The 57,671-nt window shown below is 34.1% G+C and carries 59 protein-coding genes and 1 tRNA gene (2 of these 60 cut by a window edge); 33 read left to right on the top strand and 27 right to left on the bottom strand.

Annotated elements, in window-relative coordinates; all coding sequences use genetic code 11:
• The 6 genes in view from A2530_RS05440 to A2530_RS05415 are tightly spaced (at most 5 nt apart) and all read right to left on the bottom strand, a layout consistent with a single transcriptional unit that may run on beyond the window.
• On the bottom strand, positions 1-223 hold the 5' end (the start) of the coding sequence (locus tag A2530_RS05440) for a 1-acyl-sn-glycerol-3-phosphate acyltransferase (RefSeq protein ID WP_294886334.1). It extends 476 nt beyond the left edge of the window; 223 of the gene's 699 nt are visible here — the first part of the coding sequence; its start codon is at positions 221-223; the stop codon falls past the left edge of the window.
• Positions 201-1,349 (bottom strand): hypothetical protein, encoded by a 1,149-nt coding sequence (locus A2530_RS05435; protein WP_294886332.1) that lies wholly within the window; start codon positions 1,347-1,349, stop codon positions 201-203. Before A2530_RS05435 ends, A2530_RS05440 begins: the two co-directional genes overlap by 23 nt.
• Entirely contained in the window at positions 1,346-2,020 is a 675-nt protein-coding gene (purQ, locus tag A2530_RS05430) for a phosphoribosylformylglycinamidine synthase subunit PurQ (protein WP_294886330.1), read from the bottom strand. Before purQ ends, A2530_RS05435 begins: the two co-directional genes overlap by 4 nt.
• Positions 2,017-2,259 carry a phosphoribosylformylglycinamidine synthase subunit PurS gene (gene purS, locus A2530_RS05425; protein ID WP_294886328.1) on the bottom strand — a complete coding sequence of 81 codons (243 nt, stop codon included), beginning with the start codon at positions 2,257-2,259 and terminating at the stop codon, positions 2,017-2,019. Before purS ends, purQ begins: the two co-directional genes overlap by 4 nt.
• Positions 2,260-2,262: 3 nt before the next feature.
• Positions 2,263-2,976, bottom strand: coding sequence for a phosphoribosylaminoimidazolesuccinocarboxamide synthase (purC, locus tag A2530_RS05420; RefSeq protein ID WP_294886327.1), 714 nt, complete (start codon positions 2,974-2,976; stop codon positions 2,263-2,265).
• A 5-nt stretch (positions 2,977-2,981) separates the two neighbouring features.
• The gene (locus A2530_RS05415; protein ID WP_294886325.1) at positions 2,982-4,295 is read right to left on the bottom strand and encodes a S41 family peptidase; all 1,314 of its coding nucleotides are present in this window, start codon (positions 4,293-4,295) and stop codon (positions 2,982-2,984) included.
• Positions 4,296-4,459: 164 nt separating this feature from the next.
• On the opposite strand from A2530_RS05415, the gene A2530_RS05410 reads away from it, so the two are divergent.
• The 8 genes from A2530_RS05410 to A2530_RS05375 all read left to right on the top strand — a co-directional run bounded on the left by A2530_RS05410 (position 4,460) and on the right by A2530_RS05375 (position 13,601).
• On the top strand, positions 4,460-4,900 hold the full coding sequence (locus A2530_RS05410; RefSeq protein ID WP_294886324.1) for a hemerythrin domain-containing protein: 441 nt from the start codon (positions 4,460-4,462) through the stop codon (positions 4,898-4,900).
• Between the two features lie 15 nt (positions 4,901-4,915).
• Complete coding sequence (locus A2530_RS05405; RefSeq protein WP_294886322.1) at positions 4,916-6,214, top strand: hypothetical protein; 1,299 nt, start codon at positions 4,916-4,918, stop codon at positions 6,212-6,214.
• A 2-nt stretch (positions 6,215-6,216) separates the two neighbouring features.
• Positions 6,217-6,732: a shikimate kinase gene (locus tag A2530_RS05400; RefSeq protein ID WP_294886321.1), complete on the top strand. Its 516-nt coding sequence runs from the start codon at positions 6,217-6,219 to the stop codon at positions 6,730-6,732.
• On the top strand, positions 6,725-7,141 hold the full coding sequence (locus tag A2530_RS05395; RefSeq protein WP_294886319.1) for a DUF255 domain-containing protein: 417 nt from the start codon (positions 6,725-6,727) through the stop codon (positions 7,139-7,141). The genes A2530_RS05400 and A2530_RS05395 overlap by 8 nt, the downstream gene beginning before the upstream one ends.
• A 3-nt stretch (positions 7,142-7,144) precedes the next feature.
• Entirely contained in the window at positions 7,145-8,437 is a 1,293-nt protein-coding gene (gene hisD / locus A2530_RS05390; protein WP_294886317.1) for a histidinol dehydrogenase, read from the top strand.
• Positions 8,438-8,631: 194 nt separating this feature from the next.
• Positions 8,632-9,270 (top strand): 4Fe-4S dicluster domain-containing protein, encoded by a 639-nt coding sequence (locus tag A2530_RS05385; protein WP_294886315.1) that lies wholly within the window; start codon positions 8,632-8,634, stop codon positions 9,268-9,270.
• On the top strand, positions 9,270-10,172 hold the full coding sequence (nrfD, locus tag A2530_RS05380; RefSeq protein ID WP_294886313.1) for an NrfD/PsrC family molybdoenzyme membrane anchor subunit: 903 nt from the start codon (positions 9,270-9,272) through the stop codon (positions 10,170-10,172). The genes A2530_RS05385 and nrfD overlap by 1 nt, the downstream gene beginning before the upstream one ends.
• A gap of 12 nt (positions 10,173-10,184) precedes the next feature.
• Positions 10,185-13,601, top strand: a complete 3,417-nt coding sequence (locus A2530_RS05375; protein ID WP_294886311.1) for a molybdopterin-dependent oxidoreductase — start codon at positions 10,185-10,187, stop codon at positions 13,599-13,601.
• Between the two features lie 61 nt (positions 13,602-13,662).
• Here A2530_RS05375 and A2530_RS05370 read toward each other — a convergent pair whose 3' ends face one another.
• Complete coding sequence (locus tag A2530_RS05370; RefSeq protein WP_294886310.1) at positions 13,663-14,160, bottom strand: redoxin domain-containing protein; 498 nt, start codon at positions 14,158-14,160, stop codon at positions 13,663-13,665.
• Between the two features lie 86 nt (positions 14,161-14,246).
• Between A2530_RS05370 and A2530_RS05365 the strand changes: the two genes are divergently transcribed.
• Positions 14,247-14,750: a nitrous oxide reductase accessory protein NosL gene (locus A2530_RS05365; protein ID WP_294886308.1), complete on the top strand. Its 504-nt coding sequence runs from the start codon at positions 14,247-14,249 to the stop codon at positions 14,748-14,750.
• 39 nt (positions 14,751-14,789) lie between these two features.
• On the opposite strand, the gene A2530_RS05360 is transcribed toward A2530_RS05365, so the two are convergent.
• From A2530_RS05360 to A2530_RS05330, 7 genes are all read right to left on the bottom strand, one after another.
• Entirely contained in the window at positions 14,790-16,439 is a 1,650-nt protein-coding gene (locus A2530_RS05360) for an inorganic phosphate transporter (protein ID WP_294886306.1), read from the bottom strand.
• Positions 16,440-16,522: 83 nt separating this feature from the next.
• Positions 16,523-17,065 (bottom strand): peptidylprolyl isomerase, encoded by a 543-nt coding sequence (locus A2530_RS05355; protein WP_294886305.1) that lies wholly within the window; start codon positions 17,063-17,065, stop codon positions 16,523-16,525.
• Between the two features lie 151 nt (positions 17,066-17,216).
• The gene (locus A2530_RS05350; RefSeq protein WP_294886304.1) at positions 17,217-17,501 is read right to left on the bottom strand and encodes an HU family DNA-binding protein; all 285 of its coding nucleotides are present in this window, start codon (positions 17,499-17,501) and stop codon (positions 17,217-17,219) included.
• Positions 17,502-17,597: 96 nt separating this feature from the next.
• Positions 17,598-17,831 carry a hypothetical protein gene (locus A2530_RS05345; RefSeq protein ID WP_294886302.1) on the bottom strand — a complete coding sequence of 78 codons (234 nt, stop codon included), beginning with the start codon at positions 17,829-17,831 and terminating at the stop codon, positions 17,598-17,600.
• A 4-nt stretch (positions 17,832-17,835) separates the two neighbouring features.
• Positions 17,836-18,075 carry an XRE family transcriptional regulator gene (locus A2530_RS05340; protein WP_294886300.1) on the bottom strand — a complete coding sequence of 80 codons (240 nt, stop codon included), beginning with the start codon at positions 18,073-18,075 and terminating at the stop codon, positions 17,836-17,838.
• Positions 18,076-18,284: 209 nt separating this feature from the next.
• Positions 18,285-19,958, bottom strand: coding sequence for a flagellar assembly protein A (locus A2530_RS05335; RefSeq protein WP_294886299.1), 1,674 nt, complete (start codon positions 19,956-19,958; stop codon positions 18,285-18,287).
• Entirely contained in the window at positions 19,939-20,619 is a 681-nt protein-coding gene (locus tag A2530_RS05330) for a hypothetical protein (protein ID WP_294886297.1), read from the bottom strand. The genes A2530_RS05335 and A2530_RS05330 overlap by 20 nt, the downstream gene beginning before the upstream one ends.
• 112 nt (positions 20,620-20,731) lie before the next feature.
• Between A2530_RS05330 and fbaA the strand changes: the two genes are divergently transcribed.
• Positions 20,732-21,805, top strand: coding sequence for a class II fructose-bisphosphate aldolase (fbaA, locus tag A2530_RS05325; protein ID WP_294886295.1), 1,074 nt, complete (start codon positions 20,732-20,734; stop codon positions 21,803-21,805).
• Between the two features lie 24 nt (positions 21,806-21,829).
• Here fbaA and A2530_RS05320 read toward each other — a convergent pair whose 3' ends face one another.
• Complete coding sequence (locus tag A2530_RS05320) at positions 21,830-22,162, bottom strand: hypothetical protein (RefSeq protein WP_294886293.1); 333 nt, start codon at positions 22,160-22,162, stop codon at positions 21,830-21,832.
• 85 nt (positions 22,163-22,247) lie between these two features.
• Here A2530_RS05320 and cmoA point away from each other — a divergent pair, with 85 nt between their 5' ends.
• On the top strand, positions 22,248-22,955 hold the full coding sequence (gene cmoA, locus A2530_RS05315; protein WP_294886292.1) for a carboxy-S-adenosyl-L-methionine synthase CmoA: 708 nt from the start codon (positions 22,248-22,250) through the stop codon (positions 22,953-22,955).
• A gap of 82 nt (positions 22,956-23,037) precedes the next feature.
• Here the strand turns inward: cmoA and A2530_RS05310 are convergent, their stop codons facing one another.
• On the bottom strand, positions 23,038-23,292 hold the full coding sequence (locus A2530_RS05310) for a hypothetical protein (RefSeq protein WP_294886291.1): 255 nt from the start codon (positions 23,290-23,292) through the stop codon (positions 23,038-23,040).
• Between the two features lie 35 nt (positions 23,293-23,327).
• Entirely contained in the window at positions 23,328-23,969 is a 642-nt protein-coding gene (gene nth, locus A2530_RS05305) for an endonuclease III (protein WP_294886290.1), read from the bottom strand.
• A gap of 102 nt (positions 23,970-24,071) precedes the next feature.
• On the opposite strand from nth, the gene A2530_RS05300 reads away from it, so the two are divergent.
• Positions 24,072-24,902 carry a peptidylprolyl isomerase gene (locus tag A2530_RS05300; RefSeq protein ID WP_294886289.1) on the top strand — a complete coding sequence of 277 codons (831 nt, stop codon included), beginning with the start codon at positions 24,072-24,074 and terminating at the stop codon, positions 24,900-24,902.
• Positions 24,903-24,908: 6 nt separating this feature from the next.
• Positions 24,909-25,760 (top strand): 1-aminocyclopropane-1-carboxylate deaminase, encoded by an 852-nt coding sequence (locus A2530_RS05295; protein ID WP_294886288.1) that lies wholly within the window; start codon positions 24,909-24,911, stop codon positions 25,758-25,760.
• Between the two features lies 1 nt (position 25,761).
• Here the strand turns inward: A2530_RS05295 and A2530_RS05290 are convergent, their stop codons facing one another.
• Positions 25,762-26,439 (bottom strand): nitroreductase, encoded by a 678-nt coding sequence (locus tag A2530_RS05290; protein WP_294886287.1) that lies wholly within the window; start codon positions 26,437-26,439, stop codon positions 25,762-25,764.
• A 211-nt stretch (positions 26,440-26,650) separates the two neighbouring features.
• Between A2530_RS05290 and A2530_RS05285 the strand changes: the two genes are divergently transcribed.
• The 8 genes from A2530_RS05285 (at position 26,651) to ruvX (ending at position 34,405) form a co-directional block, all read left to right on the top strand.
• The gene (locus A2530_RS05285) at positions 26,651-29,227 is read left to right on the top strand and encodes an AAA family ATPase (RefSeq protein ID WP_294886286.1); all 2,577 of its coding nucleotides are present in this window, start codon (positions 26,651-26,653) and stop codon (positions 29,225-29,227) included.
• 127 nt (positions 29,228-29,354) lie between these two features.
• Complete coding sequence (gene rpmH, locus A2530_RS05280) at positions 29,355-29,489, top strand: 50S ribosomal protein L34 (RefSeq protein ID WP_011372155.1); 135 nt, start codon at positions 29,355-29,357, stop codon at positions 29,487-29,489.
• Positions 29,477-29,830: a ribonuclease P protein component gene (gene rnpA, locus A2530_RS05275; RefSeq protein WP_363114253.1), complete on the top strand. Its 354-nt coding sequence runs from the start codon at positions 29,477-29,479 to the stop codon at positions 29,828-29,830. The genes rpmH and rnpA overlap by 13 nt, the downstream gene beginning before the upstream one ends.
• Complete coding sequence (yidD, locus tag A2530_RS05270) at positions 29,823-30,158, top strand: membrane protein insertion efficiency factor YidD (protein ID WP_294886285.1); 336 nt, start codon at positions 29,823-29,825, stop codon at positions 30,156-30,158. Before rnpA ends, yidD begins: the two co-directional genes overlap by 8 nt.
• A complete protein-coding gene (yidC, locus tag A2530_RS05265) occupies positions 30,152-31,780 on the top strand; it encodes a membrane protein insertase YidC (RefSeq protein WP_294886284.1) in 1,629 nt (542 codons plus the stop codon). Before yidD ends, yidC begins: the two co-directional genes overlap by 7 nt.
• The gene (locus A2530_RS05260) at positions 31,773-32,669 is read left to right on the top strand and encodes a Jag N-terminal domain-containing protein (protein WP_294886283.1); all 897 of its coding nucleotides are present in this window, start codon (positions 31,773-31,775) and stop codon (positions 32,667-32,669) included. The genes yidC and A2530_RS05260 overlap by 8 nt, the downstream gene beginning before the upstream one ends.
• A gap of 3 nt (positions 32,670-32,672) precedes the next feature.
• Complete coding sequence (gene mnmE / locus A2530_RS05255) at positions 32,673-34,013, top strand: tRNA uridine-5-carboxymethylaminomethyl(34) synthesis GTPase MnmE (RefSeq protein ID WP_294886282.1); 1,341 nt, start codon at positions 32,673-32,675, stop codon at positions 34,011-34,013.
• Positions 34,013-34,405, top strand: coding sequence for a Holliday junction resolvase RuvX (gene ruvX, locus A2530_RS05250; RefSeq protein ID WP_294886281.1), 393 nt, complete (start codon positions 34,013-34,015; stop codon positions 34,403-34,405). The genes mnmE and ruvX overlap by 1 nt, the downstream gene beginning before the upstream one ends.
• Here the strand turns inward: ruvX and A2530_RS05245 are convergent.
• Positions 34,398-35,018 carry a hypothetical protein gene (locus A2530_RS05245; protein WP_294886280.1) on the bottom strand — a complete coding sequence of 207 codons (621 nt, stop codon included), beginning with the start codon at positions 35,016-35,018 and terminating at the stop codon, positions 34,398-34,400. The two genes, ruvX and A2530_RS05245, sit on opposite strands and share 8 nt — an antisense overlap.
• A gap of 109 nt (positions 35,019-35,127) precedes the next feature.
• Here A2530_RS05245 and ilvC point away from each other — a divergent pair, with 109 nt between their 5' ends.
• Positions 35,128-36,150, top strand: a complete 1,023-nt coding sequence (gene ilvC / locus A2530_RS05240; protein WP_294886279.1) for a ketol-acid reductoisomerase — start codon at positions 35,128-35,130, stop codon at positions 36,148-36,150.
• Between the two features lie 82 nt (positions 36,151-36,232).
• Here ilvC and A2530_RS05235 read toward each other — a convergent pair whose 3' ends face one another.
• The 6 genes from A2530_RS05235 to A2530_RS05210 are packed head-to-tail and all read right to left on the bottom strand — an operon-like array spanning position 36,233 to position 44,029.
• Positions 36,233-38,164, bottom strand: coding sequence for an EAL domain-containing protein (locus A2530_RS05235; protein WP_294886278.1), 1,932 nt, complete (start codon positions 38,162-38,164; stop codon positions 36,233-36,235).
• Positions 38,161-38,739, bottom strand: coding sequence for an SCO family protein (locus A2530_RS05230; RefSeq protein WP_294886277.1), 579 nt, complete (start codon positions 38,737-38,739; stop codon positions 38,161-38,163). The genes A2530_RS05235 and A2530_RS05230 overlap by 4 nt, the downstream gene beginning before the upstream one ends.
• Positions 38,740-38,741: 2 nt before the next feature.
• The gene (locus tag A2530_RS05225) at positions 38,742-40,268 is read right to left on the bottom strand and encodes an ABC transporter substrate binding protein (protein WP_294886275.1); all 1,527 of its coding nucleotides are present in this window, start codon (positions 40,266-40,268) and stop codon (positions 38,742-38,744) included.
• A 47-nt stretch (positions 40,269-40,315) separates the two neighbouring features.
• Positions 40,316-41,278: a DNA polymerase III subunit delta gene (holA, locus tag A2530_RS05220; protein WP_294886273.1), complete on the bottom strand. Its 963-nt coding sequence runs from the start codon at positions 41,276-41,278 to the stop codon at positions 40,316-40,318.
• A 1-nt stretch (position 41,279) separates the two neighbouring features.
• Positions 41,280-43,226: a ribonuclease R family protein gene (locus tag A2530_RS05215; RefSeq protein WP_294886271.1), complete on the bottom strand. Its 1,947-nt coding sequence runs from the start codon at positions 43,224-43,226 to the stop codon at positions 41,280-41,282.
• 5 nt (positions 43,227-43,231) lie between these two features.
• Complete coding sequence (locus A2530_RS05210; protein ID WP_294886270.1) at positions 43,232-44,029, bottom strand: HDOD domain-containing protein; 798 nt, start codon at positions 44,027-44,029, stop codon at positions 43,232-43,234.
• 119 nt (positions 44,030-44,148) lie between these two features.
• On the opposite strand from A2530_RS05210, the gene A2530_RS05205 reads away from it, so the two are divergent.
• The 3 genes from A2530_RS05205 (at position 44,149) to purL (ending at position 47,296) form a co-directional block, all read left to right on the top strand.
• Entirely contained in the window at positions 44,149-44,475 is a 327-nt protein-coding gene (locus A2530_RS05205) for a hypothetical protein (protein ID WP_294886268.1), read from the top strand.
• 12 nt (positions 44,476-44,487) lie between these two features.
• Positions 44,488-45,012 (top strand): transcription elongation factor GreA, encoded by a 525-nt coding sequence (greA, locus tag A2530_RS05200; RefSeq protein ID WP_294886266.1) that lies wholly within the window; start codon positions 44,488-44,490, stop codon positions 45,010-45,012.
• Positions 45,013-45,082: 70 nt separating this feature from the next.
• A complete protein-coding gene (purL, locus tag A2530_RS05195; RefSeq protein ID WP_294886264.1) occupies positions 45,083-47,296 on the top strand; it encodes a phosphoribosylformylglycinamidine synthase subunit PurL in 2,214 nt (737 codons plus the stop codon).
• 40 nt (positions 47,297-47,336) lie between these two features.
• Here purL and A2530_RS05190 read toward each other — a convergent pair whose 3' ends face one another.
• Together A2530_RS05190 and A2530_RS05185 are read right to left on the bottom strand one after the other, a co-directional pair.
• The gene (locus A2530_RS05190) at positions 47,337-48,434 is read right to left on the bottom strand and encodes a PAS domain S-box protein (RefSeq protein WP_294886263.1); all 1,098 of its coding nucleotides are present in this window, start codon (positions 48,432-48,434) and stop codon (positions 47,337-47,339) included.
• A gap of 99 nt (positions 48,435-48,533) precedes the next feature.
• Positions 48,534-48,610: transfer RNA gene (locus tag A2530_RS05185), tRNA-Thr, on the bottom strand.
• A 67-nt stretch (positions 48,611-48,677) separates the two neighbouring features.
• Between A2530_RS05185 and A2530_RS05180 the strand changes: the two genes are divergently transcribed.
• The 8 genes from A2530_RS05180 to A2530_RS05145 form a co-directional block, all read left to right on the top strand.
• A complete protein-coding gene (locus tag A2530_RS05180) occupies positions 48,678-49,148 on the top strand; it encodes a hypothetical protein (RefSeq protein WP_294886262.1) in 471 nt (156 codons plus the stop codon).
• 114 nt (positions 49,149-49,262) lie between these two features.
• Positions 49,263-50,648 carry a SapC family protein gene (locus A2530_RS05175; RefSeq protein ID WP_294886260.1) on the top strand — a complete coding sequence of 462 codons (1,386 nt, stop codon included), beginning with the start codon at positions 49,263-49,265 and terminating at the stop codon, positions 50,646-50,648.
• An 8-nt stretch (positions 50,649-50,656) separates the two neighbouring features.
• On the top strand, positions 50,657-52,441 hold the full coding sequence (locus A2530_RS05170) for a type I secretion system permease/ATPase (RefSeq protein WP_294886259.1): 1,785 nt from the start codon (positions 50,657-50,659) through the stop codon (positions 52,439-52,441).
• 7 nt (positions 52,442-52,448) lie between these two features.
• Positions 52,449-53,744 (top strand): HlyD family type I secretion periplasmic adaptor subunit, encoded by a 1,296-nt coding sequence (locus tag A2530_RS05165; protein WP_294886257.1) that lies wholly within the window; start codon positions 52,449-52,451, stop codon positions 53,742-53,744.
• Positions 53,734-55,044 (top strand): TolC family protein, encoded by a 1,311-nt coding sequence (locus A2530_RS05160; RefSeq protein ID WP_294886255.1) that lies wholly within the window; start codon positions 53,734-53,736, stop codon positions 55,042-55,044. The genes A2530_RS05165 and A2530_RS05160 overlap by 11 nt, the downstream gene beginning before the upstream one ends.
• Positions 55,045-55,054: 10 nt before the next feature.
• On the top strand, positions 55,055-56,089 hold the full coding sequence (gene gmd / locus A2530_RS05155) for a GDP-mannose 4,6-dehydratase (RefSeq protein WP_294886254.1): 1,035 nt from the start codon (positions 55,055-55,057) through the stop codon (positions 56,087-56,089).
• Entirely contained in the window at positions 56,067-56,963 is an 897-nt protein-coding gene (locus A2530_RS05150; protein WP_294886252.1) for an NAD-dependent epimerase/dehydratase family protein, read from the top strand. Before gmd ends, A2530_RS05150 begins: the two co-directional genes overlap by 23 nt.
• Positions 56,953-57,671 carry the 5' portion of a glycosyltransferase family 1 protein gene (locus tag A2530_RS05145; protein ID WP_294886251.1) on the top strand. The gene runs 400 nt beyond the window's last position, so the window shows 719 of its 1,119 coding nt (coding positions 1-719); it begins with the start codon at positions 56,953-56,955; its stop codon lies beyond the right edge, outside the window. Before A2530_RS05150 ends, A2530_RS05145 begins: the two co-directional genes overlap by 11 nt.

The following is a 57,671-nucleotide window of genomic DNA, read 5'->3' as shown; positions in this document are numbered from 1 at the left end:
CTATATCTAAATCACTTTGATGGTTTAATAAAAACATTTGCGCTTTCGGGTCTTCCTTGCCTTCAATATCAACCGTAAAAAACGTAGTAACTCTAATAAGCCAAGCGGATAGTTTTCTGCTGTATGGTTTTGGCAAGATATGAAATGTAACAATCATAAGCGTAAGAGATACTAGAATTACTATTGTTGCAAACAACCAACTAATTTGAGCAAATATCTTCATTCTTTACCCAACCTATTTTTTTATTTTGGAGCTGTATTTTTACCCATCCTTGTACTTCATCCTCTTTTTGTAAACTGTATCTGCTAGTAGTTGTTTCAAATATTGTTCCGTTAGATACAGGGAGCAAGTGAATATTAGTACCCTCTTTTATGCATATCTCTTTTGAAGGTATTCCCGCATAAGCAATATAAGCAAGGGGAGTAATAATAAAAATCAGATAAAGGTATCGCTTTCTCCATAAAATCATTAAAAATGAGATTAACGCTATGCCTCCTGCTATGCCCATCTTTAATATTTCGCGAGACTGATCTTTAGGTTTTAAATCGCTTTGTGTTGTAACACTATCATCGTTAACTATTATGGGTATATTTATAGGTAAAAATCTATTTTTAATTAAGTTAAAATAGGAGAAGGATAGATTTTCTATGTTTTTATCTATTATTGCATAATATGTTATTTTAGATTCAGAAAATGATTCGGTAACAGACTCTATGCCCTGCTTATAAACACCTTTTAATTTAAGCGCAGAGATATAGCAGTTTGTAGCGTTTGCAACAAATATAACAATATTATGAGTGCTGTCATAGTTTGTAGTTTTATATTCTGAAATCTCAAAGCTGTTTGCCACTATGTTTGAAAAATCTTTTTGAGGATTTAATGAGATAACATTTAATTTTTCACCTAAAAGTGTAGTCGTTCTATATTGTACGTTGTTATAGTCTAACAGAGTAGCTTTAAAATTCGGAAGAGAAGCATTCTTTGAAGTTGCTAAAAAATAGAAGGTTTCATAATAGTATTTTGAATCAACATCTCGTGATGGAAAATCTGTTAAAATTTTTAAGCCCTCTGCATTTGAGAGTTCATATGTTATATCTACAAAATCTTTAACAATAGAGAGAGTTTTAATCGTTACGGAAAAAATCTCTCCCTTTATTACTCTTTGCGGAACTTTTTCGTAACTAAGATAGATTACTTTTTGAAGCTCACTAGGTAATGCCGATTCATTTGTACTGTTTTCTTGATTTTGTTCTTGCACATCGGCAGAGTCGTTCGTTTGCAATAAATCTGCCGGGTTAGCAGATAAAATTGAAAACAAAAACAACCATACTAATAGAAATAGTTTCACGCTTCTAAAAACCCTTGAAGCATTTTTATACCGTCATCGCTTCCAAGAAGCTTTTCCATAGCGCGTTCTGGATGAGGCATAAGACCAAAAACATTTCTCTCTTTATTGCATATACCGGCAATCGAATCTACGCTTCCGTTTGGATTTTTTTCATTTCCGTCTTTATCGCAATATTTTAAAATAATCTGATTATTTTCATATAGTTCTTTTAGTCCGTCTGCATCAATATAGTAATTTCCGTCATGATGAGCTATAGGAACATTTACAACATCATTGTTGTCTAGTTTTTCTAAAAACACATTATCGTTGTTAATAATTTTTAGATGGTGATGTTTCGATAAAAAGTGCAGGCTTTCGTTTCTCTTTAAAGCACCGGGTAAAAGTCCCGCTTCGGTTAGTACTTGAAAACCGTTACAGATGCCTAAAACTTTTCCGCCGTTATTTGCATATTTTGTAACTGCTCGCATTACGGGACTAAATTTTGCAATAGCTCCGCTTCTTAAATAATCACCGTAGCTAAAACCTCCTGCAACAACCAAAAGATCCGTATCATTTGGAACCGTCTCTGATTTATGCCATAAAATCTCAGTATCTGCTCCTAAAGATTCAAAAGCATGTTTCGTATCATATTCGCAGTTAGTTCCGGGAAATTGCAAAATTATTACTTTCATTTTATCAGCTCAATATTGTAATCTTCAATTACCGTGTTTGCAAGAAGCTCTTCACACATTTTTGTAACGTCGCTCATAGCTTTTGTTTCATCACTCTCATCGAGCTTCAAAATTATCTGTTTTCCTACGCGAACATCTGATACGTTATTAAAATGTATTGACTCTAGCGCATGATGAACAGCTTTTCCTTGAGAGTCTAGTACGCCTGCTTTTAAAGATACATTTACAATTGCTTTCATTTATTATTTTCCTAAAATTCTATTTAAAACTTGTTCATAAGCTACCGTTAAGCCGCCTAAACCTTGACGAAATCTATCTTTGTCCATCTTTTCACCGCTTTGCATATCCCAAAAACGGCAATTATCAGGACTAATCTCATCTATAAGAATAATATTGCCGCTCTTGTCTTTTCCAAACTCAAGCTTAAAGTCAACAAGATTAAGACCTTTATCTGCAAAGTAAGGCTTCAGAATATCATTTACCTGTCTTGCCATACGGCGAAGCTTATCAAGTTCATCTTGAAAATCGACTAAGCCTAGAATCAAAGCATGCTGATCGTTTAGTTTCGGATCTCCCAAAGCATCGTTTTTATAGTCAAATTCTACTAACGTAAAAGGAAGAACAGTTCCGTCTTTTATGCCTAGATTACGACTTAGGCTCCCTGTAGCAATATTTCGCACTATTACTTCAATCAGTATTACGTCAACCTTTGTGTGTAACATGTGATTATCATCAAGCATTTTTACAAAGTGAGTCTGTATCCCATTTGCCTCTAAAAGCTTAAAAAGCTCAGTTGAGATTTTGTTGTTAAGCGCACCTTTACCTGCTTCGCTTGATTTTTTCTCTCCGTTAAACGCAGTCAAGTCATCTTTAAACTCTGAGATAAGAAGATTTTCATCATCAGTTGTAAACAATTTTTTTGCTTTTCCCTCGTAGAGCAGTTCTCTCTTTTGCATTTTATTTATAATCCTTTTGTAATAATTAGTGCTTTTATAATATCTACACCCTCTTTTAGCTGAATATCTTTATTCATCATCTCGTCGGATATAATATATTTAGAGTCTTTTTTAGCCTCATCCTCTTCTTGTTTACCGTCAACTTTTTCTAATTCTTCTTTTAGATGTTTCTTTAAATCAGCCTCTTTTATAGCAAAATCATTTTTATTCGTTTTAACTTCACCCGGATATACTTCAATATCAGGTTTTACACCTACTGCTTGAATAGTTCTGCCGCTTGGGAGATAATATCTAGCTATGGTCAATTTAATTGCTTCTTCTTCGGTTATCGGAAGAACAACTTGAACACTCCCTTTTCCAAACGTATTTTGCCCTACTATAATAGCACGTTTGTGATCTTGTAGCGAACCGCTTACAATTTCACTTGCACTTGCACTTCCTCCGTTTACAAGAACTACTAAAGGTACTTGAGTTACAGTATTTTCAGTTTTTGCAGTGTAAATTTCATCATCGGTTTTATTTCTGCCCTTTTGTGAAACTATATCGCCTTTATCAACAAATAAATCAACAAGCCCGACTGCTTGATCAAGAAGTCCTCCAGGATTATTTCTTAAATCAAGAACTATGCCCTTTGTCGTAGCCTTTCTCTTTTTAATAGCTTTTGTTACGTCGTTTATAACTTTTTTATCAAAACTAGCAACTCTTATATATTGAATATCATTGCCGATTGATTTCGTATAAACTGATTCTATAGTAATATTACCTCTTACTATTTTAATCTCAAGAGGTTTCGTCTCTCCCTCTCTTACGATGGTAAGCTCAATAGGCGTACCGACTTTACCTCTCATGATGGCAACTGCTTCATCTATTGTCATATTAAGAGTGGATTTTTCATTGATTTTAAGAATTATATCACCTGCTTTTACACCTGCTTTATCGGCCGGAGTCCCTTCAAGCGGAGCGATAACGCTAAGCGCCCCGTCTCTAACACCGACTGTAATACCAAGACCGCCGAATTCCCCGTTTGTTTGAACTTTTAAATTTTTATAATCTTTTTGTGTTAGATAGTTTGAGTGAGCGTCTAAATTGTTCATCATCCCGGCAAGTGCTTTATCCATTAGCTCTTCTATTGTTACGTTATCAACGTTATATTGCTCAACAATACTGATAACTTTTGTAAACTTTGCCAAAGCTTCCAATCTTGAAGCCTCTTTGTTCTCTTTTTCTTTTGCAGAAGCAAATAAATTTGTCGAAAACAACAAAGTTATTGCAACTGCGATAGATGCAAAACCAAGAGTAATTAACTTTTTGTTTTTCATTATTTTTCCTATTTTAATTAAAACGGCTATTATAGTAAAAAGCTGTTTAAATAACAATGTGAGTAGTCAATAATTATAATTTCTAAATTATTGATATATGGTAATTTGTATTTAAATTATTTTTAATATAATACGCAAATTATAAATAAAACAAGGTATAAATAATGAGTACGATAAAAGAGTATTTAACAGCCAATCATGGTCATTGCGATGAGTTATTCGCCAATATGGAAGATGCGGTAGCTAATTCAATAGAGAGTGCAAAGGAAGCTTATGAAGAGTTTGCAAAAGATACTGAGAGACACTTCCAAATGGAAGAGCGTGTTATGTTTTTGGAATTTGAACAAAAAACGGGAATGACACAAGGTCCGACTGCTATGATGAGACATGAACATGCACAGATGAGAAATCTAATAGCAGAGATGGGTGCGGCAATAGAAGCTAAAGATAAAGATAAATTTTTCGGTAAAAGTGAAACGCTGATGATTTTAATGCAACAACATAATATGAAAGAGGAACAAATGCTCTACACGATGGCTCAACAGCATTTAAGTGCAGAGTCTGATCGTATTGTTGAAATGATGCAGTCAATGATTGTTGAGTAATTAAAGGAAACTGATATGGATTTTGACGGGTTATCGGTTGATCAGGCACCGCCCATATCGGCACCGGTTAGATTTTTTCTAACGGCGCCACTTTTTGCAGTTCTTGCAGGAGTATTAATATTATTTAGTGATGCCTCAGTTCTATCGAGCAGATTTTCTACCGAGTCGATAGTTATTACACATGCTATAACAATCGGTTTTTTAAGTTTTGTGATGTTTGGTGCTTTGGTTCAAATGCTGCCGGTTTTAGCAGGAGTTAGAGTTTCAAGAGTCGGTTTGGTTTCAAAAATATCATATATATTTATGTTATTTGGAACTCTCTTTATGATTTTTGGATTATGGCTAAATATTTCAAAACTTATTTTAGCGGCAGCACTCTTTTTAGGTGTCGGCTTTTTAGCGCTTATCATTCCAATGCTGCTTGCATTTAAAAATGTTGTAAATGTTACTGCGAGTATAAGAGCTATGATAACGGCTCTTGTTTTTGCTTTTTTAATTACACTGATAGGAATGCATCTTTTAGCCTCTTACGGAATCGGCAAATTTTCGGCTTCACATCTTTTATTTGCAAATATTCACAGTGTTTGGGCTATTTTTGGCTTTGCCGGTATTTTGATTATCGGTGTTGCTTTTCATGTATTGCCTATGTTTTATGTTGCGCCTAGATTTAAACAATTTTGTAAAAAAAGAGTAGTATGGTTAATTGTCAGCGGACTTTTATTATGGCTTGTCTTAAATATTTTTATGGAGTCGTATGCTACGGCGGCAAAAATATGGATAGCACTTTTCTTTTGGGCGTTTTCAACAACGGTATATTTAAAACTAAATGCCCGTCGTAGAAAAGTTAGTGATGTAACTGTCTGGTACTGGAGAAGTGCGGCAGTTTTTATGACTCTTGGTACATTCGCATGGAGTATAAATGATTTTTTTGATGAAAGATATATCGTAATCGTTGCAATTTTAATAGGGGGCGGATTTATCTTCTCAATTATGTCTGGAATGTTATATAAAATAGTACCGTTTCTAGTCTGGTTTCATTTAAATGCAAAAGGCTATATGAGTATTCCTACCATGAATGACATGATAAATAAAAAATTGGCGATAATCCAGTATATACTCTTTTTGATCTCTTTAATTGGTTTTATAATCTCATTTTTTATCTCAGCTTTATTACCACTGTTTGCGCTAACATTTATGGCAAGTATGCTAATATTAGAGTACAATGTTATAGGTCCTGTTTTAATCTACATGAAGATTATTAAAACAAAGCCGGATTTTGATATGAGTATGTTTACGATGAAAGTAGAAAACTAAAAGTGAAAAATATCATTTTGATTGGGTTTATGGGAGTTGGAAAGGGCAGTGTTGCTCGTGAAGTTATAAAGAGCTCTGATTATTTAGCAGTCGATACGGATGACCTGATAGAGAGTATGGAAAACAGAACTATTAAGAAGATATTTGCGGATGAGGGAGAGGGGTATTTTAGAGAGTTAGAGAGAAAAGTATCATTATGGCTTGAAGAGAGTCTTAAAAATACTCTTATATCAACAGGTGGCGGGTTTCACAAACAGAAAAATTTAAAAGAGATAGGGGTTATAGTTTTTTTAGATTCTCCTTTTGAGAAAATAATCAAAAGAATAAAAAATCATCCAAATGCTTCCAAAAAGCTTAAAAAAAGGCCTCTTTTAAATGATTTGAAAAAGGCAAAAGAGTTGTATGACCAAAGGCTACCGGAGTATAAAGCTCTAGCCGATATTATTATAGACGTAACAGATAAGAGTGCAGCACAATGCGCTAAAGAACTTCTTTTAAAGGTAAAACAGTATGCGTAAAATTTTTATATATTTCATAATAAGTGCAACAGTTGCCATATTTGCTTCTGAGGTAAAATGGGCTAAAGATTACAATAGTGGAATAAATGATGCACAAAAAGTTATAAAACCTGTTTTATTTGTCTCTTCAAGACACTCATGTAAATATTGTGTAATCTTAGATGAGACAACTTTTAAAGATAAAAAAGTTATTGAAGAGTTGAATAAAAACTTTATATCTATAATATCTTACAGTGATGAAAATGACTATATGCCTCAAGAACTGTGGCAGCCTGGGACTCCTGCAATATGGTTTTTAAAACCAAACGGTCTTCCTATGTATCAGCCTCTTATGGGTGCAGTGGATGCCGAAAATTTCTTAAAAGCATTGGTTATAGTAAAAGAAGAGTTTAATAAAGGAAAAAAATAGACAATGATTTTTATAAGTTCAAAAAGTACTGATTTTAAAGTCAAATTTAATGAGATCTTGCAAAGAGGCAAGATGGATATAGCTCAAGTTAGTTCGATAGTTGGAAATATTATAGATGAAATAAGACGTGATAAAAATGAAGCACTAAAACGACATATTGCGAAATTTGACAAATGGACTCCAAAAAATGACGAAGATTTAATGATATCTGCGGAGTCTATGCAAAGAGCATATAATAATATTGATGATGAGTTAAAAAAAGCGCTTCACTTATCTTACGATAGAATTAAAATATATCACCAAAAACAGAAGCCTAAATCTTGGTTTGATACTGAAGAAAATGGGACAATACTAGGTCAAAAAGTAACACCGGTTGATAGTGCAGGGCTTTATATACCCGGTGGGAAAGCGGCTTATCCGTCTTCACTATTAATGAACGTTATTCCCGCTCAGGTTGCAGGAGTTGAAAATATAGTAGTTTGTACTCCTACTCCCGATAATGAGCCTAATGAACTTTTGCTTGCTGCATGTCATCTTTGCGGTGTAAATCAGGTTTATAAAGTCGGTGGAGCTAGTGCTATTGCGGCAATGGCTTATGGAACACAGACTATCCCTAAAGTGGATGTAATTACGGGTCCTGGAAATATATTTGTTGCGACTGCAAAAAAGATGGTTTTTGGCGATGTAAATATTGATATGATAGCAGGTCCTAGTGAAATCGGAATACTTGCAGATGATAGTGCTAATGCTTCTCATATGGCAATTGACATGTTGTCTCAAGCTGAACATGATGAGATGGCAAGTTCTATTTTAATAACTCCATCGCAAAAACTTGCCGATGAGGTAAAAGTTGAACTTGAGAAGTGGCTACTTAAACTTCCACGTCAAGAGATTGCAAGAAAATCTATTGATGAACGCGGAGCAATTATAGTAACATCTGATATGAATGAAGCAGTAGAGCTTATGAATGAGATAGCGCCTGAGCATCTTGAAGTTGCAACAAACAATCCTTTTGAGTTACTTTCTAGCATAAAGCATGCAGGAGCGATATTTTTAGGACATAATACTCCTGAAGCAATAGGTGATTATGTAGCAGGTCCAAACCATACTCTTCCTACCGGTGGAACAGCTAAATTTTACTCTCCGCTTGGAGTTGAAAATTTTATGAAAAAAACATCTATTATTTCATTTAGTGCTAAAGCTATAAATAAGATAGGAGAAGAGTGTGCATTAATAGCTAGTACCGAGGGGTTAAGTGCACATGAACAATCTGTTAGAGTAAGACTTAAAAAATAAAAATTTCAAATATCTACAAGAAGAAAAAATATTATAAAATTATCACATTTTTATAACTAGTTTAAGCTTTATGTAGGTAGTATTCCTACTAATAAGAGACTTTATCTGCTTAGAATAAGGTATTCTTTTTTAAAAGATTAACTTTAGTTATAAATCTTAAAATATTTGTCTAGCAAAGACTATAAGGAGAGTATATGCAATTAGGCTTCCTAGTTGATTTGCATCTATGTATGGGATGTAAAGGATGTGAAATCGCATGTAAAGTGGAAAATGAAGTTCCGCTTAGTACATGGAGACTTCGTGTAAAATATGTAGATGTAGGAACTTTTCCTGAAACAAGAAGAACTTTTACGCCACTTAGATGTAATCACTGTGAAAATGCACCGTGTGAGAGAATTTGTCCGGTTAGTGCGCTTCACTATTTGGAAAATGGTATTGTAAATATAGATAAAGAGCGCTGTATCGGTTGTGCGGGTTGTGTTATGGCATGTCCATACGGAGCTATATATATTGATCCTCAAACACAGACTGCAGACAAGTGTACTTACTGTGCTCATCGTGTTGCTTCAAGCATGATGCCGGCATGTGTTGTTGCCTGTCCTGTTCAAGCTAATATTTTCGGTGACTTAGAAGATCCGACTTCAAATATTTCAAAATATATTCAGGTTCATCAAGGCGGAGTTCAAGTTCGTAAACCGGAAAAAGGTACAAATCCTCATCATTTCTATGTAGGTGGCGGTAATATTACCTTAAATCCTCTTGCTTCTCATAGAATTGAGGGACATCAGCTATTTAATAATATTACAACACTTCCAGTAGGAGGACACCACTAATGGCGGCACATGAAATTTTAGCAGCAACAAATGCTGTAGTTACTCTGGATATAGCACTACCTGGTGTTGTTTGGCCATGGTTAGTTACTGTAAATATGTGGGCAAAAAGTATCGGTACCGGTGTTATTTTTATGCTTTTTATGCTTCTTAGAATGCACCCTGAATCAGTTAAAAATTTAAGATTGACAACGACAATAGTTGCATTTATATCTATTAATATTTTCTTACTATTTACGCTAGCAGATCTTCATCAGCCGTTTAGAATGTGGCATATATTTGTTTACTCTAGTTGGTCATCAGCAATCGCTTGGGGCTCATTTATGGCTTCCATATTTCTTGGGCTTTTGACTCTTCTTGCGTTTCTTGCATATAAGAAAAATGATGAGACTTTTGACAAAGTATTGTTATGGACTGCAATTCTTGCAATACCTGTGACGCTTTATACTGCTGCTTTGATGGCTCAATGTACTGCTCGTGAACTGTGGCAAATGCCCACAGAAGCTGCTCAAATGATTTTAGCTGCAACACTTTCCGGTTCTGCGGCTATGATTCTTATTGGTGGAAACAAGCTTTCTGATGAAGCTAAAAAAACTTTAGGCGTAGTTCTTGGTTTAAGCGCACTAATGGCTTTTATTATCTATATGTCAGAATATATTTTTGGACCGATGAAGGCAGAAGAGGTTGCTGCAGTACTTGAATATATCAAAGGTGATGGACCATATACTGTTATGTTTTGGTTAGGTCAATGGATGACATATATTTTACCGATGTTGTTCATATTGTTAAGCAGAGCTAACAAGTCTGATAGTATTTTAAGACTTGCAGCGATTTTAGCACTGGTAGGATTAGCTATAGTTAAGCATGTATGGCTGATGATTCCACAATTATTACCAATGAGTTAGGGAGAAATTTTAATGTATTTAGAAAGCAGAAGAACATTTTTAAAAGGTGCCGCATTTACTATTGCCGGTGCTTCTATTGCAAAAGGCGTATTTACGACCGATGCAATTGCCGACTCAGTAGCTGAGAGCAAATTTACTAACACACCAAAATCATTATCATTTTATCCTCCGATGGAAGAGTGGAGTGATTTTAAAGAGTTGGACGGAGATGATTGGAAAAGAGGCGGTATTGATCGTCATGGCGTAAGAAGTGAATCAAATCCAAACGGTATTGAAGTAAACGACTATGCAATAGTACCTACTGCATGTTCAAACTGTGAAGCATCTTGTGGTTTAACAGCATGGATTGATAAAAAATCATTTACAGTTAAAAAATATATGGGTAATCCTCTACACCCTGCATCACGCGGTCGTAACTGTGCAAAAGGTTATGCAACGCAATCTCAAATGTATGATCCAGATCGTATAGCGTTTCCGCTAAAAAGAGCACCAGGTTCTGCTCGTGGGGAAGGCAAGTGGATTCGTACTACTTGGGATGAGGCTATGACATCTATCGGAAATAAAATGCATGAAGCAATAAAAGGTGACGATGAGTTGTCTAAAAAATCATGTATGTTCCATGTAGGTCGTCCTAATGAGAATGGATTTACAGGTAAAGTTTGGCAGACAATTGGTCAAGATTGTTTCAACTCACATACAAACATCTGTTCTTCAGGGGGGCGTACACCGACTATTCAGTGGGCAAATGATGATAGAACATCTCCGGATTGGGCTAATGCTAAACTTGTATTTCTTAACTCGTCTCATGCAGCTGATGCTGGTCACTACTTCCAGCAATCAGCTTCATTTATAGCAGACGCAAGACAAAAAGGTGCTAAGCTTGTAGTTATGGATCCTCGTATGTCAAACTCAGCTGGTATGGCTGATTTATGGATTGCTGCTTGGCCTGGAACAGAGCCTGTTATCTATCTTTATCTAGCGCAAAGAATGTTGTCTGAGAACAAAGTTGATAAAGCATTTGTTAAAAAATGGCTAAACTGGGAAGTATTTTTAGATAATAAAAAATATTTAGAGTTTATGGTTAGCAAAGGGTATATTTCAAAATTACCAGATGGCGATAATTTTGAAGATTTTATTAATGTTTTAAAAGAGTTATACTCCCCTTATACATTAGATTTTGCAGTTAAAGAGACTCATGTCCCTGCATATAAGCTTGAAAAGCTTTATGATATGTTTATCTGGGCAGGTACTGCTATATCTTCATACTTCTGGAGAGCAACGGCGGCAGGTAACCGCGGTGGATGGATGAGCGGACGTACAGGATATTTTGCCCTTGCCCTTCGCGGTGCGATAGGTCCTGAGGGTGGTACATTTTTCCATCACTGGCATGTTATTTCAGTAGCAGGTAAAGGAGGTAGTTCAACTGTCGGTCAAGGTAAACGTGGTTCAGATGTTCCAAAAATTGATGTTTATAATGAGCTTTCATGGCCGCCTGAATGGCCTATCTCTACTTACGAGCTATCATACCTTTTACCACACCTTCTTGCCGATAAAAAATGGCAGAAAAAATGGCAAGACAGAGGATTAAAAGTAGCTGAGAAGTTAGCTGTTTGGATTCCTCGTATGTACAATCCTGTTTGGATTAATCCGGATGGCTTTAGATGGATAGACACTATCAAAGATGAGTCTAAAATGGAGCTTACATTTAATCTCTCTCCTGTATGGTCTGAAACAAACTGGTATGTTGATTATATTTTACCTGTCGGTTTAGCAGGTGAGCGACACGATCAGCACTCAGAGGCTACTATGCCTGCAAGATGGACATCATTTCGTCAGCCTGTTATGAGGGTTGCTTTAGAAAAAGCCGGATGGAAACCTAAAAATCCTAATCGCGCTACATTAGAGGCTCATATTAAAGCAGGTCTTGGCGAAGTATGGGAAGAAAATGAATTTTGGTTTGACATGTGTGTTAACTATATCGATCCAAAAGGCGATGTATTCCTTGATGCAGATAAAACAAAGACTATTAAGTCAATGTGGGAGTCTAAGAAAAATCCAGGTAAACCTGTAACTATTTCTGAATGGTATGATGCTGCATTTGGAGATAATTTACCAAATCTAAAAGCAAAAGCTACTTCTGATGATAGATATAAAAATGCTGAGTACCCTGTATATGAATATATGAGAGACCACGGTGCATGGATGGAGGAGAACAATATCTACTCTGCACAAGAACGTGAAATAAAAGACGACGGTGAAAATTATATCTCTCACGGTCATAAATATGATAAAAAACATGTAACTGTCAATAAACGAACAGGTGTTATGACTGCAGAGTCTCATGGTGAGAAAAAAGCTATTGGTATTGAGATAGACGGTAAAAAGATGGAAGGCTTTGCGACGTTAGATAAAAAACTTGACTTCTTTTGTGAGTGGTTGGCAGATGATTGGAAGTGGCCTGAATACTCTATTCCGTTTTATCCAAGAAGTGAGCAAGAGAAAAAAGAGATGCTGCATATTGTATCACATGTAAATCACTCTTACATGGTAGAGAAAGATTCATATGCACTAAATACTGTATTCCGTCTGCCGTATAATATTCATACACGTTCTGCAAACAGCAAACATCTTATGGAGATTTCACAAAATCATGACCCTATCTGGATTTCAACTCCAGATGCTGCTCGTCAAGGATTTAAACGTGGAGATGCAATACGTGTTAGAATAGTTGACAGTTTAACAGGGTTAGAATCTGGTTACTTTGTTGCTATGGCGGTGCCGACTGAGGGTGTTCTTCCTGGGACACTTGCATGTTCACACCATGGCGGTCGTTGGAAACTTGTTAACTCTGTAACTATTCCAAACGGTGTTACTGACGGTAAAGTTGATTCTCAGCCAGTTGCTCGCAATATGAATGACCCTAAGTTTATGGCTCATTCACCTCTTGATGCAGGTAAAGAGGCTGGACAAATCAAGATTGAAAACTATAACGGTACTTCAGGGTTAAATAGTTTTGGTGTTCCTACTGCGGAGCTTCAAATGGATGGTAAAGTAGGCAAACTTAAATATGTTGAAGGAATTAAACCTTTCCATACTGAAAGATTTGCAGATTATAACCGTGATAGCGGAAATATTTGGTGGGATGGACTTAGCGGTTCATGGCAAAATGCCGTAGCGGCTCCTCATCCAGACCCTATTTCAGGTATGCACTGTTGGCATCAAAAAGTTATCTTAGAAAAAGCTCAAGCCGGTGACAAGATAGGCGATATACATGTAAACTATGACAATAACTTCAAAGTTTATGAAGGATGGAGAGATCAGCTTACTCGCGGGTTAGATGAGAATTCTACGCTTCGTCGTCCAAAACACATCAAACGTCCATGGGTGCCACTTTCAGGCAAAGCATACGAAGTGAAAATTACAAAGTAGTTATCCTTTGTAATTCGCTAAACGGGAAAACCCCCGTTTAGTGTTAACTTTTTTTGAATTATTATATTCCAATCCACCACATTCTTAGCCACAATCCTATAGTAGAGGTATAACCGACTTCACTAAATGCTTCGTTGCCATTTTTATCATAAATTATAGTTGTAGGAAAAATAGATACACCAAATTTTTCACCGATTTTGCCGTCGTAATCATTAACAACATTGAAATTAAAGTTTTTATCCATAATGTACTCTTCAATCTCTGAATCACTTCCTGATTTATATGCTATTGTAATGACACTGTATCGCTTAGAAATTGATTGAATATTTGATGCCTCGGCTCTACATGTAGGACACCATGTTGCCCAGAAGTGAATTAAAATTGGTTTGTCCTTTGGCACAGCATAGGAATCATTATTTAGTAATTTAAAAGTTGATATTCCAAGAGGGTCTTTATTTAATTCCTGACTTCTGTAGATGCTTAATAAATTTGCAAACAATATCATAACAATAATAAAAACAACTATTTCTTTAATATACTTAACTATTTTATTTTTCATAAATCTTTATCTTTTTGTCGTAATTTTGTCATTTTAACACTTTAGTAATTATTTATTGCTAATATTATACAAACAAAAGGATGAATATGTATAAGATTATAACTCTATCGACAGCTGTAATGCTTCTGTTAATCGGATGTAGTTCTGAAAAAGGTGTTACCTACAAGTCAAATATGTTTCAAAGCGTAAATGAACAAGATGCAGTATTGCTTCAAGATGGCAAAAATAAAAATTACTGTGTAAGATGTGGAATGGATTTAGTCAAGTACTATAAAACAAGTCACAGCGCAACACATGATGGTAAGGTTTACCAATACTGCTCCATTCACTGTTTAGAAGATAATCTAGGAGATGGAGTAGAGCTTAAAAACCCTAAGGTAGTAGATGTCGAGAGTTTGCAGTTTATAGATGCTACAAAAGCCTACTATGTAGTCGGAAGTAGTAAAAGTGCTACAATGAGCAGAATAAGTAAGTATGCTTTTAAGAGTGAAGAAATGGCAAAGAAATTTCAATCTCAACACGGCGGTGAGGTTATGGATTTTTATAAAGCTTTAGATATTGCTAAGAAAGATTTTAAGCATTATAAATAAGATAGTATATAACAGTAAGAGACTTTTCTCTTACTGTTATTAAATCATAATGCCTTTTATCGTAAAATATAAGAGTCCTGCAAGGATACCTGCAGCAGGCACTGTAATAAGCCAAGCTGCAACAATTTTCTTAATAGCATCTCGTCTTACATATTGAACTTTTTTAGCTTTTTTGATATTTTTTTTAGTTGATTTTATTATCTTCTTTTCATTAGCAATAAGCTTATACAGTTCTACAATTCTAGTGTAATCATATTGCGTTTTTTCACTTTTTTCTTCTATTATTTTTAGTTCAGCTTTATATGCATCCCTATTTTGCTGCTCATCTTTTATAATGCCGATATCTTCTTCAATGGTATGGTTATTCTCATCTTTAACATGTAGCCACTCTCTTAAGAAGCCTACGCCAAATACGCCACCTATGGCAATGTGCGTTGAGCTTACGGGAAGACCTAGTTGAGAAGCAAGAATTACGGTAACAGATGCAGCCATAGCAATAGAAAATGCTCTAATTTGGTCAAGCTCCGTTATTTCGCTGCCTACAGTTTTAATCAGCTTAGGACCATATAAGGCAAGACCAAGAGAGATTCCCAAAGCTCCTACACCCATTACCCATAAAGGTATTGAAGCACTAGATGAGACACCGCCGTTCACAACCGCATCATTAATTGCAGCGAGCGGTCCAATTGCATTTGCAACATCGTTCGCACCGTGTGCAAAACTTAGAAGTGCCGCTGCAAATATTAGAGGTATTGTAAATAGAGTATTCACAGATACTCTTGTATTTTCTAAAACCATAATATTTGAATTGACTCTTTTCTTAACTAACAAGTAAACAAAAATAGCTATAATAAGACCAATCGTTAAAGCAACGGTAAATGTAGGTTTTTTTGTTATTTCAAGAGATACCATCGGTAATGCATTAAGGGATTGTAAAATCTTCGGCCAGATATGCTTAACACCTTTTAAGATAATATATGTAACAAAAGCCCAAGACATTATTGCGACAAAAATAGGAACGTAAATTTTAGCAGCTTCTATTTTGTCATCTTTAAAAACAATTGATTTTTTTATTGCAAATAAAAAAACTGCGGCAATAACTCCGCCTAAAATCGGTGAAATAACCCAAGAAGCGGCAATACTGCCCATTGTTGACCAGTTAACTATATCAAATCCCGCAGCAGCAATTCCTGCTCCCATAACACCGCCTACAATAGAGTGCGTCGTAGAAACGGGAGCTTTCATCATTGTAGCAAAGTTAAGCCATAGTGCAGCGGCAAGGAGTGCCGCCATCATAGCCCAGATAAAAGGATCGGCATTGCCCCCAAATGCAGATATATCAATAATACCGTTTTTTATAGTTTTAACAACTTCTCCTCCTGCAATAAGTGCACCTGCAGCTTCAAAAACAGCGGCAATTATAATTGCAGTCGTTAAAGTAAGAGCTTTTGAACCTACTGCAGGACCTACGTTATTGGCAACATCGTTAGCTCCGATATTCATTGCCATATAAGCACCGATTAACGCTGCAACGGCTAAAAACATGTTGTTTGATATACCGCCGTTTTTTAAAAAACTAAACGTTAAGACGCCTATCATAAAAAAAAGTGCAAAACCTAGCCTCGTGAGGTCTGTAGCACTCTTCTTCAATGCTTCTTTTTGAAGTTTATTAACCGTATGAAATTCCATTAAATCCCTTTTTTATAGTTAAGCGCATTATATTCTAATCTCAATTATAGATTTATTATAGACTTCAGTTTAAGAGCTAAAGATTATTTTTTCACATAAGCATTTATAATTTTTTGCTCTTCTAGTGGTCTGTCTCCGGCTGATTGCCCAAGTGTAGGTACATTTTCAAGCTTTTTTACAACTTTCATTGATTCTTGTGTAACTTGACCGAATATTGTGTGTCTCCCATTTAGCCAAGGAGTAGGAGCAGTTGTTATAAAAAACTGACTTCCGTTTGTATGCTCTCCTGCATTTGCCATAGCTAAAACTCCTGCATGAGAAAACACTTTATCTTTATATTCATCCTTGAAGGCTCTCTTCCATATACTTTCTCCTCCTCGACCTGTTCCGCTTGGGTCTCCGCCTTGAATCATAAAGTTTTTAATAATTCTGTGAAATATAAGACCCTTATAGTAACCGTTATTAATATGTGTGGTAAAATTTTCTACTGCTAATGGTGCGACATCCGGAAATAACTCAACTTCTATTGTTCCCTGCGTTGTTTCTAAAATAACATGTTGATTTTTATTTTCTGCGTTAAGTGCTACTGCAAAAAGCATAAGTAGTGTAAGAATGATTTTTTTCATCTGTTCTCCTGTTTAATATTTGATAGCTAGCATTGTACCTATTTTTATTAAAATTTAGATGGATAAGCTTTTTGATTTGGTATGTTGATTGAAAATGAATATATTGATTATGAAGAATTTGCCGCATTTACATCTGCGGCAAATAGAGATCTTATTTACCTGCTAAAACACGGTCTTTAAGACCTTTGCCTGCTTTAAATTTTGGAACCATCTTATCTTGCGTAGTATAAGTTTTGCTTGTACCAGGAACTTTACCGCTTTTTCCTTTTTGAAGTGAAGCCCCAAAACTTCCAAATCCTACTAGAGATACTTCCTCTTTGTTTACTAAAGCTGAAGTCACAGCTTCTGTAAATGCTTTGATAGCTGCTTCAGCTTCAACTTTAGTCTTGTAATTACCGCTTGCTTGCACTAGTTCAACGAATTGAGCTTTATTCATAAATTTACCCTTGAATTTATAAAGATTTTCCGAAACTACAAGAACTTTAAAACAATATTTCAGAGTCAAGTAATTCAGCTATAGACACTTTATAGTTTATTTGCTTAAAGATTTCTTCTTTTTATCAAAAAATGAGAAAAAATGTTCTGTTTTTCTTTTTTTTAATCCTAATTTTGCACGTTTGAGTAGTTTTGAAAGAACACTACTTATGTTGCTAGTTATAATTAAAGACGATAATTCTTTCATTTTTTCATACTTTTTATTACCTGCGTGTATAGATAAAAAAACCTCTTCTAAGCCATCTCTTTCTTGTTTTGTTAGGGTACTCATCAACTTAATCCTTAAGTTTATTGATTTTTCTCACAGCTCTAATTATCTCTTCATCTTCAAGTCTTCCAAGCATTTGCATTACAGTAATTGCAGCTTGAGGTTTTGCCCGTCCTAGCTTCCAATCCTGATATGTTCTCATAGAAATTCCCAATGAATTAGACATATCTTTAAGTGATATCTTCTTTCCATTATTTTTGGATTCTAAGGCGTTATGAAGAATATTAAACAGATCATTAATTTGCATGAGATGATTGTACGTAATAAATACTTAAATATATATTTAAAATACATAAACATACATAAAACATTATTATTAAGAAATTAAAACGTATATTAAAATATTAATTATGTGTTTAGTATGGTATAAAACATTAATTACATACGGAAAAACGTATATTAATTATATAGAAATATTTTTAAAAAGTAAAAAAAATTGTAAAATTTTATTGCTTATTATGAATTTATTGTGATTTTTTTATTTGTTGGATGAAGTGTAATATAGTTTTGAGACTCATTTAAATAAAACTCATCATAAGCTCTTTCATCTGTTTTACATGTAAGTTCTTCTGTGTTATTGAATATAAATGTAACTGTATTCAGTCCCCTAAAAGGTTCTTTAATGTTTACTTTGGCTTCTTTTGCACTGTTTGTGATTTTGTCTTGTATCTTTTTCAACTGATTTATTTTATCTTTAATAGGTGCAACTTGTGATAAGGTGTGCTTTTGAGCTTTTTCAAGTTTGTATTTTAACTCTTCTATTTCAGCTGTTAAAAAGTTGTATTTGCTCTTTAGCGTAGGAACTTCTTTGTAATTAATTTTAAATAGATTATTTTCGCCGCTGACTAATCTCACATTTATAGAGTTGGATGCGTAAACTTTTAAATTGTTTTTTACAACTCCTATTATTACATTCTCTGCATATATTGTTCCGCCTATGCAGTTTTGGACTTCAACGTTAGTAGCATAAACTTCGCCGCCTTCTAGGAGTTCTATTTTTGCACTGTGGCATCTTAGTTTTCCTTTGTGTCTGTTAACAGCCGCAAATTTAGCTTCTTGTATAGAATCTTTATGTGTTGCACCGTCTATAGTAAGATTAATTGCTTTTAGTTTTGATTTCGCACCTACATGACCGTTAATATGGATTGTTTCTGAAGTAAGTTCAACACCCTCTCCTAAACTGTCTATAGAAGTGTCGTTTTGAGAAATAATAACTTCTATGTTATTTGATTCATCTTTTGCAACAGAGTCGTGAACACGTGAGAGATGTTTCATCTTTATTTTATTGTCTATATAAAAGTTATCTTTGTCAAAATGGACATACCCTTTTACTTTGCTTGTATAGACTTTTTTATCATCATTTTCTACTATTTTTATACTGCTTTTATCAACATCACATTTTAAATCATTATTATTGCTTAAGTATTGGTTATCAACAATTTCGCCAAATGCATTTAAGCCGTTTTTTCCAAATATAGGTTTTATATAATCTACTAACGCCTCTCCTTCATCAACCTCTATGACTTGATGATTGCTCTCTTTTTGCAAAAAGCGCATAATTAATCTGCTACTTCTTCTTATCTCAGGGTCTATACCGTTAAACAGAGGAATTTTAACTTTGTTTATAAATTTATCGTTATAAAGATATTTCACAAAAGTTTTTAGTTTATCTCTCATTTGGGTATCAAAAATATTTATTAAAATATTGTTTGCGGCTTTTATATTGTTCAACTCTTTAAAGAGCAACATATATATCTCTTTTGGTTTATACTCTTTGTATGGAATTTGTGATTGCGGATGTAAAACTATAGAAGCAGACGTGTTGTTATCTGAAAAAACTATATTGTAGGTTAGTTTTATAAGGCGTTTTGTAGTTTTTTTTACGGTAATTGTGTAAATCTGCTTAAATCTTACATGTTCATTAATCATTTTGTCATTGTTATCGTAGTAGTTACGTATATCTTCATTATAGATGACAAAACTATCATTGGAAATTGTTTTTATGTATGTGTCAACGCCGTTAATCTCAAATGAAAACTCTAATGCAACTGATTCACTCTCTGAAGCAAATTTCTCAACCGTAGCATTAATTTCTTTTGTTTTAAACTTTTTAGTAAGCAAGCAAATCACTGTAGTCGTATTTTGAAAAGTCTAAGTATAATTTACCGTCTTTGTGTATTACTCTTATATCGGAATCATAAATATCTAAAAAACGTTTTTTGATGATTTTTCTTTGAGATGACTTTATATTTAATGTTCTTAGATACTCTTTTAGCTCAACCATCTTAGGCTCAAATATCTCTTCTTCATTGTGATAATGGAAGCTTTCTACTTCATGTATAGTTGTTACTATTTGCTCTTTTTCAAGGCTGAGTTTTTTATTTATAAGTTCTAAAATATTTTTTAACTGCGTATCTTTTGAGCTGTAAATATGTTCTATTTTATCTCTCTCATCACGAAGCATCTGCTCTTTATCATCAATAAGTTTATCAATTTTTGCTTCTAGTTGAACTATTTTATCTTTCAGGAATCTATTTTCCTTTTGGTACAGTGCCAAAACTGTTGCAACAGTAGTTTTTGGTTTAATTATTTGGCTATTATCTTTAACTATTATATTTTTTTCTTGATAGTTTTCATCTTTATTATATTTATCAAATAAATCTTTTGTTACTACAATATATGTCTGACCTTCTTCAATGAGATAGTCTAATTTTTTTGTTCTAATTTTTGAACTTACCATCTCTTTAGACATTTTAAAATGTTTACAATATTCATCTATCGTTAGTCTCATGTAAACTCCGGATTATTTTTTTGCTATTTTATCATAATAAAGTTTTTAAAAGTTATTTTAAATAAAGCCTGTAATATAATTAGGCAAAAAATTTATAAAAAAGAGTTTAATAATGGGTATTTTAGATATTGTAAAAGCGGGCGTGTTATTTGGTGATGATGTACAAAAAGTTTATCAACATGCTAAAGATAACGGATTTGCTATTCCCGCAGTAAATGTTGTCGGTACGGATTCCATAAATGCAATATTAGAGGCTGCCGCAAAAGTAAAATCTCCCGTAATTATTCAATTTAGTAACGGCGGAGCTGCTTATTATGCAGGTAAGGGCTTAAGCAATGAAAATGAGAAAGCAGCAATTGTAGGCGCTGTTTCTGGAGCGATACATGTACATATGATGGCAGAGAGTTACGGTGTACCTGTTATATTACATACCGATCATGCTGCAAAAAAACTTCTTCCTTGGATAGATGCTTTGCTTGAAGCAGGAGAGAATTATTATAAAACTCAAGGCAAACCTCTTTATTCGTCTCACATGTTAGATTTATCGGAAGAGCCGCTAGAAGAGAATATAGCAACCTGTAAAGAGTATCTAAAGAGAATGAGCAAGATAGGAATGAGTATAGAGATAGAGCTTGGCGTAACCGGCGGAGAAGAGGACGGAGTCGATAATTCAAGTGTAGATAACTCGCTCTTATATACTCAACCTGAAGATGTGGCTTATGCATATAAAGAGTTAAGCGAAGTCTCTCCAAATTTTACTATTGCAGCATCTTTTGGAAATGTCCACGGTGTTTATAAACCTGGCAACGTAGTGCTGACTCCAAAAATTTTAAACAACTCTCAAAAATATATACAAGAGAAGTTTAGCACCAAAGACAAACCTGTAAATTTTGTATTTCACGGCGGCTCAGGTTCAACTCTTGAAGAGATTCGTGAAGCAATAAGCTATGGTGTTATAAAAATGAACATCGATACCGATACGCAGTGGGCGACTTGGATTGGTGTTAAAGAGTATTACGAGAAAAACAGAGATTACCTTCAAGGTCAAATCGGAAATCCTGAAGGTGAAGACAAGCCGAATAAAAACTACTACGATCCTAGAAAATGGCTAAGAAGCGGGCAGTTGACTTTAGTTAAAAGAGTTGAAGAGGCATTTTCTGATTTAAATGCTATAAATAGAAACTAATTCTATCCACGACATGTAGATTTTTTACATGTTGTGGATATCTTCAATATTTTTTACATGTGGATTTTGTAAAAAATAGTGAGAAAGTAGATGGTTTAATCTGTTTTGATTAAATCTCCAAAACTTTTTTTTATCAAAATCATTATCTTCTAGCATTAAACTAAAGAGCTCTTTATTATCTAAAGCAGTAGCGTTTTGTTTTATAATTTTTATCATAAGATTTTCTAACTGCTCAGTAGCTTCTCTTGTCGTATCATCGTCTTGGAGTTGTCTATTTGGTAAAAAAGCGTATATTTTCCAGATGCTCACTACAAGCAGCAGTATAAAAAATATCATCATTAAGGTTGATGTATGCATACCCACTCTTTTGCTTTAAATTTTTTATAAATAATATGGATTGTATCATAAGATTTTGGTTAAAATTGCAATAATAGGATATAAAATGAATGATAAAGTATTTACAAAACCGATAAAAAAACAGTTTGAATTTGATGAAGAGGTTGCTGCTGTATTTGATGATATGCTTCAAAGAAGTGTGCCTTTTTATAAAGAGTCGCAAAAGATTACGGAGTTTTTTGCACATAAAGCCTTAAAAAACGGTGGGGTAGCTTATGATTTGGGATGTTCAACCGCTACACTACTAATAAATATAAGCAGGAAGCTAAAAACAAAAGCAACTTTGATAGGGCTTGATAATTCTGAAGCGATGCTTGAACAAGCTAGAAGAAAATGTGAAGCATTTAAGGCAGATATAGAGCTTATAAATGCAGATATATTAGAGTATGAGTATAAAGAGGCTGATTTATTTGTTAGCAACTATACCTTGCAGTTTATTCGTCCCTTAATTCGTGAAGAACTTGTTAAAAAGATAGCTACTTCTTTAAAAAAAGATGCATTATTTATATTTAGCGAAAAAGTTATTAGCCACCACTCAAAATTAAATAAAGATTTGATTGAGTGCTATTATGATTTTAAAAAAGAGCAGGGCTATTCCGAGTATGAAATAGTACAAAAAAGAGAAGCTTTGGAGAATGTTTTAGTACCTTACAGTGAAGATGAAAATATAAAAATGATTAAGAATTGTGGGTTTTCGCATTGTGAAGTTATATTTCGCTGGGCAAATTTCGCAACTTTTATAGCAATAAAATAGAATCTCATTGTATTTGGATTTTCAAACAATAAGATTTTATATATCCAATTATTAAAATAATAGTAGTTTATTTATTTGGTTTTTACCAAACATTTCCCTTTGGTTTTTCCTCTTTTTTCTCCTCTTCTCCTACAATAAACTCTACGACTTGATTTGCCTTTTTGCCAATCTCTTCGTATGAGACTATATTCTCATCTTTACAATCTTTATGGTAATAACCTTGAACGTCATAATACTCACTACACTCATTTGCATAATATTTAGCAGAGATGCCGGTTCTGTTTGCACACCCTACAAAAAGAAAAAATGCTAAAGTAATTAATAGATATTTCGCCATAAAAAGTTAAAAGCAAAAAGTAATCCACATTTGCACTAAACTTTAAAACTCTCTTTTGTTTTGCAATAAGAAGCCAAAAAGCACTCAGTACATTTTGGATTTTTAGCTCTGCAGATATATCGACCAAAAAGCACCATTCCTTGATGAAGTGTACGAAGATTATTTTTAAATTTTTTAACCAATGTAGCTTCCGTTTTTATGGGCGTTGTATCATCACTTAAACCAAGTCTATGAGAAACGCGAAATACATGCGTGTCAACCGCCATAAGGTTTGCTCCGGTATATTCTATCATGACTACATGTGCAGTTTTTTGTCCGACTCCTGCAAGAGTTATCAGCTCTTTTTCATCCATTGGAATCTCGCCGTCATATACTTCTGTAACTCTTTTTGCCATCTCTATAATATTTTTTGCTTTATTGTTAAAAAATGAACAACTGTTAATTATTGATTTCACATCTTCTACATCTGCTTTTGCTAGTGTTGCGGGATTTGGATACTTTTCAAAGAGAGCAGGTGTGATAATATTGACACGTTTGTCAGTGCATTGTGCAGAGAGTGCAACTGCGACAACTAGTTCATAGGCATTTTCATAATCAAGTTCGGTTACTGCATTGCTATAATTATCAATAAAAAGTTGATGAATTTCTCTTATTTCTTGTTTTGTAGCTTTTTTCATAACGTAATTATATATAAAAGTGAAGTTGTTTAATAATCATTAGTATTAAATTATTAGAATTACCAATAATTATAAGGTTATTCTTTAAATTGAAGGAAATAAATGAAAACAGTAACAAAAGCGGTAGTATCTTTGGCAATTTTATCAACAATCTCAATGGCACAAACTCTAGTGACGGTAAACGGCACTCAAATTACTCAACAAGATGTTGATAGAGAGCTTATGAGTGCGACTCAGGGCAGATTTAATCAAGTTCCTGCAGAAAAACAAGCAGAGTTTAGAAAACAGGTTTTAGAACAGTTGGTAGCTAAAGAGTTAGTTTATGATGATGCAAAAAAAACAGGTATTTTAAACTCGAATGAATTTAAAAACAAGTATGAAGAGGTAGCACAAAGAGTAAAAAAAGAGGTAGCTATCCAAGTGTGGCAAAAACAGGAGTTAGATAAAATAACTATCTCCGATAAAGAAAAAGAGGAATACTATAATAAAAATAAGGAAGAGTTTATTGAAAATGAGAGTATAAATGCTCGTCATATTCTTGTAGAAAAAGAGGCAGATGCAAAAGATATTATAGCTCAACTTAAGCCTTTAAAAGGAGATGCTCTTAAAAATAAATTTATTGAACTAGCAAAAGCAAAGTCAACATGTACAAGTGCTCCAAACGGTGGTGATTTAGGTTATTTTACAGAGGGGCAGATGGTTCCTGAGTTCAATAATAAAGCTTTTTCAATGAAAGCTAAAGAGATTACGCTAGAGCCTGTAAAAACTCAATTTGGATATCATGTAATATATATTGAAGATAAAAAGGCAAAAACTACAAAAAGTTTTTCTGAAGTAAAACAGTTTATTGAGCAAAGACTAAAAATGGAAAAAGCCAAAACAATGATGATGGCAAAAATGGAAGAGTTAAAGAAAAAAGCAGAAATTAAATAGTTTTATATGTTCTCTCCTATCTCTAAAATATTTTTAAATGGGAGAAGTTTCTATGTTAAAAGAGATGATCTTATAGATCCTTTTTTAGCAGGAAACAAATATCGAAAATTATATACTCTTCTACAAATACAATCAGACAAATTTAATAAAATAATCTCTTACGGCGGAACTCAATCAAATGCAATGCTCGCAATTGCGGCTATGTGTAAAAATAAAAATTGGGAATTTACATACTATACCAAACCTTTAAGTGCTACCCAAAAAAATGAAAACTACGGTAATTATTATCATGCAAAAAATCTAGGAATGATACATGTAGAGATACAAGAGAAGTTTTATAAAGATTTTATAGCAACACTAAGATTTAATTTAGATGAAAAAACATTTATAATAGATCAAGGCGGAGCAGTTGCACAGGCAAAAAAAGGCTTAGAAGTTTTAGCAGATGAGATAAGAAACAGCGGCTTACATGTAAACTCTTTAGCTACGCCATCAGGAACTGGAACTACTGCTCTTTTTTTAGCGCTTAGTCTTCCTGAGTATAAGGTTTATACAACTCCGTGTGTCGGAGATAGCGTATATCTAAAAGAGCAGATGGAAGCACTTCATGAAATACCTAAAAATCTTGTTATTTTAGAGCCTGAAAAAAAATATCATTTTGCAAAACCATACAAAGAGTTTTTAGATATACACCAAAAACTTCTCAAAAGCGGAGTTGAGTTTGATATGATATATGCGCCATCTTTGTGGAAATGTTTGCTAGAACAGACAGATGAAGAGATTCTCTACATTCATAGCGGCGGAGTAAGCGGAAACGAGAGTATGCTTAGTAGATATAAGCAAAAAGGGTTTTTATAGTTTAAATAAAAACTACATTTTCGCTAATAGCTGCTCTTTTTGGGCGGTATGTATTAATTTTAGCTTCTTTGTCTTCATATCCGATAACTACGCTGTAAAGAAGGGCTAAGTTCTTAGGAGCATCTAAAACATCTGCTACAACTTTTCCAAACTCTGTTGTTGAGCCTTGCGGACAGCTATCTATTCCAAATTCTAAAGCAGCTAGCATTATGCTTTGCATGTATGCTCCGCAATCAATTAAAGCTCCCTGTGCATTATCTATCATTGATTTATCCGTAAAAACAAAAAATACCGTTTGCGCTCCAAACCATCTGAAGTTATCGTGCCACATTTTTGTTCTAGTCTCTATATCTTTTCTGTCAACTCCCATTAAAGAGTAGAGCCCTATACCCGTTTCAATTCTTCTTTTTTTATAAACAGACTTCCACTCAAGCGGATAGTATTGAATAAATTGGTCATTTTCTATGCCGCTATTCATTTTTTGAATTATTGCATCGCCTATATTTTTTAAAACTTCCTCATTGCTTATCGCGTAGGTAATCCATGGCTGCATATTTGCTCCGCTTGGAGACATTGCCGCTGCATGTAAAATTTTTTCCTGAATCTCTTTTGGTACAGGTTTTGACAAAAAAGCTCTTTTTGACGAACGGTTGATAATAGCATTGATAATTGTGTGCATATAAAAATCCTATAAATTGAGTTGCGAATTATAATGCAAATAGTTAAACATCAGGATATGCTGTCAATAGACTAAAAACACTTGACATCATATGACTCAACTAGGTATAATATTTTTACAAGTTTAACTTTCATATAATTTAATTTCAGTACTATTTAAACTAGAGAGTTGTTAAATTTGTATAGTAAAAAAATAAAATAAGGATAAAAGAATGAACAATATTTTTGAAAAATTAACAAACAACATGACGGAGGCGATAGAGTCTTCTGTTTCACTAGCGCTTTATAATAAAAATCAAGAGGTTGAGCCTGTTCACTTCTTATGGGCGCTTCTTACAAACTCAAACTCTGTTTTAAATCAGATGTTTAATAAAATGAGCACAGATAAAACAGCTATTGAGTTGGATGTAAAAAGCTTAAGCGAGAAGCTTCCTAAATCTTCAACCGTATCAAAAGAGAGTATAAGATTGTCTAAAAATTTTGTCTCTACGTTAGAAAACGGTGTGGGGCTTATGACAAAAAATGCAGATTCATTTTTGGCGGTTGATACCTATATACTGGCAAATTTAAAGAATGAACCGTTCTTTAGTATATTAAAAAAATATATAGATATTTCAGAACTTGCAAAAAACCTAGAGAGTGCAAGAGGCGGAGCCAAAATCGATTCTCAAAGTTCAGATGAGACTTTAGAGTCACTGAAAAAATACGGTATCGATTTAACGCACGAAGCAAAAGATGGGAAACTCTCTCCCGTAATAGGACGAGATGAAGAGATAACAAGAATGATGCAGATACTCATTCGCAAGACAAAAAATAATCCTATGCTGCTTGGCGAACCGGGTGTAGGTAAAACTGCTTTGGTTGAGGGGCTTGCTCAAAGAATTAGTGACGGTAAAGTTCCTACATCACTTCAAAATAAAAAAGTAATTGCGCTTGATATGAGCGCTTTGATTGCCGGTGCAAAATATAGAGGCGAATTTGAAGACAGACTAAAAGCAGTAATCGATGAGGTAAAAAAGAGCGGGAATGTAATTTTATTTATAGATGAGATTCATACTATTGTAGGGGCAGGGGCTAGTGAAGGGAGTATGGATGCGGCAAATATCCTAAAACCTGCACTTGCTCGCGGAGAACTTCATACGATAGGAGCTACAACTCTTAAAGAGTATAGAAAATATTTTGAAAAAGATATGGCGCTTCAGAGACGTTTTTTACCTATCAGCGTAGATGAACCGAGTGTAAATCAATCGCTGCAGATTTTAAGGGGTATTAAAGAGAGATTGGAGACGCATCATAACGTGACTATAACCGACAGCGCATTAGTTGCAGCTGCAAAGCTCTCTGATAGATATATAGCGGATAGATTTTTACCCGATAAAGCAATCGATCTTATCGATGAAGCTGCTGCAGAATTAAAAATGCAGATAGAGTCTGAACCGCATGCTTTAAGTAATGCAAAAATTAAAAGCTCGGAACTACATGTAGAAGAAGAAGCGTTAAAAATGGAGTCTTCAGCGGCAAATACAAAGAGACTTGAAGAGATAAAAAAAGAGCTAGCAGACATAGATGAAAAAGTTAGAAGCCTTCAGACTCAATTTACAAATGAGAAAGAGGTGTTTGGAAAAATATCAAGTATAAAAAATGAGATTGAAGCAAAAAAAAGAGAAGCAAACATTGCAAAAAGTTCTGCCGAGTTTAATCGTGCAGCGGAGATAGAATATGGAGAAATTCCTGCACTAATCGCTCAGGAAAAGCAGATAAACGAAACTTGGGCAAAGCTTCAAAAAGAGGGGACACTTTTAAAAAATAGCGTTGATGAGGAAGCGATAGCCTCAATAATTTCCAGATGGACTGGAATTCCGGTTAAAAAAATGCTTCAAGCAGATAAAGATAAAATTCTAAATGTTGAAGATGAGTTAAATAAAGAGGTCGTCGGTCAAAGCAAAGCTACACATGCTGTTGCACGTGCTATTAAAAGAAACAAAGCTGGACTCTCAAGCGGCAATTCGCCGATAGGAAGCTTCCTCTTTTTAGGACCTACAGGAGTGGGTAAAACTCAAACCGCAAAAACATTAGCTAAGTTTTTATTTGACTCTCCTGATGCAATGATACGAATAGATATGAGCGAGTATATGGAAAAACATGCAGTATCCCGTTTAGTCGGTGCTGCTCCCGGGTATGTAGGATATGAAGAGGGCGGACAGCTTACAGAAGCGGTCAGAAGAAAGCCTTACAGCGTCATACTGTTTGATGAAGTGGAAAAAGCTCATCCTGACGTTTTCAATATTTTGCTTCAAGTTTTAGATGACGGAAGATTGACGGATAACAAAGGTGTGACAGTTGATTTTACAAATACTATTATCATTTTAACTTCAAATATTGCAAGTGAAAAAATAATAAATAATCCAAACTCCGATGAATTACATAATATGGTTATGGGTGAGTTAAAAAAATCTTTTAAACCTGAGTTTTTAAACCGGTTGGATGATATAGTTATTTTTAATGCACTTGGTCGTGAGCAGATTGTTGGAATTGTTGATATTTTCTTTAGTGATATAGCTAAAAAAGTTGCGCAAAGAGAGATAGAATTGACTTTAAGCGATAAAGCAAAAGCTTATATAGCCGAAGCCGGATTTGACCCTGTTTACGGTGCTAGACCGCTGAAACGTGCTTTGTATGAAATTGTAGAAGATAGGCTGGCAGAACTTATACTTGAGGGTAGAGTTGTTGAAGGTTCACATGTAGATTTTGATTTCCAAAACGGCGAGATAGAAGTGAAAATTTCATAATAAAAGAATGTAGTGCGGTTATGATGTAACTCTAAGATTTTAAAAAGAGGTAAAATGTATAACCTTAACCGCACTTTAAGTAACTTTTATGTAACATTTCGGACTTAATTTTAAAGAAGGATATGTCATGAAAAGAACATACCAGCCTCATAACAGACCGAGAAAATCAACTCACGGTTTTAGAGCAAGAATGGCAACGAAAAACGGTCGTAACGTAATTAACCGTCGTCGTGCTAAAGGTCGTAAAAAATTGTCAGTTTAGGAAATTTCTATACGCTGAAACAGCATCGCGAGTTTCAGTATGTTTATAGAAAAGGAAAAGATGCTCATTCAAATAGCGTGGTGCTTTTTTTTCTTCCCGCCAATGAAGTTCATAAGGTGGGATTTACGGCTACCAAAAAAATAGGTAACGCAGTTAAAAGGAATAGGGCTAAAAGGAGACTTAGAGCTTTGTTTCTCGAATACTCCTCTTTGCTTAATGACGGCACATATATATTTGTCGCCAAACAAGCAATCAATGAAGAAACTCACCAAAAACTAAAAAATGACTTTGAAAAAATTTTAAATCGTTCAAATGCAATCAAGAAAGAGATAAATGATTAAAAAGTTTCTATTAAAACTGCTATGGCTTTATCAGAAATTTTTTACGCTTATCGGATATGGAAGTTGCAGGTATTACCCATCTTGCAGTGAATATGCAAGAATTCATTTCGAAAACAACTCCATTTCAAGTGCTTTTTACCACACTTTTACTAGAATACTTCGTTGTAATCAATTATTTGATGGCGGTATAGAGTATCCACTGCTCGACAAACTCTCATTAAAGCCCGAAAAAATAGGGGTTGGTTCTATAAAATATTGGTTGGTTCCAAATAAAAAAAACCGTTTTTATATTATAAAAAATTTTTCTTTTAAGGGTAAATCGTGTTAGACAAAATGACACCAAATCAAAGACTTATGGTAGCAGTAGTGCTGTCAATTATATTTTTCGTAGCATATACGGCAATTTTTCCGCCGGAACAGCTTGTGAGCGAAAAAGCAAAACAGATAAATACTCAAAATGTTGAGAATGTTCAAAATGGGCAAACTTCGAATGAATCAAAAGTTGTAAAAACACAAAATGTAATTAATCATGAAATTTCAGCTGAAGAAAAAATTATTGCGAATAATACAAACACTTTAGTTATGGTAAAAAGTAATAAGTTTATACTAAAACTTGATACTTTAGGAAGAGTATCTTCAAAAGAGCTACTCCAAGAGAAGTATAATGACAAAGAAGATAAACATGCGCAGCTTATACATGCGGATGGAATGAAACCTCTTTTTGTTAGATTTTTAGATTCAGGTTTGAACGAAGAAGCTGCAAAAACTCCTTATACCACGGATGTATCTGAAATATCTATTGAAGATAAATCTCAAAAAATCACTTTAACTCAAAAATTGTCTAACTTAACTCTTAGCAAAGAGATAACTTTTTATATCGATGGACATTATGATGTTAAAATTTCACTCTCAGAAGATAAGAGATATTTTGTATATTTAGGACAAAGACCTCGCATAACTGAACAGATGATGACAGTTTGCGGTGCTATGGTTTATACGGATAATGAACTTGTAACTATTATAGAAGACGGTAAAGCTGAGGGACGAAAATCATTTAACGGTGTTGAGTTAATCTCCGCTTTTGATCAATATTCTGCGACTATCATGTATGGATTTAATAAAGATACAAATATTATAGTTGAACGAGATAAAGAAAATAACCCCGTAGTTTATTTTGAAGCTCTTCAAAATATGAGCTTTAGCGGTTATATAGGTCAAAAAGAGTACAAGACATTAAATAGTATCAAACCAGTACTTACTAATGCTATTGAGTATGGTTGGTTTACTTTTGCATCAAAACCGTTGTTTCAGCTTTTATCGTGGCTACATGGTATTTTTGGCAACTGGGGTTGGTCTATTATAGCACTTACTCTTATTATTAGAGTTGTTCTTTATCCGCTTACGTATAAAGGTATGATGTCAATGCAGAAGATGAAAGACATTGCACCGCAGGTTAAAGCGCTTCAAGCAAAATATAAGGGTGATCCTCAGCGTATGAATGCGGCAGTGATGGACATGTACAAGAAACATGGGGCTAATCCTCTTGGTGGATGTTTACCTATGTTGCTTCAAATTCCTGTATTTTTTGCAATTTACCGTGTACTTCTTAATGCAGTTGAGCTTCAAGGTGCTCCGTGGATGTTCTGGGTTAATGATCTTTCGAGAATGGACTCTACATTTATTCTACCGATACTTATGGGTGCTTCAATGTACTATCAGCAAAAATTAACGCCTAATAATTTTACAGATCCTATTCAAGAAAAAGTTTTTAAATATCTTCCGATAATATTTACGTTTTTCTTTGTAACATTTCCTTCAGGCTTGGTTCTTTACTGGTTTGTAAACAATCTATTCTCTATTGCACAGCAGTTTATAGTTAATCAGCAGTTTAAGAATGCAAAAGATTTAGAGATTGCTATTCATAAGCATACGGAGAAAAAAGATGATTAGGATAGAGTCCTCTACGCTAGAGCAGGCATATAAAGATGCAGCTACTGCCCTAGAGTGCTCTGCTAGCGAGTTGATGATAGAAGTTATTCAATCTCCAAGCAACGGTTTTATAGGTCTTTTTAAAAAAAATGCAATTATAGTTGCTGCAAAGAAAAAACAGGAGTCCGGTAAACATGAAACTTCTCCTTCTCAACATATCCAAAGAGAGAAGCCTTCTAGTAAACCTGAGGTAAAAAAAGAGTTTAGATCAGAGGTTAAAAAACCAAAAAAAGAGATTAAAAAACCTGCTCATCATGTATTTAACGATACGATAATGCCACAATCCTTTGTAAGCATGCAAGAAGATGATTACGATATGAGCGATATCAATTTTACTGCTGATTATGAAGATGATGAAAACGAAAGCGAGACTTCGACAATTAGCGCAAATGCTTATGATGTTGCCAAAAGAGTTGAAATAGAAATAAATGAGCTATTTGAACTTACATGTTTTAAAATAGATAAAATAAAAGTTACTCCCTATGATGATACTACTCTTTTAATTGAGTTTAAAGGTGAAGACGCAGCACTTCTTATTGGTAAAGAAGGGTATAGATACAAAGCGTTATCGTATATGATTTTTAACTGGATAAATACTAAATATCAACTTCAATTGCGTTTAGAAATTGCAGAATTTTTAAAAAATCAAGAAGAGTCGGTTACAAGATATTTAGCAACTGTTTGTGAAAATGTAGATAGAGACGGCAGAGCACAGACGAAAATACTTGACGGTGTTTTGATTCAGATTGCTTTAAAAGAGCTTCGCGATATATATCCAAATAAATATGTAGCTGTTCGTTCTACACGTGATGGGCTTAAATTTATCATTATAAATGATTACCACAATTAAGCAATGAACAGTGATACTATAAGTGCCATTGCAACAGCAAACGGCATAGGCTCTATTGCAATAATCCGCATAAGCGGAGATAGAGCTTTGAGTATTGCAAAAAAATTAACATGTAAAACAGACTTTTCTCCAAGATATGCAACCCTTACAAATATATATAATTATGATAATGAACTTATTGACGAATCAATAGTTATCTACTTTAAGTCACCTTTTTCATTTACGGCAGAAGATGTTGTCGAGATTCAGTGTCACGGTGGTTTTATAGTAGCTCAAAGTATTTTAAAGGCAACTCTGGCTTATGGAGCAAGACTTGCAACTGCAGGTGAATTCTCTAAACGTGCTTTTTTCAACGGTCGTATTGATTTGAGTGAAGCCGAGGCAATTGCACAGCTCATTGAAGCAAAAAGTGAAGACGCGGCAAAAATTTTAGCACAGCAGATGAAAGGTTCACTTAAAGAGTATATAGAAAAAATCCGTGATGATATTATCCATATACTCGCATATTCTGAAGTAAGTATAGACTATGCCGAAGAAGATTTGCCTGAGGATTTGGTTTTACAGATTGAGGCAAAACTCAAAGAACTCAAAAACTCTCTTAAAAAAACTCTTACTGCAAGTAAGGCTAGGGAAGGTCTTATGCAGGGTTTCAAAGTTGCAATTATAGGAAAACCAAATGTCGGTAAAAGTTCGCTTTTAAATTCGCTTTTAAGCTACAACCGTGCAATAGTCAGCGATATTGCAGGAACAACAAGAGACACGATAGAAGAGCAGATAAAAATAGGAACACATCTTATCAGAATAGTAGATACGGCAGGAATCCGCGAAGCAAACGATGAAATAGAACGCATAGGGATTGAACGTTCATTAGAAGCCATTAAAGAAAGCGACATAGTCGTTGCATTGTTTGATAGCTCAAGAGTTGCGGACAGTGAAGATGAGCAGATTATATCTTTGATTAATTCAGACGCCAAACATAAACATGTTCTACATGTTAAAAATAAGATAGATTTAGAACAAAAGTTTTTACATGTAGATATAAAATTTGATATGCAGATAAACTCTAAAGAAAATGTGGATGAGTTGATAAAAGCTTTGGAAAATATTATGAACAAAGCTAACACTTCCGATGAGATGATGCTTATATCCCAAAGACAGATATCGGCGGTCGAGAATACGCTTAAAAACATTGAAGAAGCATTGTTTCCTCTTAAAGACGGGGAGCTGGAGATATTTTCATTTCATTTAAATGAAGCTATTAAAGAGATGGCTTCAATAACCAGACCTTTTGAAAATGATGAGATGTTAGAAAAGATGTTTGGTTCTTTTTGTTTAGGAAAATAGTGAAGTATATAGCAATTGATTTGGGACTAAAACGAATAGGTTTAGCGTATTCTGCACATAAAGACATAGCAACTCCGCTTAGTGCAGTTGAGCGAAAAAACCGTAATCAAGCAGCATCGGAAGTCAAAAAGGCTCTTGATGAGTGGGAGGTTGACGCTGTTGTTGTTGGGATACCGATTGGTGGAAGCAGCGAAGATGAGATGAGGCGCCGAGTTGAACACTTTATGAATCTTGTTGATTTTAAAGGCGAGATATTTTATCAAGACGAGAGCAACTCATCCATTGAAGCAGAAAATATGATAAAAGGCGAGATAAAACATATTCGTGACGGACGGATTGACTCTATTTCAGCTATGATAATTTTGCAGAGATACCTCAGAACTATTAAATAGCTTTAAAAAAATCTGCCGCTTCTTGTTCATCGTCGCTTAATTTATCTATATTATAATCTTCGTGTTCATTTATCAATCTTTTAATTTCATTTTGACAATATTTAAATAAAATATCACTTGCATCTGTTAAATTATCCACAAACCCAAGACCGCTAAACTGAAATGGGTCTTCTTGTTCTATACAAATAAGAGTACCCTCACACTCATTTTCCAATACATCTACAAGAGTTCTGTATGAGATATTAAATTCTGTTGCATTCCAGCCGATATCTTCCATCTCCTTTGTAGAAAATTTATCGACTCCGTCTGCAGTTGTATCGTCATAGGTTGCTCTTGCAGAATTAAAGCCTATAATTTCTTGCCAATTTGAAAATGTCTTAATTAAAACTCTATTTCCATCTTGTAAAATTTGATAGTTTTTGCCAAAAGCACTCTCAAGCGGCAAAGTAGTGTCAGGTATGCCTTTATATATTAAAATATCATTAATTCCAAACGGCTCATAACAGATTTCTCCGTCAATTTTTATACCGAAGACTTTAGCAGAGTTAATTGCTTGAAGTAAATTTTTTGTATCTGCTACAATAATTTCTTTAAAAAGATTAAATTTTTTCATAAATATTCCTCTAATTTTCCCGACATTATAAAAGTTTTTGCTTTATTTTAGTATAATGCCAAAAAAATTTTAAGCATTTAAGCTTAATATTATCATCAAGGAAAAAACAATGGCATTAAATGTTTATTATGACAAAGATTGTAACATCGACTTAATCAAAAGCAAAAAAGTTGCAATGATTGGTTTTGGTTCACAAGGTCACGCACACGCAGAGAATTTAAGAGACAGCGGTGTTGAAGTTATTATTGGTCTTCGCAAAGAAGGTTCTTCTTGGGCAAAAGCAGAAGCTAAAAACTTCAAAGTTATGAGCGTTGCAGAAGCTTCTGCTGCAGCTGATGTTGTTATGATTCTTCTTCCGGATGAGAATCAATCTTATATTTATAAAAATGAGATTGAACCAAACCTTAAACATGGTGCAACTATCGCATTTGGACACGGCTTTAATATCCACTACGGAAGAATTCATCCAAGAGCCGACATCAATGTTACTATGATTGCTCCAAAAGCTCCTGGACATACAGTTCGTTCAGAGTTTGTTCGTGGCGGCGGTATTCCTGATTTAATTGCTATCGGTCAAGACCCAAGCGGTAATACTAGAGAGTTAGCGCTTTCTTACGCTTCTGCAATCGGCGGCGGCAGAACAGCAATTATCGAGACAACTTTCAAAGATGAGACAGAGACTGACCTTTTCGGTGAACAAGCTGTACTTTGCGGTGGTGCTGCATCTTTAGTTCAAGCTGGTTTTGAGACATTAACAGAAGCAGGTTATGCTCCTGAACTCGCATACTTTGAATGTTTACATGAACTTAAACTTATTGTTGACTTGATGTTTGAGGGCGGAATTGCAGATATGCGTTATTCAATCTCTAACACTGCAGAGTACGGTGATTATGTTTCAGGTAAACGCGTTATCAATGCAGAGTCTAAAGCTGCAATGAAAGAGATACTTAAAGAGATTCAAGACGGTAGATTTGCAAAAGACTTTATTCTTGAAGGTCAAGCAGGTTATCCTCGTATGAATGCTGAGCGTGCAAATGCAAAAGCTTCATTGATTGAACAAACAGGTGTTAAGCTAAGAACTATGATGCCATGGATATCTAAAAACAAAATTGTAGATACTTCTAAAAACTAATAATAGATTGCCTCGTCACAAGTTCCTCGCAATGACCGTCATTGCGAGCTTCGTTAAAAGCGCGGCAATCTAATTTCCACTCTTATAACAAATCTTTTTGCAGTAATTTTATAAACTCATCTTCAGGTAGCGGTTTTGATTTTAGATAACCCTGATAAAAATCACAGTTTTTCTCTTTAAGATATTTGAGTTGTTGATTATCTTCTACGCCTTCTGCTATTACTTTTATGCCTAAGGTTTGCCCCATTAGCAAAATAGTATTTAATAAAACTATATTTTTATCAATAGTCGATGTTATTTTATCTACAAAACTTTTATCTATTTTTATTATATCGATTGGAAAAGTTTGTAAATATTGAAGAGATGAGTAACCTGTTCCGAAATCGTCAAGATATATATTTATGCCAAGTTCTTTAATTTTATTTAGTAGTTCAGAAGCAGATGTTTTATTTTCCATCATAACACTTTCTGTTATCTCAACTGAGAGTTGCTTAGTGTCTATCGAATACGTTTCAATTATTTGTACCAAATCGTAATATAACTCCAAATCTTTTGCTTGAAGTGAAGAGATGTTTATTGATATATTGGTATCTTTATAGCCCATAGAGTTTAATTTGCTTATAAAAGCTGCCGATTCGTTTAGAATAAACTTTCCAAGTTTTATAATAAAGCCTGAGCTTTCAGCTAAGCCTATAAATTTATCGGGAAAAATTATACCTTTTTCATGGTGCTCCCATCTTATAAGAGCCTCGGCACCCATTATTTTTTCAGTTTTTACATCTACTTTTGCTTGATAATAGAGTTTAAACTCATTTTCATTTAATGCTCTATCCATATCTTCTATCATATTGATAAAATTGTGAAGATTCTCATTTAGGGATTTTGTGAAAAATTCAAAAGTATTTCTTCCATTTTCTTTTGCGCTATACATAGCCATATCTGCATATTTCATAAGTTCATTAATATCTGTTGAATCATTTGGATATATAGAACAGCCTATACTGGTCGATGATTTTAAAATATTGCCGTTTATAACTATCTCTTTTTTAAAGATATCGAGTATTTTATTTATACATTCCAATATACTCTTTTCATTTTCTATGTCGCTTAAAACTATAATAAACTCATCGCCTCCGATTCTAGCTATGATATCATTTTCTCTAAGGATATTTTTTAATCTTATGGCTATTGCTTTAAGCAGCCCATCTCCAATATCATGACCTAGTGTGTCATTTATATTTTTAAACTTATCAAGGTCTAAAAACAAAAGAGCAAATTTGTCTTTGTGTCTGTTCGCATTAGCCGTAATTAATTCTATATGATTATAAAGATATTGTCGATTTGCAAGTCCGGTTAAACTATCATGCATAGAGGAGTAATGGAGTTTTTCATTTAGTTCTACAACTTCTTTTTCAGTTTTATGTAGCTCTATGCTGTGTTCTACTTGAAGTTGTATCATATATGTTAAGATAAGCATTTCTACTACTACAAATATTGCATGTAAAATTACTATGTCTATTCCGCATCCATAGTTAAAAACCATAATAGGCATATCAAAAGCAGAAATCTCATAATATTGAAGATAATTAAATACAAGATGATGTAGTATTGTCGTAGCAGCGGCAATAATAATCGGCAGTGTGTCTTTATAGAGGGTTAGTATTGCCATAGCTATAAATACATGAAAATGCATCTCAATTCTACCGAGATGCTGTTGTATAAAAATTAGAGAAAAAAGCATCATAGATATAGCTACAAGGGCTCTCATTGTTCGTGTGCCTTTAAAATATCTAAAAGCGACTAGAAGAGAGATAAATAGTATGCCACCGCTAAAAAAACCGTATAGATATGTGTCATACATGACAGAGGTTATAAAAGTAGCTATAAACCACTGCATAAGAAAAAGCAGTATCATTACTTTATCCGAGTTGATAAAGTACTCTTTAAAATTATTTCTTGCAAAATTTGGAACCTCAAGACAGTTAAACGGTTTTAAAAAATTAATTATTCTCATAAAAGTTCCTTTATATCTTTTATTAACTCTTTAGAGTTGATGGGATGCGTCATGTAGATATTTTTTAGTACTGTTTTAGTATCGTTTTGTTTTTTTAATAGATATATAAAATCTGAATGGGACAACCCATCTTCATTACTTACTCCTGCAGAATAAAAAAGGCCGAATTTTCTATCAACGGCATATAAATCTTTTTTGCTTAAATGCAGTCCTATAAAATCTTTATTAAAAAATGATGCAAAAAGCTGAGGCTGCTCAGAGTCAATTTGTGGGATTAGGTTTACAAAGACAATTGACGCTTTATCTTTTAAATTTTTAGCTTCATTAGATAAGAAAATGTTGTTTAGTTGCTCAAGAATCGGCGTACAAACATCAGTACATCCAACATAACCAAAAAAGAGCACTATGTTTTCTTTATCAATATTTTTTAAAAAATCTGCATCAATTTCTTTATTTACGACAATTTTAGAGTTTTTCAATGCGCTTGAACTAAAAAGAAGTGACTGAAAAATAGGTATCGCAAATAAAAAAAGAACAAACAGAGTTATTGTAAAAAGAATTTTAATTTTAGACATAGTTATTCACTGCTTTCGTTTAGCAATATCAAACCTGCAATCTTTATGCTGTTATTTGATTTTACATGTAATATATTGTTAGTTACTTTAATAAATGAGCCGTCTTTTAGTATTAGTCTATGCTTACATGTAATAGAAATATTATTTAAATTTTTTGCTTTTATAATAGCATGTTGTAGTTCGTAAAAATCACTCGGATGAATTAGAGTATTAAAAAAATCATCGTAAGAGAGACTACTTTTATTTTCTGATTCAATTTTTGTGTCTGTATAATTTAAAATATATACAGTCTCGTTTTGTGTATCATACTCCCAATAAATACTATTTAAAATATTTTGAATATTTGATATAATTTTTCTCTTTTTTAACGCATCATGCTTATATTTCTTGAGTTTATTTATACTATTTTGTAATTTATATTTTTTTTCTCTTGAGATAAAATAGATTAGAGTTAAGGAGATGAGAGAAACTACTAAAAAAATGAAAAAAACATTCAATATCTGCTTCTGATATTTTATGTAAAAAGTGTTCTCTTCATTAATAATAATTGCATCTCTGCTTATATATTCGGATAAAAAAAGTTTAGAATCAAAAAGAGCTTTTTTATTAAAAATATAGGTATTTGCATCAGCAGTTTTATTATTTACGTCATCAAACGGTATTTTTTTTAAAATTTTATAAGCTTTTTGTGCAGCTAAAGTACCTTGTTTTACTCCATCAGTAACATATCCGCCGATAACATTATGCTCAATATATGCATCTTCCATGCTTAGAAGAATTATATTTTTAAGCTCACTTAACTCTCTTATCGAGTTATGAAGTGTTGAATTTTTTATATCTTCATCTTTTAGGGCACCTATTGTTGTAAGTAAAACAAAAGATCTATTTGGCAATTTTTCAAGCTCTTTTTTTACTTTGCTTAATTTTTGAAAAGATATAAATTTAAATTTTATATTAGGGTATTTTGATATTTGAGTTTTTATGTTGTTTTTTATGGAGTCGTATGTTTCAGAATCATCACCCAAAAAATATATCTCTCTTGTTTGAGGAGAGAAATTTCTAATTAGTTCTATGTTTTGTGCTATCTCTTTTATCTCATATATACCGGTAAATTTTTTAGCCTCTAGCTTTTCTTTAAGTTCTATATTATTTATGCCTGAAAATATGAGAGGAGCATTAAAATGAAGAGTGTCTTGATTTTCTAGCATAAAAGTCAGTGCATTGTCATCACTTACATATATTATATCAGGCGTATAGCCTGCATATTTTACATTTAAGTATTTTACAAATGCATCTTGATACTCTTTTGTAAGTTTAACCCTTTTAGTATCTAAATATTCCGTGGATATCTCAAGAGGAGTCGTTTTTATATTTTCGTTTATATAATTTACAAAACCATCATGTTGCTTTTTTGTCCAAGCATACTCTTGTGAATATGAGTGGATAATTAAAATATTTTTTTGTTCGTTTGCATGTAAATCAATCTGATAGATAGAGAAAAATATCAGAAATAAAAATAGATTTTTCAAAAGTACCCTAATTGTCTATATAAGTTAACATGATAACATAATTATGTTTATAAAAATCCTTGAATCCTAATGAGAGTAGAGAGTAAAATAGCGCCTTTGTCTATATGTGAACTCTTCATTTTAAGCTCACTCTCAAGAAGCAGTTCGTGCAGTTTATAGTATGTGTTTGGTTTTATTTTTATTGACATTGCGGCTTTTTCATCGACTACAAATTTCGGAGCGTTATAACCTAAAATCTCCATCGCGTTTGGAGTACCGTTTACTCTTATGTATATATTAAACATGTATAGTTGGGTAATGTATGAGGTAATTGATGTTAGTACTCTTATTTCGTCTTCGCCGTGTTCTAATATATTATTTAAATCTTCTTTAAAATTTTTTTTATTTAAAACTTTTTTTGTAAAATCATCTATGTTTACCTCAGAGAGCCCAAATACTAGACTATCGATATCTTTTGTCGTTATGGCTTTGTCGTAAACTTTTAACTTGTCAATCTCATTACATGCGAGAGCAATATCTCCGTTATGAATTGCTAAGAGATGGTTTATGGTATAGCCGTCAATATTTACATGTCTCTCTTTTGCAATTTGTGATAGGGTAAAAACTGCTTCGCTGTGACTTGGATGAAAAAATCTGACACACATTGTTTTTGTATTTGCAGCAGCTTTTGCATAAGCTTTGTGGTCTGTTCCGTAATATGCATATACGAAAGTATTGTTTTGGTTTTTCTCACAATACTCTATTAAAGAATCGAGCTCTTTTTTTGGAATTTTTTTTTCACTTTTTATTATCAAAACATTTTGGTCGCCAAATAGAGAAGCTTGTGAGAGATGCGCCTTTGCAGAACTAAAATCATACTCGTCATAATAAAACTTTGCAACCGAAGCATCTTCTATATTTGTAAGAGTTTGTGTATATGTATCTATTAAAAAAGTGCTCTCTCCAAAGAGTATAAAACTATTTGAGAGGGAGTTGTTTTGTATGTGCTTGTCTAGTTCGTTTTTGTACAACTTAGTCGTCTTTCTCTATTCTCTGAACAACACTTGCATAAATTTTTGCTTTTGCAATATCTACTTTATCAATTTTGATTTTTACATCTTCAAATAACTGAGCATTCATTCCATGCGTTATAAAAAATCTAGCACCTTGAAGTTCGTCATGTAGTTCTGCTTTTAAAACAGGGTCGGTTGATGTTATTCTCGCTTTAAATATATTTCCTAAATTTTCATCTGCCCATCTTGCAAATTTTCTAGCCATAAACTCATTCTCTATCGTGGAAGCTTCCCTCTCTTTTTCGCTAACACTCATACAAAGAGACTCTATATTTCTTAAAACATAAGAGCTCTCTTGCGTATCATGATTGTTAATTGCTTTAAGGAGTCTGTGAACGATTAGGTCGGAGTATCTTCTAATAGGAGATGTAAAATGTGTGTATTCTTCAAAACCAAGACCAAAGTGTCCTGCATTTAGAGGTGCATATCTTGCTTGCATTTGAGATTGTATTATAAGAGTATCCACCTCGGATGAGAGACCCATCTCTTTTGCCTGATTTTGTATCTGGGTTATAGTCTCTTTTATAGATTTTTTAATATCTACATACATACCGATACCTGCCAACTCTTGATAAAGATTTTGCAGTTTTAGCTGGTTTGGCGGTTCATGAATACGAAATACACCCTTTGTAAATCTTTTTGCCGCTTCTTTGTTAGCAAGCAGCATACAATCTTCTATAAGCGCATGTGAAGGTGTCTCCTGTGCATAAGTAGTGTGAGTAAGATTGGAATTTTCATCAATAAACATATCAAGTTCATTTGAGCGAAAATCATAACCGACTTTTAACCTTTTTATCTTTAGAGCATCGGTAATTACTCTCAATTTTTTTATATATTCAAAAATACTCTTCTCAGAGTCGTTTTTTGCTTTTAGTTTGTCTTCAAAGAAATCATCAATCTCTTCGTAATTAAATCTTCTTTGTGAGTGTATAATTGCTTCATAAACTTTTGAACTGCTAACTTCTAGAGTGTTGAGGTCTAATTTTATTTCAAATACATAAGAAAGTCTGTCTGCATTGGGTTGCAGGGAACATAATGTTTCGCTTAACTCTCTTGGAAGCATAGGGATTGAGCGGTGAGGCAGATAGATAGAAAAACTTCTGTATATAGCTTCGTTGTCTATTGCTCCAAAAGGCGTAACATATTCACTTACATCCGCAATTGCGACATAAAGAGTTCTGTTCTCATCGTCCCAGTAAATAGCATCATCAAAATCTTTTGCCGTAACAGGGTCAATCGTACAAAAAGGGAGTTTTCTTAAATCTACTCTGGAAGGATATTTTGAAGCATCAACTTCTTTGAATGATGCCGCTTGTTGTAAAACCTCTTCACTAAATTCATCATGTTTGTTAAATTGTGCAAGAACTATCTTCTCATCCACTAGAGGGTCTTTTATATTGCCTAATTTTTCCATAATGGTGTAACTTTGGTTATCTATTTTAAAAACATCACCGTAATCATACGAGTTTAGCTCATTTTCGGCTATTTCAGCTCCGATTGGATAGTCTGTTTTTAAGTCAACTAAAGATTTTCTGCCATCATGTGAGATAATATAAGCAACGCTGTAACTTTGTGCACGACCTACAATTTCTACAATTTTTGCACTAGGAGCTCCTCTTTTGCCGAGTACTCTTTGTGCAATTATAAGATCGCCTTGGGTTGCTTTACTTATATCGATATCTTCAATAAGAAGGTCTTTGACATACTCGCCTATAACATTTAGGTATGCAGTGTTGTTCTGAACAAGACCTAATGTACCGGCACGATATTTTGAATTAAATTTATAGACGTTATCTTTTTTAGTTATATATTCTTTTGCTAAAAAATCGTTTATATACGCAAACTCTTCCGATGAGATGTCCTGCTCACTGAGTCCATGTGTGAGCCTTATTAAAAAAGATTTCATCTTGACTAAGCGTTCTCTATAGCTTTGTCAAAACTTTCCATATCAAGTCCGTATTTCACAATCAGCTCTTTTGCCTTAGAGATACTAGCTTCGGTAACTACACCGTTAATAGGTACTGCAACACGAACAACTTGCAAAATTTGTGCAGCTTTTTTATACTCATCTTTTGCATCATCTGGATTTTGACAGTTACGAATAACGTTTATAAGCCCTGACTCAAACCTCCAGTGCTCAAAAACGGTAGCACTCACTTCAGGCGTATCAACGCCTACAACTTCTCTTTCCGCCGCTTCTACATCTTGAAGAGAGAGTAGAGCATCTTTGAATTTTTGTTGAGTTTTATCTGCAATAATTTGTTGGGCAATTAAAACTTTACCTATTTCTACTAAAAATGCCGCAGGTGATAAAATACCTAAAAGTTTGCCCTCTTTTCTTAGACACCATGCTGTCGTTACACCGTGTTGCTTCTTAGAGAGCAAAGAAAACATGTCGCTGTTAATGCCATAAGGAGACAAGTCAAGAGAAAAACTTTTTTTAACGATACTAGCAAGTGCAAAACCTCTTACGGTTCCCATTCCAAAGAGACCTACTGCTTGACTAATTGCATTGATTTCACGGCTAAAGCCGTATAGAGGAGAGTTTGCAGCTTTTAAAATATCTGCCGTTAAAAGAGGGTCTCTTTCCAAAATCTTAACCATGTCGTTAAAAGTACTCTCAGGATTTTGATAAACTGCCTCTATCTGCATTGCAGATTCTGGAAGAGGAGGAAGTTGTTTGATTTTTTTAAGTATATCTTCAGTCATGCGCTCTCTTTTATATATGATGATAAATTGATTTAATGATACATGTATATTCATAAAATACCACTGAATATTTACAAATTATTGATATTATTTTCTCATCATTTTAAAAAAGGAAAAATATGCAAAGAGAAGCTATGCTCACACAATTGGGTTATGTGCCAAATGATGCTTTACTAAAACAGCTCCAAAGGATTGAAGAAAATACTACGGGGTATGAAAAAATACAAAAACATATTATGGATTTACATGACCATTTAAAAATTGACGATGCATATGTTGCTATGTCTAATTCAAATGATTTTTTTAAAATAAAGATTGAGTCTCAAAGCCCTGAAATTGAAGAAGAGGCACATGAAAAGATTAGGCATTTTAGCGAGAAATTTAAAGTTGCTATTAATAAACTAGAAAATAAAAACACCTACTATATCGTAGGTTTTAATCATTAATCGGTTTTTAAATTGCAAGAACCTATGAGCATTGAAGGTTATGATATTTTAATTGAAGAGTTTAAGTTTTTACTTGAAGTCGAAAAACCAAAAGTTGCTCACGAGAAGCTAGTTGCCGCAGCACTTGGCGATAGAAGCGAAAATGCCGATTATCAAGCTGCAAAAGAGAAGCTCCGCCATATTGACAAGAGGCTTTTTTATCTAAACTCAATAATAGAAAAATCTCAGATAATAGACCCTTCGCTGCTCTCACATAAAAAAGTTAGTTTTGGGAGCAGTGTTAAGATAGTGAATCTTCATACGGAAGAAGAGGAGTGTTATACGATTTGCGGAGTTCTAGAATCAGAGCCGCAAAATGGACTTATCTCCGTACACTCTCCTCTTGCTCGCGCAATGATGGGTAGAGAAGTAAATGATGAATTTAAGATTCAGCTGCCACATGTAAAAAAAGAGTATGAAATAGTAGAAATATATTATAAAAACATATTTTCTCTTAAAAAAAACATCCGTACAAAATCAGATTTTTCATTTCATTAAATTTTTTTTATCAACTATTTTTAGATATAATCCATTTTTAAAAACCAAAATCAAATTTTTAGGAATCCCAGTGAGCCAACAACTAGAAAATATTGAAAAAGTACTTGCATCACATAAGCTATCAGGTGAGGACTATGTACATATTAAGCAGATTTTAGGGCGTGAGCCGAATTTAGTGGAGATAGGTATCTTCTCTGCAATGTGGAGTGAGCATTGTTCATATAAATCTTCTAAAGTTCATTTGAGCGGATTCCCGACAAAAGCTCCTTGGGTTATTCAAGGTCCCGGCGAAAATGCAGGTGTAATCGACATAGGCGACGGCTACGCTGCGGTATTTAAAATGGAGTCACATAACCATCCTAGTTTTATAGAACCGTATCAAGGTGCAGCAACCGGTGTAGGCGGAATAATGAGGGACGTATTTACAATGGGTGCTCGTCCCATTGCCAACTTAAATGCGCTTAGATTCGGTAATGTGTTAAAAGATGATAAGATTTCTGCACATCAAAGATATTTGGTTCGCGGCGTTGTTGAGGGAATCGGCGGTTACGGGAACTGTATGGGAGTTCCTACTATCGGCGGCGAGACTAGCTTTGACGAATGCTACAACGGAAATATTTTGGTAAATGCATTTACGCTAGGACTTGCAAAAAGTGATGAGATTTTTTACGGCAGAGCTGAAGGGATAGGCAATCCCGTAATGTATGTCGGTGCAAAAACAGGACGTGACGGACTCGGCGGAGCAGTTATGAGCAGTGATAGTTTTACGGAAGAGTCAAAATCTCTTCGTCCTACCGTTCAAGTTGGAGACCCATTTACTGAAAAACTTCTGCTTGAAGCTTGTTTGGAACTTTTTAAAACTGATTATGTCGTCGGTATTCAGGATATGGGCGCGGCAGGTCTAACTTCAAGTTCATTTGAGATGGCAGGTCGTTCAGGTTCGGGAATGATTATGCATCTTGACCGTGTTCCTGCACGTGAAGAGGGAATGACTCCTTATGAGTTTATGCTAAGCGAATCTCAAGAGAGAATGCTCCTTTGTGCAAAAAAAGGAAGCGAAGCAGAGATTATCAAAATATTTCAGAAGTGGGACTTGGATGTTGCCGTTGTCGGTGAAGTAACTGCTACGGGAAATATGGAACTTTTCTGGCACGGGGATAAAGTTGCGGAAGTTCCCGTTAATCCCGTAAGCGAAGAGGCTCCGGTACTTAATCGCCCGATGAGTCGCCCTGCTTATTTAGATAAAATTTCTCATGTTACAATTGACGATTTTGCAAAAGTTTCAAATCAAGATGCGTTTAATAAACTTACAAAAAGTATGGAAGTAGTCGATAAATCATGGATATACACTCAATATGATTCTATGGTTCAAACAAACACGATTAAAAAAGGCGGAATGCTTGACGCTTCCGTAATTCGTGTTAAAGAGAATAAAAAAGCTCTTGCAATGAGCGCCGATTGTAATGTTCGTTACTGTTACATAGACCCAAAAGGCGGAGCGGCAGCCGCAGTTATCGAGAGCGGCAGAAATGTTGCGATGAGCGGTGCCAGACCTCTTGCGATTACGGATTGTTTAAACTACGGTAACCCTGAAAATCCGGAAGTTATGTGGCAGTTTGGACAAGGATGTTTAGGTATAAAAGAGGCTTGTGCTGCGCTTACTACTCCCGTTATCGGCGGAAATGTATCGCTTTACAATGAGACAAACGGAGTATCGGTTTTTCCTACTCCTTCAATCGCAACTGTCGGTGTAAACGATGATGAAAACAAAGTTTTAATGTCAAGTTTTCAAAACAGCGGAAATGTTCTTTATTTAGTAGGCGAATCAAAAAGCGAATTTGGCGGTTCGCTTTACATGAAAGAGATTTGTCAAACCGTTGCGGGAGTGCTTCCTGAGATTGACTATAAAAAAGAGCTTGCTCTTTGGGATTTGGTAATAGAAGCAAATAAAAAAGGTCTTTTGGAGTGTGCTAAAGATGCAAGTAGCGGCGGTGTAGCTATAGCACTTGCTAAAATGGCTGCTGTTAGCGGACTTGGTTGTGATGTTACTATGAAAGTTGCAGATGAGAGAGATATTTTTGCAGAGAGTATGAGTAGAGCTATCATAGAAGTAAAAGCCGAGAATTGTGCAGTATTTGAAGAGATGCTTGGCAATTTAGTATGTGAGCAGATAGGAACTATCGGCGGTGATACAATAAAAATAAACGATGTGACTATGAGTATGCAAGAGTTGCAAGATAACTACTTCAATACGTTTAAACGTGTTATTGAGAGAGACATTTAATTCTTTTGTCTATCTGCTAAGACAGGCTTGAAAACTTGTTTTAGCTTTTATTTTCTAAATAAATAATCGTTACGTCATCTTCAAATTTATGTTGTGATATTTTCTTCATGCTATCTTTTATACCTGATGGGTTATTTATAATCTCGTTGGGCATACACTCTTTTAAAGCTTCATTTTCATGCTCTAGCAAACCGTCGCTGTAAAGCAAAACCGATTCCCATCCGGCTATATCTATTGTTGTGCAAATAGGAATAGGAGAAAAATTCATAAATACTCCGTTATTTGCTTTAATCTTTATAATCTCATTAGCTTTTTTAATTAAAAACGGATACATTCCGCCCGATGAATATGTAATAGATTTTTTATCCGGACTTATCATTATCATTGTGTAGGATAGTTGTTCTATCTCGCCTAAAAATGTTTTTGCATTAGTATAAAGCCTATGAATTAGCTCATCCAGTGAATTAACATCATATACAAATTGATTAAGCATAGATGATATTGCAAAAACTGTCAAAGCAGGAGATACACCGTGGCCTTGACCATCTATTAGATATAAAAATGTTGCTTTGTTTTTCATCTTATATATTGAGTAGATATCTCCACTTAATATATCTGAAGCAATATGAATAACTGAACACTCTTTATTTCCCATATCATTTATAATGCCTGCTTCAAGTTTCTCTTTTGCTAAATGTTCCTGTTTTGAATTATAGGTATTTATCTTCTCCAGTTTGCTACTTAGTTCTAGAAGCTGTGTAATATCATGTCGTATTGATATATACTCTATAATCTCTCCCTCAGAGTTAAGTATGGGAAAGATTGAAGCATCAACGGTATAGCTAGTTCCATCTTTTCGTAGATTTGTAACTACTCCTTTCCATACATTTTTAGATTGAATTGTTCTCCAAAGTTCTTTAAAAATGGTTGACGGAAGTTTTGGATCTCTTACGATATTATGAGGTTTTCCTATAAGCTCTTCTTCTGTGTAGCCCGATATCTCTATAAACTTACTATTTACATAAGTTATAATGCCTTTTAAATCAGTTTTTGATACGATATTTGTGGCATCTACTATGTCGTGATACTGATTTAGTATAGATAGTTCGTTGTTTGAGATTTGATTTACGCTGCTCATTGTTTTTACTCCTCTTAAACATTTTTATGAAATAATATTTTAGCAAAACAAGTTTGATATAAGATTTAATGATAATATTAAGTGAATTTTTAGTGAAGGTGGTGCCGACACGAGGATTTGAACCCCGGGCCTGCTGATTACAAATCAGCTGCTCTAGCCAACTGAGCTATGTCGGCGAAAAATTAGAAGAGAATTTTATCTTATTAACCTTCAACAAAACTGATTTTATGTAGAATTTCGCTTATGAAAAAAAATATTACTGCAAATACATTTACACCCATATATGATGAGCTTGAAGACAGATTAAGAGTCGTAGTCAACTATGAGGATATTGGCAATAGAGTCGATTTTATGATAACAAGAAATTTTATTTTAAATCTAATTCCATCAGCAGAAGAGTTTATACTTAATTATTACAGCAAAGAACCAATGATTTATGATAGCATAACTGTTAATCCTGAGTCTAATGCTAATGAAAATAAAGTATTTTCAAAAACGGATGCAGTAAACCTTGAACTTTTTCGTACAGAGGAAGAACTTTTACTTGAGGTAAACTTCTCATTTGACTTAGCTACAAAATATACTTTGTTAACATTGAGTTCTAAAAACGTATCTGCAAAAATATCGCTAGATTCGTTTATGCTGCAAAAAATCATACATGTAATAAAGTCTGCTATACCGTTTATGAAATGGGGAATATCGCGACATTTTTAATGCTGAATGACTATGGCACCAATTATTTTTTACTTAATAGGTGTCGGAGTCGTTTAATGAATAATAAAGCTTACTGCAAGTACAATTCTCTTTGAAATAGGTTAAGGAATTTATTTGGCACGTAAAGTTAGAGTTTTTATTGAAAACGCTCCGCAACATGTAATACTAAAAAGTATTGATAATATTACTCTCTTTAAAGAAGAGCAGGATTACATGGTATTTCTTGAAATATTAAAAGAGCTTAGTTTAAATCATGACATGGATATTCATTCGTATATATTAATGCCGCGATACTTTGAGTTTTTAGCTACGCCAAAACATGCGGATGCCTTATCAAAGTATATGCAGAGTTTGGGTAGAAAATATGTAGGCTATTTCAATAAAAAATATAATCGAACAGGCACACTTTGGGAAGGCAGATACAAAGCATCTTTGATAGAAGATAAAAATTATCTCTTTGAAGTGATGAAGTATATAGAGCAACAAGTACATGTAGATTATGCATATAGCAGCGTAGGTAAAAATCTGTTTGGCAAAGCTGACTCCATCGTTACTCAAAATGAGTTGTATAAAAAGCTTGGTTATACGGATGAAAAGAGGCTTGAGCAGTACTCACAATTTTTTTATTCTGGCGTAAATAATGCAAAAAAAGAGTTTATAACTAGTAGTTTGGAAAAACAGCTTGTTACGGGAAGCGTAGATTTTATTAAAAATTTGCAACAGTTAGTCGGTATGACGCTTATCTCAAAAGAGAGAGGGCGTCCAAAAAAAGAAGATGAAGAAAAAAGGAAAAAAATGTATAAGAATTTAGTAGTATTAGACAAAGAGCAACACAAAGATTTAAAAATAAGTCCGATAGAGAATCTATTTTTTGCAAAGCAAAGCGCGTTTATACCGGTGCTGGCAAATGAAGTTGCATTGGTTGGAGCTGCGTTTCCGGTTGTATTTACTTCAGGAGAAAATACATCTCTAGTTTCACTCGTATCACTTGGCGGAGAGAGTTTGGCAATAAATGCAGATGGAAAATGGATTACCTCTTATGTTCCTTCGTATTTGAGAAAATATCCGTTTTCTTTAGCGAGTACCAAAGAAAACCCTAATCAAAAAGTGATACTTATTGATGCAGAATCATCTCTTTTTTCAAAATCAAAAGGTAAACAGCTTTTCAAAAAAGATGGAGAAAAATCTGAAACACTAGCACATGCAATTAATTTTTTAACTTTACACGAAAATCAAGCAGTAGTTACAAGTAATGTTGCAAAAGTGATTACAGACAGCGGGATACTTGAAGAGAGAGAAATTTCTGTCGGCGAAGGCGATGAGAAAAAAGTTCTTGTTAACGGGTTTAAAGTGGTTGATAGAGATAAGTTAAATGCCCTTAGCGATGACATACTAGCTGATTGGGTTAGAAAAGGAATTATCTCTTTAATAGATGCACACCTTAAGTCACTTGATAATATTCAGGCACTTTTTAATATAGCACACCAAAGACAGAGCTAGGGAAATTTATGGCAAAGATAGCACAAAATAGGCAAAAACAGACAAACTCAGAACTGAAAGGGGCTATTTTAGCATCTAAAAAATCATTTATTACAGTTGGTTTTTTTAGTATGATTATAAATATACTTATGTTAGTTCCATCTCTTTACATGTTACAGCTTTATGATAGAGTTTTGACAAGTAGAAGTGAAGGGACTCTTTATATGCTTACCGCAATTGTCGTTGTTTTGTTTATAACAATGGCATTACTGGATATAGTACGTTCAAAGGTACTTGTAAAAGTCGGTAATAAACTTGACGCACTTCTTAGCAAAAGAGTTTTTGATTCGCTTTTTGAGTTAGAAAATAAATATCCCGGAAAAGCATCTTCAATGCCTCTTAATGATTTGACTTCAATCAGACAGTTTATGACAGGCAATGGACTTTTTGCCTTTTTTGACGCTCCATGGATACCGATTTATATAGCTGTTCTTTTTATGTTTCATCCGGTTTTTGGATATTTTTCAATATTTGCGGCTATTGTTTTAGTATCGTTTACGATAATCAACGAGTACTCAACAAAAGCAAAACTTTTAGAAGCAAATAATTTAAATAGAGCATCTACTATCTATGTTGATTCAAATATAAGAAATGCAGAAGTTATTAATGCGATGGGTATGAAGAGTAATATTTTAGGTATATGGCAAGAGAAGTATTACGGTTTTTTAAATGCACAAAACAGTGCAAGCGATAAAGCAGGAGTCTGGTCAAATATTTCAAAAAGTACAAGAATGCTTTTTCAGTCTCTTATCTTAGGTATCGGTGGATATCTTGCTATAAAAATGGAAGTAAGTGCAGGTATGATGATAGCCGGTTCCATAATTATGGGTAGAGCATTGGCTCCACTTGATTTAATAATTGGGAGTTGGAAGGGTTTTAGTGCTGCTAGAACATCTTATGAAAGACTTGATAAACTTTTAAGCGAATTTCCAAAAGATAAAGAGTATATGGAACTTCCTGCTCCTAAGGGCGAAGTGCTTCTAGAAGGAGTAGTGGTTGTTCCTCCAGGTGCGGCTCAGCCATCAATCAGAGGTATCTCTATGATGATAAACAAAGGCGATGTTGTCGGTGTTGTAGGACCGAGTGCTGCAGGAAAGTCATCTTTAGCTAGAATAATACTAGGGTTATGGCCTTTAGCCGCAGGAAAAGCAAGACTCGATAAAGCTGATATCTCTCAATGGGATAAAACATCTTTGGGACGTTATGTAGGTTATCTGCCTCAAGATATTGAACTTTTTGAAGGAACGGTTAGTCAAAATATAGCAAGATTTACTGAAGTTGACTCTGCTAAAGTAGTTGAAGCTGCACAAAAAGCAGGTGTTCATGAGATGATATTAAGGCTTCCTGAAGGGTATGACACAAGAATAGGCGTGGGTGGGGCAACTCTATCAGGTGGTCAAAGACAACGTATAGGTTTTGCAAGAGCAATTTATGACAATCCTGTTTTAGTCGTACTTGATGAGCCAAACTCAAATCTTGACGATCAGGGTGAGGCAGCACTTGTGCAAGCTATACAATCTTTAAAAGAGAACAATACGACTGTTATTTTGATAACTCACAGACCAAATATACTGCAAGTTACAAATAAACTTGCAGTTATAAGGCAAGGTCTTTTGGAAGCATACGGCAATACAAACGATGTGTTGTCAAAAATGGCTGCTGCCGCAAAAGATGCACAAGCTCAAGCACAGGCACAAGCACAAGCTCCTATGACACAAGCTCCGAAAATATCGTTAAGCAAACCAAGTAGTTAGGATGATTATGGAAAATAAAAAAATAACGATGCCATCATACGATGACTCTTCGGTAATTAGATTCGGGTTAGGGTTAATATTTGTAGTATTTGGAGTAATCGGCGGCTGGATGGCTTATGCACCGCTTGCAAGCTCTGCTGTTGCGGTTGGAAATGTTTCTGCAGATTTGGATAAAAAAACAATCCAGCATTTAGAGGGCGGAAAGATTGATACGATATATGTCAAAGACGGTGATAGCGTAAAAAAAGACCAGATTCTTTTGAAGCTTAGCGATGTGCAGATAAAAGCTCAGCTAAATATCTTAAATACACAATATCAGGATGTTTTAGCTCTATTTGCAAGACTAAAAGCACAAAGAGACGGTGATAAAGTAATTGAGTTTTTTCCGGAGTCTAGTGATGAGAATATAATTAAAAATCAAAAAAATATATTTGAAACTACAAAAAGAAAAATCGAAGATGAGAAAATTATTACAAATAACAGAATTACTCAATTGCAAAACCAGATTGATGGACTTAACTCTCTTATAAAAAGTAAAGAGAATAGACGTGCTTCTATAAGTGAAGAGATTTTAGAGTGGGAGTCTCTATACAAACAAAGACTTGTAGATAAACAAAGAATCAGAGATTTGCAACGTGAAAATAATATGATAGAGGGAGATTTAGCTAGCACAAAATCTGACATAGCAAAGATAAATGAGCAGATTAGCGAACTTCAAACTCAACAGCTTTTACGAGAAAAAGAGTTTCAAAAAGAGACATTAGAGAGATATGTTGAAGCAAAATCACAAATGGCTGATATAAAATCCAGAATAACCGCGGCACAAGATACTTTAGAGAGAACGAATGTCGTAGCACCGATAGACGGGGTTGTTGTAGGATTTAATATGAATACTGAGGGTGGTGTAGTAACTCCAGGCAAACCTATACTTGAGATTGTTCCGCAAGACTCTAAGTTAATTGTTGTAGCAAGAGTACAGATAACGGATATCGATAAAGTACATGTAGGACTTCTTGCAGATATTAGATTTTCTGCTTTTAACCTGAGCAAAGCACATGTAGTTGAGGGTAAAGTCGTACATGTATCGGCTGATAGTTTTGTTGATGAGGCTGCTAAAATGCAATATTACAAAGCTAAAATAGAAGTTACTAAAGACGGTATGAAAAGTCTGCAAGATAATAAATTTATCTTAGTTTCCGGTATGCCTGCTGAAGTTATGATTAAAATAGGAGAGAGAACACCGCTTAGCTATTTTGTTAAACCTCTTACGGATATGTTTAGTAGGAGTTTTAATGAAGAGTAGTAAAGTAGCACTCGGTCTCTTTTTTACAGTACTCTGCATTAACTCCTTAAATGCGGAAGTTTTAAATTTTTCAAGAGCTTACGAGTTGGCTATTGAAAATGCAAACACTATCCGTTCATCCGTATATGTCTCACAGTCGGATAAAGAGAAGATAAATCAAGAGGAGTCGCAACTTTATCCTCAGATAAATCTATCTGCATCCTATAAGAAAACGGAGTATATAGCAAATCCTACGAAAAATGAAACCAGACAAGGTTTAATAACTTACTCTCTTACTGGCAGACAGGCTATTTATAATCCTGAAATCTATACAAGAGTAGATATGCAAGAATCAAGAAGCAAATTCTCTCAAACAAAAGTTGAACTTCAAAAAGAGCAGTTGGCACAAGACCTTTTTAATGCTTATATAGATGTTTTAAAATCAAGAAACAAGATAAAACTTTTAGAATCTTACTCAGAGTATAGCAAATCAAGACTTGAAGAGCTGAGTAAAAAATATGAGATGAATCTCTCAAATAAGATGGATTTACTTCAAATGAGAGTAGAGTTTGACTCAACACAGATAGATCTTGACAAAGAGAAGAAGCTATTTGACGTATATGATTTAAAACTAAAACAGCTTATCGGCATTAATGAGTATGAACTCCCAAAAATTGAATCTGATAAGTCAATAATAGACACAATAAACCAAATGAGAGAGAAAGTAATAAGTGATGATACGTTACATGATAGCTTGAGAATAAAACAAGCTTATGATGCTGTTGAAATTTCAAAAGCGGATATGGAAAATGCTAAAAGCGGACATCTGCCTAAAGTAAATTTTGATGTTTCTTATTCAAAATATGATACGGACACTCCGACAATCGATGCGCCGTATGATAGTATTAAGTATGCTATGCTTAGCTTGAGCGTACCGATATACGGAGGTGGTTATGTGTCTTCAAGAGTTGACTCCTCAAGGTTGATGTATATGGCTGCTAATGAAGATTTGCAAAATACAAAAAAAGAGACGCAGGTTATGTATAATGAGTACTTTGCTCTTTTTGAAGCCTCTACCAATTCAGTTTCAATGTATAAAGATGCACTAGTCTCAGCCGAGCTTTATGTTAATGCTATTGAGCAGGGATATGAGCATGGATTAAAAAGTATTATTGACTTAAATGAGGCTAAAAATAAATTTTATGAAGTTAAATATAAATATATAGAAAATATATATGAGATGGTTAACTCATATATAGGGCTATTAATAGTTACAAATAATTTTAAAGATATGGGTTTGTTAGACAAGCTTGTTGAATAAGGATAAAAAAATGAAAAAAGCTATAGTTACCGGTATAACCGGACAAGACGGAGCTTATCTAGCAGAGTTGCTTCTTGAAAAAGGTTATGAAGTTTACGGAACTTACAGACGAACATCATCTGTCAATTTTTGGCGTATAGAAGAGCTTGGAGTTGATAAAAATCCAAACCTTCATCTGGTTGAGTATGACTTGACCGATCAAGCAAATAGTATAAGAATGGTAATGCAGATTCAGCCCGATGAGATATATAATCTTGCGGCTCAAAGTTTTGTGGGAGTTTCGTTTGAGCAACCTCTTGCAACCGCACATATTACGGGACTCGGATGTGTTCACCTGCTTGAAGCAATTAGAATAGTAAATCCGAAAATAAAATTTTATCAGGCATCGACTTCCGAGATGTTTGGCGAGGTTCAAGAGATACCTCAAAAAGAGAGTACGCCTTTTTATCCTAGAAGTCCTTACGGTGTGGCAAAACTTTATGCTCACTGGATGGTAATAAACTATAGAGAATCTTATAATATTTTTGGATGCAGCGGAATTCTTTTTAACCATGAATCTCCTCTTAGAGGAAGAGAATTTGTAACAAGAAAGATTACGGATAGCGTTGCAAAAATCAAGCTTGGCAAATTAGAGTGTATGGAACTTGGAAATATGGATGCAAAAAGAGATTGGGGATTTGCAAAGGATTATGTAGAGGGAATGTATTTGATGCTTCAAGCTCCTAAGCCCGACACTTACGTACTCGCTACAAACAGAACCGAGACGGTTAGAGATTTTGTTACTATGGCATTTAAAGCAGCTGGAATTGAGTTAGAGTTTAAAGGAAGCAACGAAAATGAAGTTGCTATAGATAAAGCAAGCGGCAAGACAGTGGTACGTGTAAATCCAAAATTTTATAGACCTGCAGAGGTCGAACTTCTTATAGGAAATCCTAAAAAAGCTAAAGAAGAACTTGGTTGGGAGCCTAAATGCACACTTGAAGAACTTTGTGCTATGATGGTAAAAGAAGATTTAAGAAGGAATGAGATTGGGCGCAGTTTCTAAAAAAGTTCTTATTTTTGGTATAGACGGCTTTACAGGAAAACATCTCTCTCACTACTTAAAAGAGGTCGGTTATGATGTTTTTGGAACTTCGTATGCCGATACAGAGGACAAATATTTTCAAGTTGACATTACCTATAAAGCAGATATACAAAGAGTACTTGAAGAGGTTGTACCCGATTTTATCATACTCTTGTCGGGTATATCTTTTCCTGCACATGGGCATAATGAAGATTTTTACACGATAAATACAATTGGTGCAATTAATATACTAGATGTGCTTGTAATGCTTGCTCAAAATCCAAAAAAAGTTATCATGGCTAGCAGTGCAACTATTTATGGAAATCAAGGTTTGGAAATTCTTGATGAATCGCTCTGCCCAAAACCTGCAAACCACTACGGTGCAAGTAAATATTCTATGGAATGTTTGGCTGTAAACTATTTTAGTAAATTGAACATAATCATAACAAGACCTTTCAATTATACCGGAGTAGGTCAGGAAGAGAACTTCCTTATTCCAAAAATAGTAAAACATTTTAGAGAAAATAAAAAAGAGATAGAACTAGGCAATCTACATGTAAGTAGAGAATTTAATGATGTTAGCTATGTGTCAGAAGTTTATAAAAAACTTTTAGAGAGCGAGGCTAAGGGCAAAGTCGTAAATATAGCCTCAAATAGAGGTATAAAGCTTTTAGATGTTATAGATATGATGAATGAAATAGCAAAATACGATATAAAAGTAAAAGTAAATCCTGCTTTTGTGCGTCAAGACGAGATAAAAACTCTTACAGGGTCATCCAAAAAACTTTTTGGTTTAATAGGCGAAGTAGAGCAAAAAGAGTTTAAATCTACTCTAAGAGAAATGTTTGAAGCCTGATATTTTAATAGATGCGCTATCTTTGTTATCTTCAATGACGGGACTTGGAAGATATACTTATGAGATATCAAAAGAGCTAAAAAAAGCAGATGATTTTAAATACAGTTATTTTTACGGATATTATTCCGATAAGTTGCTAGAGATATCCGATGCTCCAAATGTAAAAAGCTTAAAATCATTCATTGTAAAAAACTCCTTTTTAAAAAAAATAGTTAGAAGATTGTTATTTTTTATAAGTAGTTTTTCCGCAAAAACTTACGATTTGTATTGGCAACCAAATTTCATACCAAACGAGGGTATAAAAGCTAAAAAAACAGTGACTAGCGTTCATGATTTTTCTTTTATTTTGCATCGTGAGTTTCATCCAAAAGAGAGAATTGAGTATTTCGAGAGATATTTTTTTAAAAATATTTACAAAAGCGATATGATTATCACAGGTTCTTTTTATACAAAGAGTGAAATTATGCAGAGACTTGATTTTAAAGATGATAAAGTAAGAGTCATTTATCACGGTATAAATCATGATGTTTTTAAAGTTTATGATGATTTAGAACTAGATATAAAATTGCCTAAAAAGTATATACTCTCAGTCGGAAGTATAGAGCCTAGAAAAAATCTTTTAGGGCTTTTAAAAGCTTACAATCTTTTAAATGACGAGATAAAAGCGGAATATAAACTGGTTTTAGTCGGTTTTAAAGGGTGGGAAAA

The organism is Sulfurimonas sp. RIFOXYD2_FULL_34_21 (assembly GCF_001830805.1).
Taxonomy (GTDB): domain Bacteria; phylum Campylobacterota; class Campylobacteria; order Campylobacterales; family Sulfurimonadaceae; genus Sulfurimonas.
Note: the sequence above shows the minus strand (reverse complement) of the source record. Positions and strands in the feature narration are given on the sequence as shown.

What these genes read in the sequence shown, in the direction of transcription:
- A2530_RS05295 (WP_294886288.1), top strand. Translation starts at nt 24,909, where the DNA reads ATGTTCTCTCCTATCTCTAAAATATTTTTAAATGGGAGAAGTTTCTAT.
- A2530_RS05410 (WP_294886324.1), top strand. Translation starts at nt 4,460, where the DNA reads ATGAGTACGATAAAAGAGTATTTAACAGCCAATCATGGTCATTGCGAT.
- A2530_RS05350 (WP_294886304.1), bottom strand. Translation starts at nt 17,501, where the DNA reads ATGAATAAAGCTCAATTCGTTGAACTAGTGCAAGCAAGCGGTAATTAC.
- nth (WP_294886290.1), bottom strand. Translation starts at nt 23,969, where the DNA reads ATGAAAAAAGCTACAAAACAAGAAATAAGAGAAATTCATCAACTTTTT.
- A2530_RS05300 (WP_294886289.1), top strand. Translation starts at nt 24,072, where the DNA reads ATGAAAACAGTAACAAAAGCGGTAGTATCTTTGGCAATTTTATCAACA.
- A2530_RS05370 (WP_294886310.1), bottom strand. Translation starts at nt 14,160, where the DNA reads ATGAAAAATAAAATAGTTAAGTATATTAAAGAAATAGTTGTTTTTATT.
- A2530_RS05355 (WP_294886305.1), bottom strand. Translation starts at nt 17,065, where the DNA reads ATGAAAAAAATCATTCTTACACTACTTATGCTTTTTGCAGTAGCACTT.
- A2530_RS05170 (WP_294886259.1), top strand. Translation starts at nt 50,657, where the DNA reads ATGGCAAAGATAGCACAAAATAGGCAAAAACAGACAAACTCAGAACTG.
- fbaA (WP_294886295.1), top strand. Translation starts at nt 20,732, where the DNA reads ATGGGTATTTTAGATATTGTAAAAGCGGGCGTGTTATTTGGTGATGAT.
- A2530_RS05320 (WP_294886293.1), bottom strand. Translation starts at nt 22,162, where the DNA reads ATGCATACATCAACCTTAATGATGATATTTTTTATACTGCTGCTTGTA.
- A2530_RS05190 (WP_294886263.1), bottom strand. Translation starts at nt 48,434, where the DNA reads ATGAGCAGCGTAAATCAAATCTCAAACAACGAACTATCTATACTAAAT.
- purS (WP_294886328.1), bottom strand. Translation starts at nt 2,259, where the DNA reads ATGAAAGCAATTGTAAATGTATCTTTAAAAGCAGGCGTACTAGACTCT.
- hisD (WP_294886317.1), top strand. Translation starts at nt 7,145, where the DNA reads ATGATTTTTATAAGTTCAAAAAGTACTGATTTTAAAGTCAAATTTAAT.
- A2530_RS05290 (WP_294886287.1), bottom strand. Translation starts at nt 26,439, where the DNA reads ATGCACACAATTATCAATGCTATTATCAACCGTTCGTCAAAAAGAGCT.
- purC (WP_294886327.1), bottom strand. Translation starts at nt 2,976, where the DNA reads ATGCAAAAGAGAGAACTGCTCTACGAGGGAAAAGCAAAAAAATTGTTT.
- yidD (WP_294886285.1), top strand. Translation starts at nt 29,823, where the DNA reads ATGATTAAAAAGTTTCTATTAAAACTGCTATGGCTTTATCAGAAATTT.
- A2530_RS05230 (WP_294886277.1), bottom strand. Translation starts at nt 38,739, where the DNA reads ATGTCTAAAATTAAAATTCTTTTTACAATAACTCTGTTTGTTCTTTTT.
- mnmE (WP_294886282.1), top strand. Translation starts at nt 32,673, where the DNA reads ATGAACAGTGATACTATAAGTGCCATTGCAACAGCAAACGGCATAGGC.
- gmd (WP_294886254.1), top strand. Translation starts at nt 55,055, where the DNA reads ATGAAAAAAGCTATAGTTACCGGTATAACCGGACAAGACGGAGCTTAT.
- A2530_RS05395 (WP_294886319.1), top strand. Translation starts at nt 6,725, where the DNA reads ATGCGTAAAATTTTTATATATTTCATAATAAGTGCAACAGTTGCCATA.
- A2530_RS05210 (WP_294886270.1), bottom strand. Translation starts at nt 44,029, where the DNA reads ATGACTGAAGATATACTTAAAAAAATCAAACAACTTCCTCCTCTTCCA.
- purQ (WP_294886330.1), bottom strand. Translation starts at nt 2,020, where the DNA reads ATGAAAGTAATAATTTTGCAATTTCCCGGAACTAACTGCGAATATGAT.
- A2530_RS05415 (WP_294886325.1), bottom strand. Translation starts at nt 4,295, where the DNA reads ATGAAAAACAAAAAGTTAATTACTCTTGGTTTTGCATCTATCGCAGTT.
- A2530_RS05165 (WP_294886257.1), top strand. Translation starts at nt 52,449, where the DNA reads ATGGAAAATAAAAAAATAACGATGCCATCATACGATGACTCTTCGGTA.
- A2530_RS05215 (WP_294886271.1), bottom strand. Translation starts at nt 43,226, where the DNA reads ATGAAATCTTTTTTAATAAGGCTCACACATGGACTCAGTGAGCAGGAC.
- A2530_RS05285 (WP_294886286.1), top strand. Translation starts at nt 26,651, where the DNA reads ATGAACAATATTTTTGAAAAATTAACAAACAACATGACGGAGGCGATA.
- nrfD (WP_294886313.1), top strand. Translation starts at nt 9,270, where the DNA reads ATGGCGGCACATGAAATTTTAGCAGCAACAAATGCTGTAGTTACTCTG.
- A2530_RS05345 (WP_294886302.1), bottom strand. Translation starts at nt 17,831, where the DNA reads ATGAGTACCCTAACAAAACAAGAAAGAGATGGCTTAGAAGAGGTTTTT.
- A2530_RS05365 (WP_294886308.1), top strand. Translation starts at nt 14,247, where the DNA reads ATGTATAAGATTATAACTCTATCGACAGCTGTAATGCTTCTGTTAATC.
- A2530_RS05160 (WP_294886255.1), top strand. Translation starts at nt 53,734, where the DNA reads ATGAAGAGTAGTAAAGTAGCACTCGGTCTCTTTTTTACAGTACTCTGC.
- A2530_RS05405 (WP_294886322.1), top strand. Translation starts at nt 4,916, where the DNA reads ATGGATTTTGACGGGTTATCGGTTGATCAGGCACCGCCCATATCGGCA.
- A2530_RS05330 (WP_294886297.1), bottom strand. Translation starts at nt 20,619, where the DNA reads ATGAGACTAACGATAGATGAATATTGTAAACATTTTAAAATGTCTAAA.
- ilvC (WP_294886279.1), top strand. Translation starts at nt 35,128, where the DNA reads ATGGCATTAAATGTTTATTATGACAAAGATTGTAACATCGACTTAATC.
- A2530_RS05340 (WP_294886300.1), bottom strand. Translation starts at nt 18,075, where the DNA reads ATGCAAATTAATGATCTGTTTAATATTCTTCATAACGCCTTAGAATCC.
- A2530_RS05245 (WP_294886280.1), bottom strand. Translation starts at nt 35,018, where the DNA reads ATGAAAAAATTTAATCTTTTTAAAGAAATTATTGTAGCAGATACAAAA.
- A2530_RS05360 (WP_294886306.1), bottom strand. Translation starts at nt 16,439, where the DNA reads ATGGAATTTCATACGGTTAATAAACTTCAAAAAGAAGCATTGAAGAAG.
- A2530_RS05310 (WP_294886291.1), bottom strand. Translation starts at nt 23,292, where the DNA reads ATGGCGAAATATCTATTAATTACTTTAGCATTTTTTCTTTTTGTAGGG.
- A2530_RS05385 (WP_294886315.1), top strand. Translation starts at nt 8,632, where the DNA reads ATGCAATTAGGCTTCCTAGTTGATTTGCATCTATGTATGGGATGTAAA.
- rpmH (WP_011372155.1), top strand. Translation starts at nt 29,355, where the DNA reads ATGAAAAGAACATACCAGCCTCATAACAGACCGAGAAAATCAACTCAC.
- A2530_RS05180 (WP_294886262.1), top strand. Translation starts at nt 48,678, where the DNA reads ATGAAAAAAAATATTACTGCAAATACATTTACACCCATATATGATGAG.
- A2530_RS05260 (WP_294886283.1), top strand. Translation starts at nt 31,773, where the DNA reads ATGATTAGGATAGAGTCCTCTACGCTAGAGCAGGCATATAAAGATGCA.
- A2530_RS05150 (WP_294886252.1), top strand. Translation starts at nt 56,067, where the DNA reads ATGAGATTGGGCGCAGTTTCTAAAAAAGTTCTTATTTTTGGTATAGAC.
- cmoA (WP_294886292.1), top strand. Translation starts at nt 22,248, where the DNA reads ATGAATGATAAAGTATTTACAAAACCGATAAAAAAACAGTTTGAATTT.
- A2530_RS05205 (WP_294886268.1), top strand. Translation starts at nt 44,149, where the DNA reads ATGCAAAGAGAAGCTATGCTCACACAATTGGGTTATGTGCCAAATGAT.
- A2530_RS05375 (WP_294886311.1), top strand. Translation starts at nt 10,185, where the DNA reads ATGTATTTAGAAAGCAGAAGAACATTTTTAAAAGGTGCCGCATTTACT.
- A2530_RS05235 (WP_294886278.1), bottom strand. Translation starts at nt 38,164, where the DNA reads ATGAGAATAATTAATTTTTTAAAACCGTTTAACTGTCTTGAGGTTCCA.